General features: G+C 32.5%; 54 protein-coding genes, 2 tRNA genes and 1 pseudogene (1 of these 57 running past the window's edge). 16 read left to right on the plus strand and 41 right to left on the minus strand.

Annotated elements, in window-relative coordinates; translation table 11 throughout:
* On the plus strand, positions 1-1,074 hold a 1,074-nt coding region (locus ACFS5J_RS11245; protein ID WP_379812285.1), incomplete at its 5' end, for a T9SS type B sorting domain-containing protein.
* Between the two features lie 69 nt (positions 1,075-1,143).
* On the opposite strand, the gene ACFS5J_RS11250 is transcribed toward ACFS5J_RS11245, so the two are convergent.
* Entirely contained in the window at positions 1,144-2,337 is a 1,194-nt protein-coding gene (locus tag ACFS5J_RS11250) for a pyridoxal phosphate-dependent aminotransferase (RefSeq protein ID WP_379812286.1), read from the minus strand.
* A 131-nt stretch (positions 2,338-2,468) separates the two neighbouring features.
* On the opposite strand from ACFS5J_RS11250, the gene ACFS5J_RS11255 reads away from it, so the two are divergent.
* A complete protein-coding gene (locus ACFS5J_RS11255) occupies positions 2,469-3,788 on the plus strand; it encodes a PDZ domain-containing protein (RefSeq protein WP_379812287.1) in 1,320 nt (439 codons plus the stop codon).
* Positions 3,789-3,824: 36 nt separating this feature from the next.
* Here the strand turns inward: ACFS5J_RS11255 and ACFS5J_RS11260 are convergent, their stop codons facing one another.
* Positions 3,825-4,220, minus strand: coding sequence for a DUF1573 domain-containing protein (locus ACFS5J_RS11260; RefSeq protein ID WP_379812288.1), 396 nt, complete (start codon positions 4,218-4,220; stop codon positions 3,825-3,827).
* Positions 4,221-4,508: 288 nt separating this feature from the next.
* Between ACFS5J_RS11260 and ACFS5J_RS11265 the strand changes: the two genes are divergently transcribed.
* Positions 4,509-7,139, plus strand: coding sequence for a valine--tRNA ligase (locus ACFS5J_RS11265; RefSeq protein ID WP_379812289.1), 2,631 nt, complete (start codon positions 4,509-4,511; stop codon positions 7,137-7,139).
* Positions 7,140-7,199: 60 nt separating this feature from the next.
* On the opposite strand, the gene ACFS5J_RS11270 is transcribed toward ACFS5J_RS11265, so the two are convergent.
* The 6 genes from ACFS5J_RS11270 to hemN form a co-directional block, all read right to left on the minus strand.
* Positions 7,200-7,514, minus strand: coding sequence for an HPF/RaiA family ribosome-associated protein (locus ACFS5J_RS11270; RefSeq protein ID WP_379812291.1), 315 nt, complete (start codon positions 7,512-7,514; stop codon positions 7,200-7,202).
* 82 nt (positions 7,515-7,596) lie between these two features.
* Positions 7,597-8,094, minus strand: coding sequence for a hypothetical protein (locus ACFS5J_RS11275; protein ID WP_379812292.1), 498 nt, complete (start codon positions 8,092-8,094; stop codon positions 7,597-7,599).
* 222 nt (positions 8,095-8,316) lie between these two features.
* On the minus strand, positions 8,317-8,529 hold the full coding sequence (locus tag ACFS5J_RS11280; RefSeq protein ID WP_379812293.1) for a PLD nuclease N-terminal domain-containing protein: 213 nt from the start codon (positions 8,527-8,529) through the stop codon (positions 8,317-8,319).
* Between the two features lie 138 nt (positions 8,530-8,667).
* On the minus strand, positions 8,668-9,240 hold the full coding sequence (locus ACFS5J_RS11285) for a pentapeptide repeat-containing protein (protein WP_379812294.1): 573 nt from the start codon (positions 9,238-9,240) through the stop codon (positions 8,668-8,670).
* Between the two features lie 13 nt (positions 9,241-9,253).
* Complete coding sequence (locus tag ACFS5J_RS11290) at positions 9,254-10,606, minus strand: DEAD/DEAH box helicase (RefSeq protein ID WP_379812295.1); 1,353 nt, start codon at positions 10,604-10,606, stop codon at positions 9,254-9,256.
* A gap of 108 nt (positions 10,607-10,714) precedes the next feature.
* The gene (gene hemN / locus ACFS5J_RS11295) at positions 10,715-12,079 is read right to left on the minus strand and encodes an oxygen-independent coproporphyrinogen III oxidase (protein WP_379812296.1); all 1,365 of its coding nucleotides are present in this window, start codon (positions 12,077-12,079) and stop codon (positions 10,715-10,717) included.
* A gap of 133 nt (positions 12,080-12,212) precedes the next feature.
* Here hemN and trxA point away from each other — a divergent pair, with 133 nt between their 5' ends.
* The 4 genes from trxA (at position 12,213) to ACFS5J_RS11315 (ending at position 13,989) form a co-directional block, all read left to right on the plus strand.
* Positions 12,213-12,515, plus strand: coding sequence for a thioredoxin (gene trxA, locus ACFS5J_RS11300; RefSeq protein ID WP_379812297.1), 303 nt, complete (start codon positions 12,213-12,215; stop codon positions 12,513-12,515).
* Positions 12,516-12,549: 34 nt separating this feature from the next.
* Entirely contained in the window at positions 12,550-12,939 is a 390-nt protein-coding gene (locus ACFS5J_RS11305) for a rhodanese-like domain-containing protein (protein WP_379812298.1), read from the plus strand.
* Positions 12,940-12,957: 18 nt separating this feature from the next.
* A complete protein-coding gene (locus ACFS5J_RS11310) occupies positions 12,958-13,176 on the plus strand; it encodes a YgaP family membrane protein (RefSeq protein WP_379812299.1) in 219 nt (72 codons plus the stop codon).
* A gap of 231 nt (positions 13,177-13,407) precedes the next feature.
* Positions 13,408-13,989, plus strand: coding sequence for a DUF4494 domain-containing protein (locus ACFS5J_RS11315; protein ID WP_379812300.1), 582 nt, complete (start codon positions 13,408-13,410; stop codon positions 13,987-13,989).
* 88 nt (positions 13,990-14,077) lie between these two features.
* On the opposite strand, the gene ACFS5J_RS11320 is transcribed toward ACFS5J_RS11315, so the two are convergent.
* From ACFS5J_RS11320 to ACFS5J_RS11340, 5 genes are all read right to left on the minus strand, one after another.
* On the minus strand, positions 14,078-17,743 hold the full coding sequence (locus ACFS5J_RS11320) for a metallophosphoesterase (protein ID WP_379812301.1): 3,666 nt from the start codon (positions 17,741-17,743) through the stop codon (positions 14,078-14,080).
* A 12-nt stretch (positions 17,744-17,755) separates the two neighbouring features.
* Positions 17,756-20,095: a hypothetical protein gene (locus ACFS5J_RS11325; protein ID WP_379812302.1), complete on the minus strand. Its 2,340-nt coding sequence runs from the start codon at positions 20,093-20,095 to the stop codon at positions 17,756-17,758.
* An 11-nt stretch (positions 20,096-20,106) separates the two neighbouring features.
* Positions 20,107-21,261, minus strand: a complete 1,155-nt coding sequence (locus ACFS5J_RS11330) for a Pycsar system effector family protein (protein WP_379812303.1) — start codon at positions 21,259-21,261, stop codon at positions 20,107-20,109.
* Between the two features lie 1,063 nt (positions 21,262-22,324).
* Positions 22,325-22,409, minus strand: a tRNA-Ser gene (locus tag ACFS5J_RS11335).
* 260 nt (positions 22,410-22,669) lie between these two features.
* Positions 22,670-23,323, minus strand: coding sequence for a nitroreductase family protein (locus tag ACFS5J_RS11340; RefSeq protein WP_379812304.1), 654 nt, complete (start codon positions 23,321-23,323; stop codon positions 22,670-22,672).
* Positions 23,324-23,426: 103 nt separating this feature from the next.
* Between ACFS5J_RS11340 and ACFS5J_RS11345 the strand changes: the two genes are divergently transcribed.
* Positions 23,427-23,777, plus strand: coding sequence for a winged helix-turn-helix transcriptional regulator (locus ACFS5J_RS11345; protein ID WP_379812305.1), 351 nt, complete (start codon positions 23,427-23,429; stop codon positions 23,775-23,777).
* Positions 23,778-24,040: 263 nt separating this feature from the next.
* Here ACFS5J_RS11345 and ACFS5J_RS11350 read toward each other — a convergent pair.
* From ACFS5J_RS11350 to ACFS5J_RS11370, 5 genes and pseudogenes are all read right to left on the minus strand, one after another.
* Positions 24,041-24,337 (minus strand): annotated as a pseudogene (locus ACFS5J_RS11350) (DUF1428 domain-containing protein); the annotation flags it as partial.
* Between the two features lie 86 nt (positions 24,338-24,423).
* On the minus strand, positions 24,424-25,197 hold the full coding sequence (locus ACFS5J_RS11355) for an alpha/beta fold hydrolase (protein ID WP_379812306.1): 774 nt from the start codon (positions 25,195-25,197) through the stop codon (positions 24,424-24,426).
* 179 nt (positions 25,198-25,376) lie between these two features.
* On the minus strand, positions 25,377-26,294 hold the full coding sequence (locus ACFS5J_RS11360) for a T9SS type A sorting domain-containing protein (RefSeq protein WP_379812307.1): 918 nt from the start codon (positions 26,292-26,294) through the stop codon (positions 25,377-25,379).
* 217 nt (positions 26,295-26,511) lie between these two features.
* Positions 26,512-27,144, minus strand: coding sequence for a class I SAM-dependent methyltransferase (locus ACFS5J_RS11365; protein ID WP_379812308.1), 633 nt, complete (start codon positions 27,142-27,144; stop codon positions 26,512-26,514).
* A gap of 383 nt (positions 27,145-27,527) precedes the next feature.
* Positions 27,528-28,628: a hypothetical protein gene (locus tag ACFS5J_RS11370; RefSeq protein WP_379812309.1), complete on the minus strand. Its 1,101-nt coding sequence runs from the start codon at positions 28,626-28,628 to the stop codon at positions 27,528-27,530.
* 704 nt (positions 28,629-29,332) lie between these two features.
* Here ACFS5J_RS11370 and ACFS5J_RS11375 point away from each other — a divergent pair.
* Positions 29,333-29,917: a YceI family protein gene (locus ACFS5J_RS11375; RefSeq protein ID WP_379812310.1), complete on the plus strand. Its 585-nt coding sequence runs from the start codon at positions 29,333-29,335 to the stop codon at positions 29,915-29,917.
* A gap of 40 nt (positions 29,918-29,957) precedes the next feature.
* Positions 29,958-31,310 (plus strand): hypothetical protein, encoded by a 1,353-nt coding sequence (locus tag ACFS5J_RS11380; RefSeq protein WP_379812311.1) that lies wholly within the window; start codon positions 29,958-29,960, stop codon positions 31,308-31,310.
* Positions 31,311-31,467: 157 nt separating this feature from the next.
* Here ACFS5J_RS11380 and ACFS5J_RS11385 read toward each other — a convergent pair whose 3' ends face one another.
* The 6 genes from ACFS5J_RS11385 to ACFS5J_RS11410 all read right to left on the minus strand — a co-directional run bounded on the left by ACFS5J_RS11385 (position 31,468) and on the right by ACFS5J_RS11410 (position 34,841).
* Positions 31,468-31,728 carry a hypothetical protein gene (locus tag ACFS5J_RS11385; protein ID WP_379812312.1) on the minus strand — a complete coding sequence of 87 codons (261 nt, stop codon included), beginning with the start codon at positions 31,726-31,728 and terminating at the stop codon, positions 31,468-31,470.
* A 126-nt stretch (positions 31,729-31,854) separates the two neighbouring features.
* Entirely contained in the window at positions 31,855-32,202 is a 348-nt protein-coding gene (locus ACFS5J_RS11390; RefSeq protein ID WP_379812313.1) for a DUF5763 domain-containing protein, read from the minus strand.
* A gap of 144 nt (positions 32,203-32,346) precedes the next feature.
* Positions 32,347-33,066: a hypothetical protein gene (locus tag ACFS5J_RS11395; RefSeq protein WP_379812314.1), complete on the minus strand. Its 720-nt coding sequence runs from the start codon at positions 33,064-33,066 to the stop codon at positions 32,347-32,349.
* A 313-nt stretch (positions 33,067-33,379) separates the two neighbouring features.
* Positions 33,380-33,736 carry a hypothetical protein gene (locus ACFS5J_RS11400; RefSeq protein ID WP_379812316.1) on the minus strand — a complete coding sequence of 119 codons (357 nt, stop codon included), beginning with the start codon at positions 33,734-33,736 and terminating at the stop codon, positions 33,380-33,382.
* Between the two features lie 226 nt (positions 33,737-33,962).
* Positions 33,963-34,553, minus strand: coding sequence for a hypothetical protein (locus tag ACFS5J_RS11405; RefSeq protein ID WP_379812317.1), 591 nt, complete (start codon positions 34,551-34,553; stop codon positions 33,963-33,965).
* Positions 34,554-34,756: 203 nt separating this feature from the next.
* Positions 34,757-34,841: transfer RNA gene (locus ACFS5J_RS11410), tRNA-Ser, on the minus strand.
* Between the two features lie 188 nt (positions 34,842-35,029).
* On the opposite strand from ACFS5J_RS11410, the gene ACFS5J_RS11415 reads away from it, so the two are divergent.
* Positions 35,030-35,782, plus strand: a complete 753-nt coding sequence (locus ACFS5J_RS11415; RefSeq protein ID WP_379812318.1) for a sulfite exporter TauE/SafE family protein — start codon at positions 35,030-35,032, stop codon at positions 35,780-35,782.
* A 3-nt stretch (positions 35,783-35,785) separates the two neighbouring features.
* Here the strand turns inward: ACFS5J_RS11415 and ribB are convergent, their stop codons facing one another.
* Genes ribB through tpx form a run of 6 tightly spaced genes read right to left on the minus strand, consistent with a single transcriptional unit; the run spans position 35,786 to position 42,447 of the window.
* Complete coding sequence (ribB, locus tag ACFS5J_RS11420; protein ID WP_379812319.1) at positions 35,786-36,919, minus strand: 3,4-dihydroxy-2-butanone-4-phosphate synthase; 1,134 nt, start codon at positions 36,917-36,919, stop codon at positions 35,786-35,788.
* Positions 36,909-38,360 (minus strand): LptF/LptG family permease, encoded by a 1,452-nt coding sequence (locus ACFS5J_RS11425; RefSeq protein ID WP_379812320.1) that lies wholly within the window; start codon positions 38,358-38,360, stop codon positions 36,909-36,911. The genes ribB and ACFS5J_RS11425 overlap by 11 nt, the downstream gene beginning before the upstream one ends.
* 7 nt (positions 38,361-38,367) lie before the next feature.
* A complete protein-coding gene (locus tag ACFS5J_RS11430) occupies positions 38,368-39,021 on the minus strand; it encodes a LolA family protein (protein ID WP_379812321.1) in 654 nt (217 codons plus the stop codon).
* 4 nt (positions 39,022-39,025) lie between these two features.
* The gene (locus ACFS5J_RS11435; protein ID WP_379812322.1) at positions 39,026-41,533 is read right to left on the minus strand and encodes a DNA translocase FtsK; all 2,508 of its coding nucleotides are present in this window, start codon (positions 41,531-41,533) and stop codon (positions 39,026-39,028) included.
* 31 nt (positions 41,534-41,564) lie between these two features.
* Positions 41,565-41,942 (minus strand): diacylglycerol kinase family protein, encoded by a 378-nt coding sequence (locus ACFS5J_RS11440; RefSeq protein ID WP_379812323.1) that lies wholly within the window; start codon positions 41,940-41,942, stop codon positions 41,565-41,567.
* A 7-nt stretch (positions 41,943-41,949) separates the two neighbouring features.
* Positions 41,950-42,447 (minus strand): thiol peroxidase, encoded by a 498-nt coding sequence (gene tpx, locus ACFS5J_RS11445; RefSeq protein ID WP_379812324.1) that lies wholly within the window; start codon positions 42,445-42,447, stop codon positions 41,950-41,952.
* A gap of 142 nt (positions 42,448-42,589) precedes the next feature.
* On the opposite strand from tpx, the gene ACFS5J_RS11450 reads away from it, so the two are divergent.
* Positions 42,590-43,159, plus strand: a complete 570-nt coding sequence (locus tag ACFS5J_RS11450; protein ID WP_379812326.1) for a fasciclin domain-containing protein — start codon at positions 42,590-42,592, stop codon at positions 43,157-43,159.
* Positions 43,160-43,224: 65 nt separating this feature from the next.
* Here ACFS5J_RS11450 and ACFS5J_RS11455 read toward each other — a convergent pair whose 3' ends face one another.
* The 5 genes from ACFS5J_RS11455 to ACFS5J_RS11475 form a co-directional block, all read right to left on the minus strand.
* Positions 43,225-43,869: an alpha/beta hydrolase gene (locus ACFS5J_RS11455; RefSeq protein ID WP_379812327.1), complete on the minus strand. Its 645-nt coding sequence runs from the start codon at positions 43,867-43,869 to the stop codon at positions 43,225-43,227.
* Positions 43,870-43,880: 11 nt separating this feature from the next.
* Positions 43,881-44,204, minus strand: a complete 324-nt coding sequence (locus tag ACFS5J_RS11460) for a DUF4870 domain-containing protein (RefSeq protein ID WP_379812328.1) — start codon at positions 44,202-44,204, stop codon at positions 43,881-43,883.
* A gap of 11 nt (positions 44,205-44,215) precedes the next feature.
* Positions 44,216-45,472 (minus strand): dihydroorotase, encoded by a 1,257-nt coding sequence (locus ACFS5J_RS11465; protein WP_379812330.1) that lies wholly within the window; start codon positions 45,470-45,472, stop codon positions 44,216-44,218.
* The gene (locus ACFS5J_RS11470) at positions 45,469-47,397 is read right to left on the minus strand and encodes a BatA domain-containing protein (RefSeq protein WP_379812331.1); all 1,929 of its coding nucleotides are present in this window, start codon (positions 47,395-47,397) and stop codon (positions 45,469-45,471) included. The genes ACFS5J_RS11465 and ACFS5J_RS11470 overlap by 4 nt, the downstream gene beginning before the upstream one ends.
* An 80-nt stretch (positions 47,398-47,477) precedes the next feature.
* Positions 47,478-47,894 carry a DUF1456 family protein gene (locus tag ACFS5J_RS11475; protein WP_379812332.1) on the minus strand — a complete coding sequence of 139 codons (417 nt, stop codon included), beginning with the start codon at positions 47,892-47,894 and terminating at the stop codon, positions 47,478-47,480.
* A 72-nt stretch (positions 47,895-47,966) separates the two neighbouring features.
* Here ACFS5J_RS11475 and ACFS5J_RS11480 point away from each other — a divergent pair, with 72 nt between their 5' ends.
* Positions 47,967-48,368: a TerB family tellurite resistance protein gene (locus tag ACFS5J_RS11480; protein ID WP_379812333.1), complete on the plus strand. Its 402-nt coding sequence runs from the start codon at positions 47,967-47,969 to the stop codon at positions 48,366-48,368.
* Here ACFS5J_RS11480 and ACFS5J_RS11485 read toward each other — a convergent pair whose 3' ends face one another.
* A complete protein-coding gene (locus ACFS5J_RS11485; protein WP_379812334.1) occupies positions 48,369-48,833 on the minus strand; it encodes a DMP19 family protein in 465 nt (154 codons plus the stop codon).
* Between the two features lie 4 nt (positions 48,834-48,837).
* On the minus strand, positions 48,838-50,826 hold the full coding sequence (uvrB, locus tag ACFS5J_RS11490; RefSeq protein WP_379812335.1) for an excinuclease ABC subunit UvrB: 1,989 nt from the start codon (positions 50,824-50,826) through the stop codon (positions 48,838-48,840).
* Between the two features lie 144 nt (positions 50,827-50,970).
* On the opposite strand from uvrB, the gene ACFS5J_RS11495 reads away from it, so the two are divergent.
* Positions 50,971-52,134 carry a M28 family peptidase gene (locus tag ACFS5J_RS11495; RefSeq protein ID WP_379812336.1) on the plus strand — a complete coding sequence of 388 codons (1,164 nt, stop codon included), beginning with the start codon at positions 50,971-50,973 and terminating at the stop codon, positions 52,132-52,134.
* 41 nt (positions 52,135-52,175) lie between these two features.
* Positions 52,176-52,568, plus strand: a complete 393-nt coding sequence (locus ACFS5J_RS11500; protein ID WP_379812337.1) for a hypothetical protein — start codon at positions 52,176-52,178, stop codon at positions 52,566-52,568.
* On the opposite strand, the gene ACFS5J_RS11505 is transcribed toward ACFS5J_RS11500, so the two are convergent.
* Genes ACFS5J_RS11505 through ACFS5J_RS11515 form a run of 3 tightly spaced genes read right to left on the minus strand, consistent with a single transcriptional unit; the run spans position 52,565 to position 56,467 of the window.
* On the minus strand, positions 52,565-53,227 hold the full coding sequence (locus tag ACFS5J_RS11505; RefSeq protein WP_379812338.1) for a thiamine diphosphokinase: 663 nt from the start codon (positions 53,225-53,227) through the stop codon (positions 52,565-52,567). The two genes, ACFS5J_RS11500 and ACFS5J_RS11505, sit on opposite strands and share 4 nt — an antisense overlap.
* Positions 53,228-53,259: 32 nt before the next feature.
* Positions 53,260-54,084: a DUF4249 family protein gene (locus ACFS5J_RS11510; protein WP_379812339.1), complete on the minus strand. Its 825-nt coding sequence runs from the start codon at positions 54,082-54,084 to the stop codon at positions 53,260-53,262.
* 4 nt (positions 54,085-54,088) lie between these two features.
* The gene (locus ACFS5J_RS11515; RefSeq protein ID WP_379812340.1) at positions 54,089-56,467 is read right to left on the minus strand and encodes a TonB-dependent receptor; all 2,379 of its coding nucleotides are present in this window, start codon (positions 56,465-56,467) and stop codon (positions 54,089-54,091) included.
* 167 nt (positions 56,468-56,634) lie between these two features.
* Between ACFS5J_RS11515 and ACFS5J_RS11520 the strand changes: the two genes are divergently transcribed.
* Complete coding sequence (locus ACFS5J_RS11520) at positions 56,635-57,273, plus strand: hypothetical protein (RefSeq protein ID WP_379812341.1); 639 nt, start codon at positions 56,635-56,637, stop codon at positions 57,271-57,273.
* Positions 57,274-57,330: 57 nt separating this feature from the next.
* Here ACFS5J_RS11520 and ACFS5J_RS11525 read toward each other — a convergent pair whose 3' ends face one another.
* On the minus strand, positions 57,331-57,671 hold the 3' portion of the coding sequence (locus ACFS5J_RS11525; RefSeq protein WP_379812342.1) for an NADP-dependent isocitrate dehydrogenase. The gene runs 1,882 nt beyond the window's last position; the window shows 341 of its 2,223 coding nt (coding positions 1,883-2,223); the start codon falls outside the window, past its right edge; the stop codon is at positions 57,331-57,333.

Here is a 57,671-nt window from a genome sequence, read left to right on the forward strand (position 1 = left end):
GTTGTAACACAAACAATAACGGTTAATCCTATACCAGGTACGCCTATACCATCACCAGATGTTACAATTTGTAGTGGAGAGTCACCAAATATTACATTGTCTGTGACCAACCCATCAATACCGGGTACAGAAGTAGAATGGTTTGTGTATGATGTAAATGGTGTTGCAGGAGCAACTAATGGATCAGGAGTTGCACCATTACAAATCAACGAGGTGTTGACAACAACAGGAGCAACACAAGGTTATGTGGTGTACCGTGTTCGTACAAAATTAGGAAATTGTCAAGGAGGTTATACAGATTATACCGTGTTTGTTAATCCATTGCCAATGCCAGTATTAGAAGATGGCGCAATTTGTGTGGACGGAACAGGAACAGTTTATCAAACGTATTGGTTAAACGCTGGAGATTTTGGAACAGGCTATGAGTTTTCATGGTATGAAACAAGTGATCCTACGACAGCAATTGCAGTTACAAGTGTGCCGACACTAGAGATAAGTCAAGCGGGTAACTACTTTGTTGTAGTTGAAAACACGACTACAGACTGTATAGGAACATCAAATACAGTAACAGTTATTGCAACAACACCAGCAACCAATATTAGTTATACAGTTACCGATGCGTTTAGTGATAATGCAACCGTTATCGTTACTATAGATCCAGGAGTGAATGGTACTTATCAATACCAAATGGATGATGATGCAGCTCAGGATACAGGAGTGTTTACAGGAGTAAGTCCAGGTACACACACTGTTACAGTTGTTGATACGCAAGGTTGTACATACTTAACAATAGAAGTAATGGTAATTGATTATCCAAAATACTTTACACCAAATGGAGATGGAGTAAACGATACATGGAAAATATCAGGATTAAACCAAGCAAATGCTAAGTTGTATATCTTTGACCGCTATGGTAAGTTAATCAAACAAATTAGTACATTAGATGGTGCTGAGGGATGGAATGGAACTTTCAATGGAGAACCTCTTCCTTCAACAGATTATTGGTTTACTTTAGAGTATATTGAAAACGATCAACCAAAAGTGTTTAAATCACATTTCTCAATGAAACGATAGTTGAAATTGGAATAAATAAAAAGACCACTCGTAAGGGTGGTCTTTTTATTTATAGACTAAAAGAAGTGGTTATTTTTTAGTGTAGATTTCCAATGCTGCTTTTAAGATTGCTACAGAACGGATTAAGTCTTCTTTTTTCAAAACATATGCGATTCTTACTTCATCAAGACCTACATTTGGTGTAGAATAAAAACCTGCTGCAGGTGCAACCATTACAGTTTCTCCATCTAATTCAAAAGTTTCTAATAACCATTGTGCAAAATCATTAGCATTAGTAATTGGTAGTTTAGCAATGCAATAAAAAGCTCCTTTTGGAGTTGCTACTTTTACACCGTCAATTTTTTCTAATTCAGAGATTAAAATATCACGACGCTCTTTGTATTCTGTGATTACTTCATCAAAATAACTTTGAGGAGTTTCTAATGCAGCTTCACTAGCAATTTGAGCATAAGTTGGTGGACTTAAACGTGCTTGTGCGAATTTCATGGCAGCAGCCATTACTTCTTTATTTTTAGAAACGATACATCCTATACGAGCACCACACATGCTGAAACGCTTAGAAACAGAATCAATCATGATTGCATGATTTTCTAATCCAGGAACATTCATTACAGAGTAATGTTTGTATCCATCATATGTAAATTCTCTATATACTTCATCAGCAATTAAGAATAAATCGTGTTTTTTTACAATTTCAGCTAATTGATTGATTTCCTCTTGTGAATACAAATAACCTGTTGGGTTACCTGGGTTACAAATTAATATAGCTTTTGTTTTAGGTGTAATTAATTTTTCGAAATCTTCAATAGGAGGTAATGCAAATCCTGTTTCAATACTAGAAATTACTGGAACAACTTTTACACCAGAAGCAACTGTAAATCCATTGTAGTTGGCATAGAAAGGTTCTGGGATAATGATTTCATCATCTGCATCCATAGTACTACCTAAAGCAAAAAGTAAAGCTTCAGAACCACCTGTAGTGATAATGATATCTTGTGTATCAATAGGTAGATTTTGATTTTTGTAATATTGTGAAAGTTTCTCTCTATAGCTTTCAAATCCTGCTGAGTGAGAATATTCTAATACTTCAATGTTTGCATTTTTTACCGCATCAAGTGCTACTTGTGGTGTTTTAATATCTGGTTGACCGATATTTAAATGGTAAACTTTGTGTCCTTTTTTTCTTGCAATTTCTGCATACGGAACCAATTTTCTAATTGGTGACTCAGGCATTTGTAAGCCTTTTTGTGAAATATTTGGCATTGTCGTTTATTTTGATTTGCAAAATTGCAACTTTTTTTGATATTACTAAAAATATTATGTTTTAAAAATGTTAAACACTTCCGTTATTTCGCTTAATTTCTTACATTTAAGTGAATCTATTTTCTATTTTAATGAAAGCATATGTTAAAATAGCTTGCTTACTTCTTTTTTTTACAAACTTTATTTGTGAAGCTCAATTTCAGTGGCATTCTAAAAATGATAAAGTCTCCATACCCTTTGAACTTTCTCATAATTTAATCATTGCAGATGTTATGGTAAATGAGGTTGAGTTAAAAATGATTTTGGATACGGGATCAGAGCGAAATTTATTATTTAGTTTTCCTGAAAATGATACTTTAGTTTTTGAGCATGCAGAAAAGGTGAAAATTAAAGGAGTAGGGTATGGAGAAATTATTTATGCTTACTTATCAAAGCATAATTCTTTAGCAATTAAATCACTACGAAACGATGATGTTGAGTTTTTATTAGTTACCGATCAAGATATAAGTATTATAAATAAATTAGGTATGCCAGTAAATGGTATTGTAGGTGCCGATTTCTTCAAAGATTATCTGGTTAATATTGATTATGATAAAAGAAAGATAGTGTTGTTTAGAGAGAGCGAAACTGCTTTACACAAAATAAAAAATAAGTTTCAAAGTATAGCAGTAAAAATAATTGATGACAGACCATATATTACCATAAATGCTGTAATCAATAAAAGTGAAGTTTCATTATACTTGCTTGTGGATTCTGGTTTAGGTGATGGTCTATGGTTATTTGAAAATGATTCAATACGCTGTGAAGAATCTTTTTTTGTAGACGTTTTAGGTAGAGGATTAAGCGGAGAAATTATGGGTAAAAAGTCTAGGGTTAAAACTTTATACTTGAATGAGTTTGAATTTGATGGTGCTTTAGTTTCTTATCCTGATAGTATATCAAAAACAAATATTTCTTTAACTGAGAATCGCAATGGATCTTTAGGAGGAGAGATTATGAAACGATTTGATTGGTTTTTTGATTATAAAAACCAAAGATTTTATATGAAAACGAATAGTTTTTTTAATCGCCCCTTTCACTATAATATGTCAGGTTTAGAGATTCAGCATAATGGTATTCAATTGATACAAGAATTGACTTCAACTGAACAAGAGCAATTGTTACGAACTCCAGTGTATGTTAATGAAATGGGGCCTAAAAGTTATACAGTTAAATATAAATTAAAACCTGTTTTCGAGATATATGCAGTTCGGAAAGATTCCCCAGCCTATTTAGCAGGTTTAAACGTTGGAGATAAAATTATTAGTATTAATGGGAGAAAGGCCTATAATTATTCCATTCAAAAAATAACGGATTTGTTTCAATCGGAAGAAGGAAAGAAAATAAAAATGGTGATTCAACGTGAAGGGAAAAAAATGGAATTTGAGTTTTATTTGGAAAAGGTACTATAAAAAAAGAGCTTCAAAATTTTAAAGCTCTTTGTAATATTATTTTTTTTCTTCTTTTTTAACAACTGTTCCTTTAATGCGAAGTGGAACAATACCATTTGGCTTATTCACGGCATTGCTTTCAACAGTAATCGTTTTAGAAATTGGTCCAGGGTTCATATTGTATTTGACAACAATTTTATCCGATGCCCCAGGAGCAATTGGTGTTTTTGGCCATTCTGGAACTGTACAACCACAACTCGATTTTACATTTTTAATAGTTAATGGAGCATTTCCTGTATTGGTAAATTCAAATTCTCTTATTCCGCTGTCTACTCCTTTTACAACTTCACCGTAATTAATGGTTTCTGCTTTAAATTCAATTTTAGGACCATCTTGTGCAAAAGTTGAAATACTAAACAACAGAATTGTCACTATTCGTAATAAATTTTTCATAAGTTTAAAATTAATAGGTTATCGTAAAAATAAACACTTTTGCCTTAAGAACAAATATATAATCGCTTTTTTATTTTAGCATATATCGTTACTTTTGCACACTATAGAGTGCAAAAACGATACCAAACTTATTTTTAAATAATTTAAAGCGAATAATTTGGGAGTTTAAGCTATCCATTTTCCTGCTGTTCGCGCTACACGGTAGCTTGCTTCCATCAGGGCTATATAGGAGATCATAGCATTTTAGTAAATTTAATAGTAATAAAACGAAATAAAATAAATACAGTAATGGCAATTCCAGCACAGTTTAACCCAAAAGACGTAGAAAAAAAATGGTACGACTACTGGATGAAAAATAACTATTTTCATTCCACACCCGATGAGCGTACTCCTTATACTATTGTAATCCCGCCACCAAACGTAACGGGTGTCTTGCACATGGGACATATGTTGAACAATACCATTCAGGATGTTTTAATTCGTCGTGCTCGTTTAAAAGGTTACAACGCATGTTGGGTACCCGGAACCGACCACGCTTCTATTGCTACAGAAGCCAAAGTAGTAGCAAAATTAAAATCGGAAGGAATTAATAAATCCGATTTAACACGTGAAGAGTTTTTAAAGCACGCTTACGACTGGACCGATAAATACGGTGGTACTATCTTGGAACAATTGAAACAATTAGGTTGTTCTTGCGATTGGGACAGAACCAAGTTTACGATGGATGAAGATATGTCGGCATCTGTTATTAAGTCGTTTGTTGATTTGTACAATAAAGGTATGATTTACCGCGGTTTCCGTATGGTTAACTGGGACCCAGAAGCAAAAACTACTTTGTCGGATGAAGAAGTAATTCACGAAGAACGTCAAGGTAAATTGTATTTTATCAATTATAAAATCGAAGGTAGTAACGATACCTTAACTATTGCAACAACACGTCCAGAAACTATTTTTGGAGATACTGCGGTTTGTATCAACCCAAATGATGAGCGTTTTACGCATTTGAAAGGCAAAAAAGCTATTGTACCTATCTGTAACCGCGTTATTCCAATTATTGAAGATGAGTATGTAGATGTTGAATTTGGAACAGGTTGTTTAAAAGTAACACCAGCACATGATGTTAATGATAAAGAATTAGGTGACAAGCACAATTTAGAGATTATCGATATCTTCAACGAAGATGCTACATTAAACACTTTCGGATTGCAATTTGCAGGAAAAGATCGTTTTGTTGCACGTGAGGAAGTTGCGAAAGAGTTAGAAGCTAATGGAGCTTTGGTGAAAACTGAAGTCCATATGAATAAAGTAGGAACTTCTGAACGTACAAAAGCAGTTATTGAGCCACGTTTGTCAGATCAATGGTTCCTAAAAATGGAAGAGTTGGTAAAGCCAGCTATAAAAGCAGTTTTAGAGACAGAAGAAGTAAAATTATATCCAAGTAAATTCAACAATACGTACCGTCACTGGATGGAAAATATTCGCGATTGGAACATTTCGAGACAATTATGGTGGGGACAACAAATTCCTGCGTATTATTATGGTGAAGGTAAAGAAGATTTCGTAGTTGCTGAAAACCCAACAGCTGCTCTAGCTTTGGCACAAACCAAAACTGGAAATCCTAACTTAACAGCTGCAGATTTAACACAAGATGCAGATGCATTGGATACTTGGTTCTCGTCATGGTTATGGCCGATGGCGGTTTTTGGAGGCGTTTTAGATCCAGAAAATGAAGATTTTAAATATTATTATCCAACAAACGATTTGGTAACAGGTCCGGATATTTTATTTTTCTGGGTTGCACGTATGATTATTGCAGGTTATGAGTATACGGGTAAAAAACCTTTTAATAATGTATATTTAACGGGATTGGTTCGTGATAAACAACGTCGTAAGATGTCAAAATCGTTAGGAAATTCTCCAGATCCACTAGATTTAATAGAGAAGTTTGGTGCCGATGGTGTTCGTGTAGGTTTACTATTGAGTGCCTCTGCAGGAAATGATATCATGTTTGACGAAGAGTTGTGTAACAATGGTAAAGCTTTTGCCAATAAAATTTGGAATGCATTCCGTTTGATTAAAGGATGGGAAGTAGCGGATATAGCACAACCAGAAGCTTCAAAAATTGCGATTGATTGGTATGAAGCGAAGTTGCAACAAACTTTAGCTGAAATTGAGGATAATTTTGAAAAATACCGTTTATCAGACGCTTTAATGGCAATTTACAAACTGGTATGGGACGATTTCTGTTCGTGGTTATTAGAGATTATTAAGCCAGGTTACCAACAGCCAATTGACCGTGCTACATTTGACAAAGCAATCGAATTGTTGGAAGCAAACTTGAAATTGTTACATCCGTTTATGCCATTCTTAACGGAAGAAATTTGGCAATATATTGCTGATAGAACTCCAGAGCAAGCTTTAATTGTTTCGGAATGGCCAACAATGAAGGATACTAATGCTGATTTAATTCCAGCGTTTGATTTTGCATCAGAAGTAATTTCAGGTATTCGTACCATTCGTAAAGAAAAGAACATTTCGTTTAAAGATACTATCGACTTGAAAGTAATCAACAATGAAAAAGTAGCTACTACTTTTGATGCGGTTATTTTGAAATTGGGTAATGTAGAAAGTTTAGAATATGTAACGGAAGCTGTTGACGGGTCGTTGACGTTCCGTGTGAAATCAAATGAGTATTTTATTCCAATTTCAGGTAATATTGATGTAGAAGCAGAAGTTGCGAAGCTTGAGGAAGAATTAAAATATATTCAAGGTTTCTTGCGTTCGGTACAAGGAAAGTTGAGCAATGAGAAATTTGTGAACGGTGCACCTGAACAAGTAATTGCTAACGAACGTAAAAAAGAAGCTGATGCTTTAGCAAAGATTGCTACTATTGAACAAAGTTTAGCAAGTTTGAAATAACAAGCAATTAGTACAATTTATATATAAAAAAGGACAATCAAATGATTGTCCTTTTTTATTTTAATGAGCACGCATTTTTTCTAGGGTTGTACCCAAACTGCGTTTTATTTTTTCGATGGCTTCATAAAACGATTTTTCAATTGTTTCAGCGTGTGTCGTAATGGCAATTGGATTTTTCTTTTCCATGCGTACTTCTATAGTACAACGTTTGTCATCTTTACCAAATTTAGTACTGTTTTCGTCACCAAAATGTACTTCTACGCGTGTAACTTTATCATCAAAACGCGCCAATTCTTTTTTTACTTCTTCAGTGAAAAAGTCATTCATTCTGCTGAAGCCTTCGATATTTTTATCCGTGTTAATTTGTACTAACATAAACTTTTAGTTTTGAATTAATATTACATTCAATTTACGGATTTTCTTTCGAATTATAAACTCAAAAAGTAAGAATTAACATTTATTTTTTCAGCTTTTTATATTCGCGAAGTAAAGTTTTTAGCTCTCGGTTTGAAGTTACATCAATGTCTTTATCGGATAGTAAATGGTTGAATTTAAAATGGAAGGAGAAGTTATTTTGGGTTAGTTGTGAAGCAAGAGTATTAAGTTCTTTACGTAACAAACGTTTTTCGTTTTCCATTATGCGTAAACTTTCAAATTTATCTTTGAAATCCCTGCGGAAAGTATTGGTTTTAAAAGGAATCGAATGCAGTATACGCATTTGTTGTTTCGATTTTAAATCCAATTTATCGATAAGCTTATAGGTTATATTTTGAATTTCTTTAACTTGTAAAACCTCAATGTTTTCTGGAAGATATGATTCGGTTTTTGTATTGTTTTTTTTAGAGGCTTTCTGCTCAGATGCTTTTTCAGGAATGTTGGTATTCATATAGCCGCTACCAAAGCATTTTTTACATTTAGGATTTAAACCTTCGCAAGTACAAATTTGAACTGACATATTAATTTTTTTGAGTTATTGAAGTGGCATTTACGCTAGTTCTCAATAACCTTCATGCACAGCTCGTATGAGGCAAATATACGAAAAGCAATTCAGTTTATCAGATAGGTCATTTTAGACTTTTTTGAAGGGATGAAAATATTTTTAGTGTTTTTGTTTTGAATGCAATGAGCTCTAATGATTTGTTTTAAAAATTAGAAGTTTTGGATTTTTTAAAAACGGCTATTTCGACTGTATTTTAGTTTTCTTTCCTCTTGTTAAGTATAAAATTGAACCAAAAAGAGGAACGGCTAATACACCCAGAAACCAAAAGACTTTATCATTTCGTTCAAATTTGCTTTTTAGAATGTCAACTAAGCAATACATCCATAAGGCTGCAATACTGAATACGAGTGCTTGCCAAAAAAATAAACTATAAGAAAAAGAGTTATCCATAAAATTATTTGAATTACTTATTGTTTTATCAACTTTTTGTAAAATCTAATATAATAAGATAGAAAATACAAACCGATAAAAGTTGTTAACAACGATTATTGATTTTAAGGAAGAGGAATGATTTTATTAATTTAAAAACTATCGAATGACCAAGTCGTATTTTTCCAATAAACCTTTTAAACCTTCCATAGCAAATTGTGCTTTTTTCAATTTGTTGAGTTCTGGGTCAATGGTATAATTGTAGCTGGTGCTAAAGTCTGCTTTGTTTAAAATGGTTTCAATAAAAACTGTACGGCGAAGGTTGCAATTGTCAAAAACCGCTTCGGTTAAGTCGGTTTTCATAAAATCAGCAGATACTAAACTACAACCCGTAAAACGAATTTTCTTCAGTTTTAAGGCGTAGAATTTACTATAATCCAAAAGACAATCGGTGAAGTTGAAATCGTAAATAACCTGATCGGTCATGGCGAAATTAACGTTCGTAAAATCACATTTTATAAATTCAACACCACGTAGTGAAACGTAGTTGATTTTAGTATCGTGGAAATTACAATCGGTAAACGTACAGTCGATAAAATATACACTTACAAAAGTACACGCTCTGAAATCGCAATTGGTAAACGTACAATTTTCAAACTCTTTGTATTTAATAGCTTCTTCGGTAAAAATTGTACCGTTAAAGTTTTCTTCGTGTATAAAATCGCTAGCCATTTAATATAAAGTCTTATTTCTTTTTCTTACGTTTTGCTGCACGTTTTGCTTCCACAGCACGATTACGAGGTGCGGTTTTACGAGGTTTTGTTTTTCCAGGTCCTCCAAGGTTAACTTTCTTGTTTTTCTCTTTCTTTTCGTGGAAAGATGGCCCTTTTTCCTCTAAGTTGATTTTTTTACCTACCGTTTTAAAACGTTTTTTATCTTTTTCAAACTCCAAACGCTTTTCAGCAATTTCAACGCCTTCTGGAATGTCTAAAATAGGGATTTCCATGTTCATTAATTCCTCAACGGCTAACAAACGTTCGTCTTCGTATGGCGCTATAAAACTCAAAGCGACACCTTCTTTATCGGCACGACCGGTACGACCAATACGGTGAATGTATTGTTCTGGAATTTCAGGAAATTGTAAGTTGAAAACATGAGTAATGTTAGAAATATCCAAACCACGAGCCATTACATCGGTAGTAATTAACCCGCGCAATTCGCCACTTTGAAAACTCGCCATCGATTGTAAACGATAATTTTGAGTTTTATTGGAATGGATAACGCCAAATTGACTAGGGAAATCTTCTTCCAAGGCATCAAAAGCAACTTCTACAATACGCTTATTATTTACGAAAAACAACACACGTTCCATCGTTTCATCGGTAGCCAATAAATGCTTGATAATGTTTAACTTGGTTAAAAAGTTAGGAGCGGTATACAGTTTTTGTGTAATTTGTTCCAAAGGTGTTCCACTTGGCGCTAAAGAAACTTCTTCGGGAAAATCAAAGTATTCGTCTAATATTTCATCTACATCTTCGGTCATAGTAGCCGAAAACAGAATGTTTTGTCTTTTTGATTTCATCATTGACAAAATAGAGGTCAACTGCACACGGAAACCAAGGTTTAGAATTTCATCAAACTCATCAATGACTAACTTTTGCAAATTGTCAAAACGCAACACATTGTCTAGTGCCAAGTCCATTACACGACCTGGTGTTCCTACCAAAACATCAACGCCTTCGGCTAAACTTTTACGTTGGGTATTAATGTTAACCCCACCATAAATGCCTAAGGTTCTTACCGACATAAATTGCGTCAGTTTTTCCACTTCTTCCACTACTTGTACTACCAATTCTCGTGTAGGAACTAAAATTAAAACACGTGGTGCTTCGTTATCTTGAAATTTCCATTGTTTTAAAATTGGAATCAAATACGCAAAAGTTTTCCCAGTTCCTGTTTGGGCAATACCCATCATATCTCTACCCGATAAAATTACCGAGTGCGATTTTTCTTGAATAGGAGTAGGGTGTACAAAACCTAATTCGTCTAAGGCTTTTTGTAATGATTTTGGTAAGTCGAAATCCTGAAATGTTTTCATGTATGCCGTATTTGTGGCAAAGGTACGGATTTTAGACTATTAAATAGTGTTTAGGTAAAAGAGCTCTAAAATTGTTCATTAAAATTTAAGGGTATTATTTTTTAAAAATTAAATTGTCATCGAAAACAATTGGGTTTGCGGTGCTTTTCGTTTTAATTTTAAATCAAAAGCCATACAGATATTACGGACAAATGGTTTTCCTTTTTCGGTAACGGTAAGGGCATCTTCATGAATTTCCAATAAGCCGTCATGTACCATTTCTTGTACTGCATCTAAAATATTTTGCAATTCTGAAAATTGTTGGGCTTTGTCTTTCCAAGAAGTCTCAAATTGACACATGATATTTAATATGTGACGGCGTATGATTAAATCTTCATTATTTAAAATATGACCACGGTATACTGGGATTTCATTGTTGTCCAAACGTGCGTAATAGTCCTCCAATACTTTTTCGTTTTGTGCAAAAGCATTCCAACTGTCACTGATGGAAGAAACACCTAAACCAATCATAAGTTTGGTATTGGTGGTGGTATACCCCATAAAGTTACGGTGTAATTTTCCTTCTTGAAAAGCGGTAAACATAGAATCGTTTTCCAATGCAAAGTGATCCATGCCAATTTCATGAAAACCGTGTTTGGCCAATTGTAATTTTCCTTGTTCGTACAATTCACGTTTGGTATCGTCTTTTGGTACATCTTCATCTTTAAAACCACGTTGGCCGTTACCTTTTATCCATGGAACATGAGCATAGCTGTAAAAAGCCAAACGATCTGGATGCAACGAATTGGTTTTGTCAATGGTGTCTAGAATGTCTTCTAAAGTTTGAAAAGGTAATCCAAAAATCAAATCGTGACTGATAGATGTATAACCTATTTCTTTTGCCCAAAGCGTTACTTTTGCAACATTATGAAATGGTTGCACACGGTGTATAGCGGTTTGTACTTTTTCCGAATAATCTTGAACACCGAAACTTACCCTGCGAAATCCCAAATCATACAAGGTTTGTAAATGCTCTCGGGTGGTGTTATTGGGGTGCCCTTCAAAGCTGAATTCATGTTCTGGGGTAACAAAACTTTCTTTTAAGATGCCGTTGATTAACGTTTTTAGATTTTCAGGCGAGAAAAATGTAGGGGTTCCTCCGCCTAAATGGATTTCTTTAATCAATGGTTTGGTAGGGAAAGTATCGCAGTACAATTCCCATTCTTTAAGAATGGCTAAAATGTAAGGATGTTCCACTTCGTGGCGTTTGGTTATGCGTTTGTGGCACCCACAAAAAGTACATAAACTTTCGCAAAACGGTAAATGGATGTATAGACTGATGCCTTCAGTGGCATTAGATTCTTGAAAGGTTTGCAAATAGGATGTTTTCCATTTCTCGTAAGAAAAGGAAGTTTCATCCCAATAGGGTACAGTTGGGTAACTCGTATAGCGAGGTCCTGGTACGTTATATTTTTGAACTAATGAAGGCTGCATACTTTATTAATTTATTCAAAAGTACTGTTGTTTGATTTTCTAAAAAATGATAATTGTCATATTGGCAGCAATGTAACATAGATTACATATTTGGTCTGTTTCTTGCAGTAAATTTGTGTAAAAATTAGAACTTATGAATGCAAAATTTAATGCGATAATCAATCAAAAACAATTAACCTTAGTCGATTTTTACGCCGATTGGTGTGGACCTTGTAAAATGTTGGCGCCTATATTACAAGAAGTGAAATCCATTGTGAAAGACGATGTGAAAATTATTAAAATCAATGTAGATCAACACCAAGATTTAGCGGCTGAATTTAGTGTACGTGGTGTACCTACGATGTTGTTGTTCAGGGAAGGACAAATGCTTTGGCGTCAATCAGGAGTTTTATCGACACGAGATTTAGTGGGTATTATTCAACAACATTTAAATTAATTTTTTTGTATATTTAATCAAATTTAAAAAATAAATGAAACTACGTTTTTTAGCTTTAGCAGCACTTTCCTTATTATTCGTTTCTTGTATTGAGCAAAAACAAGAAGGTGTATCACTAGTAAATCCAACGCTGTTTGAACAACAATCACAAGCATCAGATGTGCAATTGGTAGATGTGAGAACGCCAGAAGAATATGCAGAAGGTCATTTACCGAATGCCGTTAATATGAATATTAGTGATGTTTCGTTTGATACTAAAATAGCTACTTTGGATAAAACAAAACCAGTGATGGTGTATTGTAAAATGGGGGGTAGAAGTGCTAAAGCTGCTGCAAAATTGAAAGAAGCGGGTTTTACAACCGTAACCGATTTAGAGGGAGGAATTGTTAATTGGAAATCGGAGGAGAAACCAATAGAGAACTAACTTTAACTAGATTATATTATGAAAAAAAACATGGGAAATGGCGACCGATTTTTACGAATAATAATTGGTGTTTTAGCTTTAATTTTAGGCTTGTCGGGCAATTTTGATGGAACTTTAAATTGGATAATTTTGGCAGTAGGTGTTATAATGGTAGTAACTTCTTCCATGCAGTTTTGTCCGCTTTATTCCTTGTTTGGTATTAACACTGGAAAATCAAAATCGGAGAAATCTAAGTGATTTTGTGTTGATTACTATGTAATTTTTTTTAATGTAAAAATATCAGAATAGATTTTTTAAAATAAGTAATAAGCCAAGTCTATTGACTTGGTTTTTTTGTGTCATTTTGATTTTGAGGACACTACAATTGAGAAAGGGGGTAAAAATGAAATTGTGAATATCTCTTTGTAAATTTTAGCCTTTTTCTTTGTGCTAAAATTTATCTTTGGCTCCCTTTAAAAAATTAGAAAGATGAGTAATATTTGGTATGAGTGCAAAGTGCGCTATAGAAAACTTGATGAAAACGGTGTACAAAAAGTAGTGACAGAGCCATATTTGGTTGACGCATTGTCCTATACAGAGGCGGAATCTCGCATTAATCAGGAAATGACTGCTTATGTAAGTGAGGAGTTTAAAATAACCAACATTCGTGTAGCCAATTATTCTGAAATTCATCCTTTTGATAATTCCGATCGTTGGTTTAAAACCAAAATTGTTTTGGTTGCTTATGACGAAGAAAGTGGTAAAGAACGCAAGTCCAATATTTATTTATTGGTTCAAGCCAATGATATAAAAGAAGCTTTTGATAATTCTACTCATGCGATGAAAAATACGATGGGAGATTATACCATAACAGCTATTACAGAATCGCCAATTATGGATGTGTTTCCTTTTTTTAAAGGAGATGAAGATGGAGTAGTGGTGAAAGCTCGCCCAGTTGTTACTGAAAATATAGCTGATGAAAGTGATTATATGGTTGTTAATGAAGAAGCGGAATTTGCAATAGAGAATAATGATTCAATTTTTGAAAATATCACAGTAATAGAAGAATAGTTGATACTTCAATAAAAAGCCAAGTGAATGAACTTGGCTTTTTTATTAATTAATACTATAAAGTATTTTTTGGTATGGCATAAAATAGTTAGAATCCAAATCCCAATCCAAAAGTAAATCGCAATCCATCACTCGAATTGAACAAGCCGAAGTTTGCAGAAAGCATTTCAACAGCATTTACAAAAAAACCTCCACCATAACTATTGTGCCATTTATCGGAATCTTCATTTTTTTGCCACACGCGTCCATAATCAAATCCACTGTATAGTCCCATTTTTAGAGGTATGAGTTGGGTTTTCATGCGTCCGAAACTGTAACGTATATCGGTATTTTGATAAAAGGAGTTTCGACCCGTAAAACGTTGATTGCGGAAACCTCTTAAACCATCTGTACCACCTATAGCGGCCGCTTGATAAAACTCAAAGCCATTTCCAATGTTAACATGTGCTTTTATATCGGTAGCCAAAACAAGTTTACCCGAAGTATCAAGTTTATGCGCTATTTTTAAATTGGGTACGATATAGGTAAAGTCACGGTTGTTTATATCTAAATTGTTTTTATATCCGAGGTTCAAATTGAATTGTAAACCAATTGTAGGGTATGCTTTATTATCTGCATTTGAGAAGGAATAATTTGCATTTGCTCCAGCAAATTGAACTTCATCAAAAACATAACTTGGCAACACATTAAACTCATTGATGAAGCGGTCAAAACTTTGGTGAATTTCTATTGATTCATAACTTAGACCAAGTTTGATTTTGCTACCTCTATTAGAATTCCACAACAATGCAGGTTTTATATTGACTTCTCTTACTTTCACACGATTGTAATTAAGCCCTTTATCCTCGTCAAAATTTTGGGTTTCGTTACCGTATCCAAAAAAGTTTAAACTGAAATTTGGACTGTGGAAATTTGCTTCTATGCACAAATTTAAATTGTTGATTACATTGGCATATTCGGAATTGTATTGTAGCTCGTATCCATTTGTAGCAAAGTAATAAAATGCACCTAGTTGGTGTCTGCTTGTAAATGGGTTTCTTTCAAAACCATAAGTGGTATACGTGTCTCTAATGCCTAATTTTAATCCATCATCGGGGTTATAGCCCATCATCGGTAAAAATTGATTGATATTGTTTCGTAATTTTCTATAATCGTAAACGTTAGTGTTGTAATTATCGGTGAGTCTTACGTGTGCTTTTCGGGCATTAGTGACATCGTTCTTTTTCGATTTGTAATCGTACAGCATTACATTTTTGCCTTTTTCAACTTTATATGCATCATTGTTTTGTCCGCCAATTAATCGCAATTTGATTTTTTTACTTTTTCCAATAACTTCAAAAGTATCGTCATCATCTAATGCATAAATCCATATTTCTTTGGTTGCATCTGGATTATAAGTATGGCTATAATAGGGTTGTTGTATAACATTTTCCTTTTTTTCAAAAAGTCTGACGGTAACATGTCCGTTTTCGTTATTTTCAACTTTGATATAATCTTGTTTATTGGTAGCCGTTAAAACCGCATATTTTTGAACCAATTTCAGATAGCGCTCCATGATTTTTTTGAGGTTGTTTCTTCTCTCTTTTAAAATGGATTTTATTTCTTCAATTGTAGAATCGTTAACTTCTTTTGGTAAAGATTTAAATGCTTCGTCAATTACTTCATTGGTAATATTAGATTGAATAAATGCTATTTGTTCTTGCCAAACCGTTTCATCAGTATTTGATAGAAACGCTACATCTAATGGAAATCCTGATAAATTAAAACCTTTCACGTCAACTAAATCGGGTTCATATTTTCTGAATTTTCTAGCTTGTGGTATTAAGTGCACTGCAGTACTAAAAACAAAGCCATCAGACATTCTAGAAAAGGCTAAATCACGATCTCTAGGAAGTGGGCGGTAAACAATACCGTCGTTCTCTTTGTATTCCATCCAGCGCCACTGGTCTTGATGACGATCGGCATCACCAATTAGTATGTCAAACAAACGCGCTTTGATAAATTCTTTTTCATCTACCGTTTTAGAATTGCTTTTATGAATTTCGCGCATCATATCGAACGTACTGAGGATTGTTCCGTTAAAATTATTACCGCCTAGTTCGGAATGACCATCAGAAGGATGTTCTTCAAATAGATACAATTCATCACCAAATTCGGCATTGTATTCACCTAAAGCATTTTGCTTGGGAACGTAATATAATTTTGGATTTAAGTGTGCTAATTGAATAGCATCTGAAAGTTTTGCAATTGTGAAAGGTGCATAAGGATGTGAGCCTGTAAATACATCTTCTAAAAAACGTTCGGATGCCGTTTCTTCAAACTGTCCTTCGATATATTGATCTTTTATTATTGCAGCTTGTATAAACTGTGCCGCTTGTTTTTTCATTGCTCTCAACACATATCGTTTTCCTTCTGCATTTTCTAAATGTAAGGTTTTGGATTGTGTACCTCCTCCTTTTCTAATAGGAGTTAATCCTCCTTTTAAAGTGTCGATAGCTACCACTTTTGCTTCAACAGGCGTACTATAATATTTTCTAAATCGGTTGCCCCAAAGAAAATCATAGCTTTTTGATTTTCTGGTTTGTTCCTCAGTATATATCGAAGCATTAATAGTTGCTTGTTTCGTTAAATCATACTCGTATTTTGTTTTTTCTGGCGCCTCAAAAATGGTTTTGGTAAAAGCTATTTTGTTAAGTTCCGCATTATAAAATTGAACGTCTACAGCATTGTTTTTATAGAGGTTCAATAAAGCAAATCCTTTAGCACCTTCACCATAATCTTCATTGTTTTTGACTTTTACAGTTGTAATTTTGGAACCTGAACCGCTGATAATCTGCTTTAAGTTATCGGCTTCAATATACTGTTGCGAATGTTCATGTCCTGATAGGAAAATCACTTTTTCATTTTGTTGAGCAACTGCAATAATATTTTGTCTAAGGTCATTATAAAAAGTATTGTAAAGGTCAGCATTAACGATACCACTCGTTTTTCGAATAATATTTTTCAAGTTCCCGATTATAGGGAGTGGTTTCATATAATCCTTGAAACTATAATGCCCACCGTGAACACCATTGGTAAACATCGGATGGTGGATAGCAATTAGCGTAATTTTGCCTTGTGATTTTTTGATTTCACTGCGCACTTCATCCAAAAAATCTTCACGAGTGGTAAACTCGCATTTGTCATTTATGCTTGGATGGTTGTCCCAATTAGTGATGTACCATTGCGAATCGATTATTAATAAAGCAACATCATCACTGATGTTCACTTTTTCAATAGGGCAACCATTTTCTGGTTTGAAGGTGTTTTTACCTAGCGCTTTTTCTACTAGTTTTTCTTGCGCTTTTAAGCCGTTTATTCCACTATACCAATCATGGTTACCTGGTATAAAATATACTTTTCCAGGAAAAGTTTTAGCAACCTCGAGTTGTGCGTTTAAAGTGTTAACTGCTGCTTCAAATTTTGGACTTTTTTCTGATGGAATTCCTTTTTGGTAAACATTATCACCTAAAAAGAATAGGATATCATTTTGATCCGCTTTAATAAATTGTTCCTTTAATTTTAAAAGCGCAATTGGACTAGCTCCATTTTCCTCTAATTTTCCAGCATCACCTATTAGAAAGATATTCGTAGTTTCATCGTTAATGTTGTCTAAAGTAGATTTATCTGAATATGGATGATTAGACTGATAAGTTGCACAGCCATTGAAAAGTATAGCGAAACTAAAAAAAAGTATCGTGTATTTTTTTAGCATATAATATTCTGATTAGGTGTTTTGTAAATCTTCAATTGTAAATGTCTTTGCCACTTTTTTGAGATTATGATTAAGATCTACTCTAATGGCTTTGATACCAGTAGCTCCTTGTAATTCTTCTAATTCTAGAATTTCAATTTCTTTTCCGACATAATTTTTCGATTGTAGAAATTCAAAATATTTAAGATATTCTCTTTCTATTGCATTACTCGAGTACACCACGCAAAGTTTGTGCGGCTGCGTAAGTCGCTCATTGGTGTTTTTGATATGTGCTTTATCAATACGTTTTTTAATCATTTCGTATCTAACGTTGTAGGCGCCATCTACATCAAATCGCTTTTCATCCATTCTATATCGGATGGTTATGGGAACATCATAGGCTAATATTAAAGAAGCTACTTCTAATTGTACAGGAAATTCCTTTTGTTTTTGATAATACATGGCTTCCATTTCGCAAGTAACTTGTAGCTGCCAGAGCCTTAAGCTGTACAGCGTAGAAGGGTGATAGGTTGCATTTTTAGCAATTGACTGTCCCAAGTAGATGTTGTGTTCAATACCGTCGGTTTTAAATTTTTCAAAATAGTGAGGGTATATATTTTGTGCCACAATTTGTTGTTTGTCTAAAAAGGAAGACAAGGTTTTATTGGTGGCGTCTACAGTACAATCATAGGCTTTACGTGCTTTGTAAATTGTTTTGGATTCTTTTTCTAGACTTTCTAAAAATACTTTAATATCCTGATTGTTTGAATTAGATGCCGCTAAATGTTCCAAAAGTGGAAATATCTGTTTTTCATAAAATAAATTCACTTCCTGTTCGGAATTGGTTAAAAAAGCATCTTTTAATTCATATAACAATTTATCGATTTGATAGATTAACTGTTCGTAAAAGGAGAATGCTCCATTGGTCAACCTTTTTTGAAGAATACTTTTAGTTTGCTCTAGCTGACTTGTAAGGTCTTTTTGAATGGCGTCGTTGCGAGCAATTGAGGAACCTACAATATCGACTTGACCGTATAAGGGTAAAACATCTTTAAAAACAATTTCATTAAAAGTGGGTGTTTCATCATTGTTCCTTGCTTGAATGTATTTGCTAGCTTCCTCTTCAAAACGCCAAACTACAGCATGATGAATGGAAGTACATTCTTCTTGAATGACGGCGCGTATTTCATTTTGAAACTCGGTAATTACTCTTGCCGAGTAACTCAAAATAAAAGGCATTATAGTGTCCAATTTTACCATGTTGATGGCATTGATTTGATTGACACAATCACTAGCCAACTCAATTATATAATTAACTTCTTTATTGATTAAAATAGGGATAAGGACTATACTTTTTAATCCTTTTTTCAATAATAAATTGCTAAGACGGTTACCATTGGTTTGTTTATGATACTGTTCTACATTAGCAATTATAACTGGTTTAAAATCGACAAAGAGTTGTTTGTTAACTTGATCACAAGCATATTGCGAAATATTCAGTTGCTCGTCTTGAGAAAGGGTTATTATTTCAAAGTTTTTATCATAAGCAGGAAATAAAAAATCTTTACTCATACTGTAACTACCCAATTGTAGGTTGGGTAAGTTGAAAATACGTCTGATGTCTTCCTTTAGCAATTTAAAACTCTCCCGATTGGGTTCTATTAAGTGCGTCTTAAAATCATCTATTTGCTCATCCAGAGTGGTGTCAATTAAATTTATGATGCCAAATCCTTCAACGGTCCAAGAGTTATCTGGAAAGTATTTTTTCCAGAAAGTTTTATCATTAGCATTAGCCAAAAGTTCGTTTACAATGTCTTTTGTAATTTCAATTGCATTTTCATTGGGATAAATATCCAAAAAGTCGGCATTGAACGTTACTCTATAACGTTTTCGAACTCCATTTAAATTTGTAACTGTAATGGTTTTTGGACGATCAAAATCTATCGCATAATTGTAGTAGCTGTTTAAAATGATGGTATACGCTAATAAATCGATTGAATTTTCATTGTCTTGATACAGATTTTTGAAAATATCTTTTTGTATTTCAGAATCGTTAATGATTCTTTGCAAGCGGTTACTACAGTAGAAGATATCGTTTGAGTAGGGGGATACCGCCGCTTTTATTTCATTATCGGTTAGGGCAGAAGGAAATACAGTAGCCATGATTTGATCAATAACCGATTTGTGTTTGTAGAAATCCTCTAATGATGAGGTTCCTGATGCTAAATCTGGAGATTCTTCAAATAGTTTTAATACTAGTTCTGCTTGTTGCTTGATTAGTATATTGCTTGAATTTAATTCATTTTCCAACTTTTCCTTTAACAAACGCAGTGATATTACCACTTTAAATAATTCAGTATTTTGATTTCCCATCTTCTTTGGTTTTATAGTGAAACGGTTAGATGATAGCTTATCACAAATGCTAGAGCAGAGATAATAATACCAATCATAAATACAGTGTAGGTAATTCTTAACAATCGGTATTTACGTTCTAAGACGAGTCCTAAGTAATACAAATCTTTTGTAAGTGAATTGTATAATACTTCTTCATTCTCAATTAAATATTGAATACCCCATTCAAATTCTTTTAAGTTCATTTTTCGAAAATTACCAAAAAACAAAATATTGGTTTGTTTGTTTTTAATCATTTCTGGGGTAACTTTTGTGGTAGAAATTTTTGGTCGTGTTGACAATACTGATAATACAACAGATGCAACACTAAAGATCATTAGAATCAATGTTGGAACCACTAAAAAGGAATTGGAAGGGCTGTCGAGTTTTGGTATTAAATTGGACAACGCAACTGAAATTATAATAGCATTTACCGATAATAGGATATTAGCTTTAGTATCGGCAATGGCACTTAACTCGATATGGTTTTTGAGTTGTACCCTGAAGAGCGTTTCCACACCTCTTCCAATATTTGAAGCATTCCTTTTTTCGTTTTTAGACGATAACTTCTCAATTTTCTGTTGCAGTTTAAATTGATTGTTTTCCTTTAAAGGTTGCCAATTTCTTTTGGCATAATTGGTAAAAAAACGTTGGTTTTGAAGAAAATCTTTATTTTGGTTTAACCATTCCAAAGTTTCAATGGTTATCCCTTTTTTACAACTAATTTCGGTTTTTAATTTTTCTGAAATTTCAACATAGTCGTCCAATATTACATGACCACAATCAGCATCTTTTATAATACATTCGAGTCTATCATTTGGTACCCCCCCTAATTTTGTAACCTCGATAAGTCGAAGTACAGTGTTGATATCATTTTCGTTGAAGTCCTTTGACTTTAAATAATCATATGCAATTCGTTTACTAACTTCTTCGTGTCCCTCATTTTCATGGATAAAACCAACATCGTGAAACCAAGCGGCTAGTTGCACCAAAAGAATTTCACTTTCGTTACAATTTTCTTCTTTTGCTAAAGCTGTAACCAAGGCAACAACCCGCTTGGTATGAGATAAGTTATGGTAATAATTATCGGCAGGTAAATTACCACTCAATAAATCTATTATATAAGACTCAACATCTTCTAAAAGCATAATTAAAGTATTTATATAAAGGTAATTAATTTAAGAATATTTTAGAAACATTTTTAGTTTCCCAAAGGTAATGGCCGATTGGAAAAAATGATTTAAACAAAAGAAGAATAGCGAATAGGAGAACTTTATTAATAAAAAAAGGCTGAATCCTGATAACAAGATCCAACCCCTCTACTCTCTAATAAAAATTAGATCTATTTTAAATTTGAATAACAGTGATAACTATCATTAATGCAATAGAAAAAAAATTGATACTAAAGTTAATGGCATAACTTTTATCTTTTGATAACAACTTTACAGTAGAAAACAGAAAGTTAGCGACTATAAATGTTATAACAGGTATGGTAACCAATTCGCGTATAAAATTAAATATTTGGTTATTAAAGTGGATGTAAGAAACAAGAATTAAAAGTAAAATATAGCACAATGCTAGAACGCTTAATAGGGATAAAATTTTACTTGCTGGCATCGTAATAAAATAACTTTTATAGACTTATGTAAATACAAATATAATAAAATAAGGATTTAATTATATTTTTTTGATAAAAAATCTTACCAAAATATAACTTTTAAATCGTTGGTTTTTAATAACTCTTAAGTTCTGATATGCAAAAAACGCATATATTGACCACCCATTTTCGTTTTAAAGTGACCACCCAAAATCGGGGCAAATTGACCACCTGATTTTTCTCCTTTTTAAAGCTGCTTTTTCAAGTGTTAGATGTTATTCAAATATAGTTAAAATTATTCCTTGATATTGGCTCTTTTAATGTAAAAGAGAATGGATACTGATGTGTTCATTATTGGTGACCTTAAAGTTAATATTAAATTTACCTGATTTAATAACTACAAACAAGATGTGCAATAATTGAATATCTTATTGAACTACTTGATGTAATAGTGTTTTTCTATTTGAGGTGTCACTTTGATTATAATTTTTAGAGACACCTTGAAAGACACCTAAACTTTGAGATTTTATGAATAATTTGACATATAAGAAAAAGAAAAAACCCACTAAATAATTGAATTTAGTGGGTTTTAAAACCATTTGCTTTTCAGCTCGCGGAGAAAGAGGGATTCGAACCCCCGGACCTGTTACAGTCAACAGTTTTCAAGACTGCCGCATTCGACCACTCTGCCATTTCTCCAGTAAGACCGCATTCATTTCCTGATTGCGAGTGCAAATATAGAAGTTTTTTTTGAATTAAAAAACATCTGAATGAAGGCTCTACACTATTTTTTAAATAATAAATTGCAATATAATTTTAAGATGTTGATTTACAGGTAAACATATTTTAATTTTTTTTTCAAAAAATATTGAAAAGGGCCTTAATTTAAAATTAAGGCCCTTTTTTCAGGTAGATTATTTGTTGTTCAAATCATTTAGAGAAGGGATGCCTGAAAGTTCTTATATATCCGCTGCATCATTAATCGTAATTTCGGTGATAAATTCTTCTTTAGGTAAACGGAATTTTTTCATGTTAACCAACCAGTCATTTTCCTCCTCACGGTATCCTATTGGTAAAATTACTGTACTTCTGAACCCTGTTCCTTTTAAATTTAAAAGTTCATCAAGTTTTTCCGGGATAAAACCTTCAATAGGGGTTGCATCTACTTTTTGTTCAGCCGCTGCCGCAATAGCCATAGCAAATGAGATGTAACTTTGTTTGGCAGCATGATGAGCCTGCCACTCTTGGCCTAGTGGAGCATATAGGCTCAATAGTGAGTTTTTATAGGCGTCCATTGTTTCATGTGGCAAATTACGAGCATCCATCATGTTGTTGAAAACATTGGTAACACGTTCTTCACTATATCCATCCCATGCTGCCCAAATTAAAAGATGCGAACAATCGGTAATTTGATTTTGATGGTAAGCAATTCCTTTTATTTTTTCTAGTAAAGCTTTGTCTGATGTTACTAAAATTTTATACTGCTGTAAGCCTGAAGAAGAAGGAGCTAAACGTGCTGCTTCTAATATATAGTCCAACTTCTCCTGTGGAACCATTTGTCCGTTCATTTTTTTTGTTGCATAACGCCATTTTAAGTCGTCTAATAAAGCCATAGTTTCTATATTTTATTTTAGGTGTACAAAAATACAATGGAATTGTTTATTTTTGAAACCTAGTAACAAAAAGTAACAGTAACTTTTGAGTAACCTCTTGAATATGACAGAAGATAATTTTCAAACAGAATGCATGAAAAACATTATGGCCGTTCACGATACCATGGATGTTTTGAGTGGAAAATGGCGTATTTCTATAATCGCTTCATTGTATTATCATGATAAGAGAAGATTTTCTGAGATTTTAAACGATGTAAAAGGAATTTCCAATAAAATGTTGAGTAAAGAATTAAAAGAATTGGAAATCAATATGCTTGTTAAACGTTCCGTTTTGGATACGCAGCCCATTACTGTGCAATATGAGTTGACGCCTTATGGTAAAAAACTACAAACTGTTATTCAGAGTTTAATTGAATGGGGTAGAGAACATCGTAAAGAAATTACTGGGAAATAATTAGAAAATAATTTTTATAGCGTTAGTAACCATTGCTATATTTTTTATAGTCAAATTCAATTTTATAATGATATTCTATTTCCTGTTTGAATTTTATTTTTAACCTCAGGATATTTTATCTTTCTCTCTATAATGCTCGATTTATTATTAAGTTTTCGCTTATAATTTTTATTTAGAAATGAGGCTTTTTCATTTTTTCAAATTACCTATCAAATAAGTTCAAAATAAGCTAAAAATTCTTCATCGCTAATCCATTTTTCAATTTATTGTACAAGTGGATGAAATCCACCATAAACCATCCGACTGGCATCAAAAATTAATTTTTCAGGATTTACTAGAGGTGCAACTAAATCTGCCATTCGGGCATCTTTAGGAACTTGCTTATTGGCTAAGTCACGTATTTCTTTGGAAGGAAATAGTACCCATCCGAGAACAATAACTTCGTCTTCCTTTGCATCAACTGAATGAATAAATGAACGCGTTCCTTGCAAAGTCAAGTCATCTCCAACATACTCAAAATAGGCTAGGGCCCCATGCTCTTTCCAGATTTCAGCAACTTTTTCACTTACGGTTTTCTATTCGCTTTAATGTATTCGTGGTATTGGAAGGACAAAGCCATCGATATAATTTGTCATATTTTATTTCATTAAAGGTTCAATAGACTGATAAACTCTTTCACTTTTTCTAGCGTCAATTCAGTTGCTTCTTTGTGTGGTGTATGCCTTATATTGGGAATAATGAATTGCAACGATTTTCCAATTGTTTGACTTGCAATTTTAGTTACTTGGTTTAATGTTCCAAATTCGTCCTCTTCACCTTGAATAATAAGAGAAGGACAGTTAATCAATGGTAAAAAGTTCTCAATATTCCAATCTCTAAATTCTTCAGTAGTCCAATTTCCAGCCCAAGCCCAAAACATTTCCTCTGTTTTGTTTCCATGGTATTTTTGCAGTTTAGATTTCAGGTCAGAAGTTTGATATTCTCTTATTGCTTCTTTTATACCGTGAACTGTAATGTCTTCAACAAAAATATGAGCCCCTTCTGTAATGATAGCCTTTATTTTTTTAGGATATTTTCCAGCCATAATTATTGCGATTGAGCCACCATCACTATGTCCGAAAAGAATTGCGTTGTCAATGTTCCAATGTACCAACAACTCATTCAATATATCCGCTTCCAATTCCAAATAGTATTTGTCGCGTTTCGGATATGAAAAAGGACATGATTTCCCATATCCTTGACGGTCATAAACCAAAACATTGCAGTTGGTCAGCGCTCCCAATTTTTCTGGAAAATCTTTCCATAATTCGATGCACCCTAGGGAATCGTGTAGAAAAATTATTGTAGGCCGTCCAGAGAAATTATCAAATCTTTTAATTGAAATTTCGTTTAATTCTATTTTTATTTTAAGGGGCGACAATAGTTTGGAAAAAGCTTATTTAGTTATAAATCCTTGAAGTAAATATGGTTGCTTATTTTTTGCATATAATTATAAAAAAAATGGTTTTCTGAAGGTAATAGGACTAGTTTTAAAGAAAAAAATACTTAAGAAAGGATCCTTATTATGATTTACTCTTCGGTTAAATTAGCTGCTTAAAACTATTTTAGTATTATTTTTTTGATTTGAGTACCTAATTCAGTTTTGACTTTTATTATATATGTACCTTTTTGGTAATTATTAAAATTTAGTTTTGCTTGAAAATCATTTAAAAGTATTATTTCAATTTCTCTTCCTTGAATATCAAACACTTCAATTACATCAATTTTAAAATCGGATTGAATATTGACTATATCAGTAGTAGGGTTTGGAAATATTTTTGTTTCAAAAGTATCAAAAGATTTTGTACTTAGATAAGAAGGAACAGGATAATTAGACAGGCTGCCGCCAGTAGAGTTTTCATAATAAGTACTACCATCCTTCGTGTAAGAATAAAGTAGATCGTAATTATTTGGATGAGTATCATATGGACAATGAAAGCATGAATAAGTAATTCCACTACAAATACCTCCACCATAAACACCTCCAATTCCTTCTATTTTATAACCAACATTTTCAACTTTTTTAAGATTTAATCCACCTACAGCTATAAAGCTAACATTTGCTGTACAAGATGGAATAGGATTTGTACTTAAATCATTTATTGTGGTGCCATTTTGAATATTTTGAAAAGGATTATTGTCAAAATATTCAGTTTCAATAGTATTAGTTGAGTCTAGTTTGTAAAATTTACCATCACTACCTTCCCTAATATATGTTGGTCCATAAATAGGATATTGTACACCAAAGCGAATCCAAATTGAATATTTTTTGTAATAAGTATAACCATTAATATTACTTGTACCATCAATATATTCTGTTACATAAGAGGTGCTATTTATTCCACCAGGCATACCACCAGTTAAGTATCTATGAGCTTCATATCTCCATACTGAAGTTTCATTGATGTAATGGGAATAGTAAATTTGAGAAATACAAAAATTACTAAAAAACAAAACAATATATAGAAATTTTGACATATAGTTTTAATTTAATTTTCGCTTGTGTTCAAAACATTTTTACTCAAAAGGAATAATATATTCATGATAATATTGTGAATTTTTATAAAACTAATTCCTCTTTAAGAACTATTAAATATACAATAATATTTTAAATTAATGATATTTTTTACTTTCTAAATATTACGGTTGAAGCATTATATATTATATTAATAGATATTTTATAATAAAAATGTTTTTACTTTTTTTGAGCTGTAACAATAGTATGAATCTCTTGCGCTGTCACTGTTTTTTTGTATTCAATTTTAAAAGTGTTCAATTGTGAGAAATGATTTGCTAAAAGCTGTTTTTCTAATTCATCCAATAAATGATAATTGAACCAAACCCTATCACCAGAGCTACCAACTTGAAAGTGTGACTTGCTGGGTTCGCCTTCTACAAAACTGATATAAATTAGACCATTTTCATTTAAAAGTTTTGAGCAATACTTTATAAATTTTAGGCTGTCTGACTGAGATAAATAAGGCAAACAAAAGCCACAAACAATTCCGTCAAATTTTTGGGTTAGTTTGTCTATCTCTCTACAATCCATTACTTCAAAACTTGCTGTAGGGTTATTTTCTTTTGCAAGTTCAACCATATTGGGGGCTATATCCGTTCCTAAAATATCAAAATCAGGTCTTTTTGCTAAAAGGTATTTTGTTATATTTCCAGGACCACAACCAATTTCTAATATTTTCGCATTTTGTTTTGAAATGGTATTACAAACAAAGTCATACGTGTCATCATACAAACCCAACTCCATAAACTTATCTTGATATAGCATAGCTATTTTGTTCCAAGTTTCAAATGTTTCTGTATACTTATCCATTGTTATTTTGTTAATGGTTTGATTAAGATTTGTGCTGATTTTTGTAAGATACAAGTCAAAATCTACACTACTCAAAACAATTAATTTAGCAATATTTATAGAATTCTACAAATACTTCTATTGTAAAACCTTAAGTATCTTGAAAGATTCAGCGTATACCTGAATTAAATTTCAAAGTGTCTGTTTCTAAAATATTGACAAATTTGGATTCGCTGATTTCTTTTTTAGACGGTTTCTTTTCAACACAAGATGCGTTTAATACTATTAAACCAATCAGGTATATGATTCTAAAGAGAGAGTTCATTTGTGTTAGTTTTAAGTATGGAGTGGATTGGTTATTTCATTTCGTTTTCTATAGATCAAGAGTAATAAGCAAGTTAATTTTAAATCTTTTTGTAAATGATAAATCCAATAAAAAGTATTGCTAGCAAAATTGCTATCAAGTATACCGTTCTCCAATAGAGTTTGTCAATGATGTTTTCCATTTTGTCAAAGGCTAATTCCATGCTTTGATTGGATAAAGCGGTTAAATCCTGAAAAGTAGCTTGCCTTTGAAATGTTAGTTGTTTGTTTAATTCCTCCAAAACAATCTCCCGTTCCTTTTTTATTTCTTCTAAAACTATTGCTCGTTCTTGACTAATGGCCTGTAATACTGCAACCCGCTCACCGCTAATATCATCAAAGGATTCCATACGCTGTTTTTCTATAAACGCAGGACTCGATTCCATCACGATTACCATTCGTTCTGTTAAACGTGCTAATGAATCAATACGGCCCGTTAAGTCGGGATTGTTTAAAGCATTGTTAAGTAACAACTCGGTTTCCCAGCGCACCTGCTTTGGCATCATATCAACATACGAGCCTATTTGTGTACGCATTTCATTAAGATTTTGCGACATATCTGAAGCTATTTTTTTTAAGGTAACTTTTTCAACATTTTGAATTTTAGTCATTAGAGGTATAGTAGATTGTCTAACAAAATACGAACTTGTGATAGGGTGTTGTTTAGCAAAATCTATGACTATCTCAGTTCCTTCTGAAATGTCATTATCGGGAACCAAATTTCGGCCAATATTCAATAAATCTTCCCAAAGTGAATTCACCGCTTTTATAGCAATCTTCTGATGATCACCAAATAAATTTTTACCGGCTCCAGTTTCAAAATACATTTTCATTTGATACGTGAAAACCGACACATCGATATAACCAAGAAAAGCATCGTTGTTATATATGGCTACATTTGCAATTGGAATGGCGTTCATTTTCCATATTAATGCTTCTTTATCAATAGATGGAATAGAAGAAAGCTTTATAATACTATCTGCTGCCTCCGTTATGGTTCGCTCAAATTTGTAAAAGAAATCGTTTGTAGTTGCTCTTAATTCAAGAGGGGATATTTCAATACTTCCACCTCCAGGGCCAACAGCTGTTTTTTTGTTTTTTTGCGCAAATGTTACTTGAGAGACTAATAGCAAAAGAAACATACAGTTAATCAAAACTTTTCTATTGAAGCGGAAAGTTTTACTATTCGAATATTGATGTACCATAGTGTTTCCTTTAATTCCTTTGAATCAGTTTTTGTGAATGATGTATTGGCTTCATTATGATAAAGATACGTTTTATATGGTACTTAAAGTAGTCTTTTTAATATAAAAGAGGATTTTTTTAAAACACTATTATTGTAGAAGTATTTATCCAATATTTTATTTTATTAATGTGTTTGAAGGTAACAAAAGTATATTTTTTGATAGTAAAAAACTTTTCAAGAATATTGGTACCATTGCTATTAAACTTATTGGTACATAATATGTACTGATCAGAAATACTTTAAATTTCGTTTTATTGATATTGATTTATGTTATTTTTAATTTTTATAATATTTTAAGCTTTAAACCAAGTTTCTTTAATACAATTTTTAACCAAAAAACAATTGAAGCTAATATTATAAATACGACTTCTAAAAAAAAAATATTAAATTTGATAGTCAGTTAGTTAGTTTTTTAAAATGGTCTTTTTTGAAGAAAATTCTTTTTAAAAATAATCTGATAGATTTTATATTCTTTTATTGATTGTTTCAGTTCTTTTGATGTTGTTTTAAAAAGCTTGGTTTAAGATTAACATGATAAAAATCATAGTTTTAGAATAACAGGCAATGTATATTTATCCTATAATTTAAATCAGAGAAGTTATGAGTGAATTTAAAGATTTAGGTTTTAAACGATTTGTTTTAGTATTCATATTATTTATCTGCGTTAGTCAAGTTCAAGCTCAAGAATATAACTTGGTAAATAAAGAATCTTCATTAAAAGTGTATGGAACGTCAAGTTTACATGATTGGAATGTAGGTGCCGAAAATCAATCTGGAAAAATTAATTTTTCATTTTCAGAGTCTTTTATAATCCATAAACTTTCTCTTGTTGTTGTATCTGAAAGCTTAAAAAGTGGAAAATCGGGTATGGATAAAAATACCTATAAGGCCTTAAAAACAAAGCAATACAAATCCATAACTTTTACATTGACTAAAGTTAACAATATTACGGATAAGGGATCTGGTATATATGAGGTAAAAGGACAAGGTGATTTGTCTGTGGCAGGAACCACTAAAAATATTACAGTTACTTTAAAAGTTATTGTTACGAGCTCCAAAATTACTATAGAAGGTGAAAAAAAGTTTAAAATGACCGATTTTAAAATCGAGCCTCCAACAGCCTTGTTGGGCACGATAACTACGGGAGATGAAATAAACGTTAAATTTTTGACCACTTTTAAGTAGATCAATTCAAACCACATAATAATTTAAAGAGTTTCAAATTATGAGATCGATAATCAAAAATGTACTTTTAGGAGTTACCTTATTAACAGGATTTAGTTTTCATGCACAAAGTAAAAGAGATTTAGATAATTATAGAAAACCTGATCAAAGAGGTGTAAATGTTTTCGAAGATCCAAAAGATACCATATCAAGTTTTGATGAACTTAAAGTGAGAGTAGGTGGCTCATTTGCTCTACAATACCAAGCATTAGATCATGAGAACTTCGGTAGTGTAAATCAGTCAGATGTTTTAAATCAAAATGGAAAATATCTTAGTTTAGTAGATTTAGGAAGTAACTTTAATTTAGCAACAGCAAATTTAGATTTAGATGTGGCTTTAGCTGAGGGTGTTCGTATGCATTTAAGAACCTATTTGTCTTCGCGTCACCATCCGGAACCCTATGTAAAAGGTGGTTATTTTCAAATTGATAAATTAGACTTTATTAGTAAAGGTTTATTAAGTGACTTCATGAAACATGCAACTATTAGAATTGGTCACATGGAAAATAACTACGGTGATGCTCACTTTAGAAGAAGTGATAATGCACAAGCAATTTACAACCCATTTGTTGGTAATTTAATCATGGATGCTTTTACAACTGAAGTTGGTGCTGAGTTTTATTATAGAACAGAACTAGGTTTTTTAGGAATGGTCGGTTTTTCTAATGGTAAACTAAACCAGTCTACAGTGAAAAATGATTCAGATGGGGCATCTTTCTTAGCCAAATTAGGTTACGATAAACAGGTTAGTGACGATTTAAGAGTACGTTTAACAGGTTCTGTTTATAATACAGGTAGCGTAACAAATTCTTACTTATATAGTGCAGACCGTGCAGGAGGTAGATATTACAATGTAATGGACTATAACTACAATGTATATGATGCTGATAATGATAAGAATACTGTATCATCAACAGATAATTTTAGATCAGGTCGTTACAACCCTAACTTTGGCAATAAAGTAACTGCTTTTATGATTAATCCTTTCATTAAATACAAAGGTTTAGAGTTCTTTGGTACTATTGAAATGGCAAATGGCAGAAGACATTCTGAAACAGACAGAAGAAATGCAAATCAATATGCCGGAGAATTAATTTATCGTTTCGGACAAAATGAAAACTTTTATGTAGGTGGTCGTTACAATTTAGTCAGTGCAGAAGAAAGAACAGGAGAAGATGTAGATATCGATAGATTTAATTTTTCAGCAGGATGGTTTATGACTAAAAACATCTTGTTAAAAGCAGAATATGTAAACCAAACTTTTGATGGATTTACAGCTACTTCAGAATTGAATAGATCCTTAATTGATGGTAAGTTTAATGGCGCTATGGTGGAAGCAATTATTAGTTTTTAATAATAGTATAAATTAGTCTCTAGGATGATTAAAGCAATTCTTAGATTTTTTTTCAACTTCAAAAAAAAAAAATGACCTTTCATGTGATGTACCTATTTAATACTTTTTCTAAAATCTCTTTCATTCTGTTTCGTAAGCGTTCAGGTTTAATTACTTCTTACCATAAGTAGGGTTTTGAAAAATACACCCAACCTATATACAATGTCCAGATACAACTAAAAAAAAGACCACCTATGTAGAAAAGGTAACGAAATCTTTTTATTCCAATTTTATTGTTTAGGTAATACCAATCAAAAAGTTCTAATAGAATTCCTAAAGAATAAAAAATATTGGCACCAATACCCCATATTGTAATTCCCCAAACATAATCAATAAGCCAAGTAAATTCATCTCTTTTTGAGCCGTCATAAATTGTCATAAGTCCAATGAGTCCTACAGCGATATTATAAAACCATCTTCTCGATTCTCACCATTTTATGTTTGTTTTTAATTCTTCTAGTGTCATTTTTGAATTTGATTTTAGAGAGTATTATTTAATGTTGGTCTAATTGTCTGGATTGTGTTGAAAACAATAGCCATTTGCTATGCTTGTTCTATGTTTACACCTCGTGCCATTTCTTGTTTTTCCTTTACATTGAACAGTTGTTGATGTTCCCTTAGCTTTGTTTTGATAAAGAGTTTTTACTTTTTCAGATTTAGGAGGATTACAAATTTTACATGGTTCTAGTCCTTTTTCAACTGCATCGTTCAAATCAAGTTCCTTAGAAACATTGTTAACCATTCTACAAGTTGCTAAATGGTATTTTGCACCTGATGGTGTTTTAAATACAATTTGCCCCTTTACACTAATAGTAAAAAGAAGGAAGCAAATTAATTTTAGGTAATTATTCAATTTTCAGTTTTATTGGTGATAGTGTAATTTATTTTTAATTAAGCTATGTTTAAATAATATTTTTTTCGTCAGCTTATTTTGTTATTTCATACCATTTATGTTTTCTAAATGTGTATTCAATTTTTTAATAATACATATGGATTATTATTTAGTTGCATTTTCTAAAATATAGATTTCTTCAAAATGAGGATTTTTAAGTTTTCCATCACTATCATAAAAATTCCATTTATCATTCATTATTTTAGATGTTTTAATATAATAGTCACAACCTCCACGTCCTCTGACAATAGAACTGTCTGTTACGAATTCACCTTCCGCAATCAATTCTCTTTTTAAGTTCCAAAATTTCCACTTCCCAACTTTATATTTGTACTCAATATTATGTAACATGAGGCCACATAGAGAATAATTGGAGGCTTTAAAGTTACCTAAACCGTAAACATTACCTAAATCATCAATCCATTTATTATTTTCATTTAAAAACTTAAAGTACTTATACTCTTCAAGTGAAATATTTTTAAATAGTTTAATGTTTTTATTTTCTAAATTGTAGTATTCGATATAAATAAGTTCATAATTAATGAGTATCTTAAAATTTTTATTGATTAGAATTAAATTAGGATAAATGTTTATCTCTTTTTCTGTCTCTTTGAAATCTTCAATATTGTCAAAGTATTTTTTTAGTAAATCAAATTTATAAGAGCTATTACTTATCAATTCTAATTTTCCTTCATTATGTATATTATCACGGAATTCGATTAATGTACTTTTGTTTATAACGTGGCCTTCTATTTTATTTTCATTACATCCTACTAAAAATAAAACTAAAGTAAATAGAGAAAATTTTATAATATAATCCTTCACTTGTTAAACACTTTAAAGTAAATATACCTAAAAAGACTTATTTAGTCTAAAAGTATGATGATAAGTTAATCAACTATTTTGATTATTTGAATATTATTTTTTGACTGAATTCGATTGTTTTAATGAAAAGTGGTTTTAGACGATGTATAAAAAATGTACTTATTGGATTAGGGCTTTGCTTTCAGTTTGGTTTCAGATTAAAAAATTAAATTATTAGTAATGTTTATTTGAATAAGGACATCAAGTTTGCAAGTCAGCCCACCTGACGCAAAACTAGCGTTGGCAGTAGTTATTCTTGTTATGGTCAACGTAATTAGTCCATTTTCTTAACGTGTGTCAAGGCGATACCAACAACTATTGCTGGAATTATAAGTGCCATAATATTCCAAACTCCCATTGTCAAAAGGACTAATTGATTTAGACCTACAAAGCCTGCATAGGTATATGCAGCCCACTTTTTCATTTGCCATAGTCCAACCATACAAACAAAACCTATGATTGTTGAAAGTCCTAAGTAGGGTGGATACCAACTTCCAATTTGTCTTGCTATGCCCGTAAAGATTATTGGAATTGCTAAAGCAGCTCCAATAAACCCTAACACGCAAATTATAGTAATTGCTGTTGTTCGTTTTTTTTCGTTTACTTGATTGTCAGTTCTATGTTGTTCCATTTTTTTTGCTTTATATTTTCTGCTTACTCTTAGGCTTTTCAGGTTGTTGGCCTGTTCTTTACTTCTATGTCATTGTCTATAATTACTGCCAACGTCCCGCCGGCTTTGTGGAGTTGGGGATTTTTGCTCCCAAACCATTCCATTAGGACTGAAGTCAAATATATAAAATTACCTTTTAATTTTGCCTACAACCCCAATTTCACAAAACCGCTGTTACCAGCAGTTTTTATATAACTGTTAGCTTATGATTTTTAATGATTTCATAAGCTTCTTCAAAAGCCACAATCCCACTTTGCCAATCAGGAAATTGATTTTTGTTATGTTTTATCATATTTAAAAAACGTCTCCCATTATCTAATATTTTGCTTTCCATTTCGGACAGTTCTTTAAATTTGCTTATTTGCTGAATCACATCGATTAATACTGCTCGTTCTTTTATTAAGTTATGATTGTTTGCATGCATTCTTAAGCCTATTTCAAATAGTACTGTTTTCTCATAGATGTCATCAGGAATGTCTTTGTCTATTAATTCTCCATATTCATTTTGACATTTTTTAAAAAAATCAAGTAGTGAAGGACCTGATTTTATTAAGCCACTAAAATCGATTTCTCCTTTTTCAATTGTATTAGTGACTTTTATATTTCCTGAATTGTAAACAACAACTGTTGGAATAGGCGATTGAATGATATTTATAAACTCAAAATAATTGCCATGTCTTATTGAAGCAAACTCACTCTGGAATTTTTGAATATTTACATTCAGTTTCATTGCTTTTAACATATAAGCAACTGTTTTTTGAATAATTAATGGTTCCATTCCGTTTCGTTTTTTCAAAATTGCTGGTAACTAGTAAATATCTTCAAATATATTTAACTTTTTGAGATAAAGTTAAGCAATGACTTAATTTTGAAGTAGTGTTAATTTTATTAAAAAATAAAAAATGTGGGGATAAAGTGGGGATATTGTAAAAATAAAAAACCCTAATTAATTGATTTTCAATTATTAGGGTTTTTATTCTGCGGAGAAAGAGGGATTCGAACCCCCGGACCTGTTACAGTCAACAGTTTTCAAGACTGCCGCATTCGACCACTCTGCCATTTCTCCAGTAAGACCGCATTCATTTGCTGATTGCGAGTGCAAATATAGAGGCTTTTTTTGAGTTTCAAAATCATTTTTGAAAAAAAATGATTTTTTTTTCTTGTTGTTTTATAAATATTTGATTTACAGTATGTGTAATGTTTCGATTCTTGCAATCTTTTTTTTAAATACCTTTGCGCTGCTAAATTAAAAGTATGAATTTTGAGTTCGAATACCTGTTATTACTGCCAGTCGGCTTTGTTGCAGGCTTTTTAAATACAATTGCTGGTGGAGGTACTTTACTCACATTGCCTTTATTAATTTTTTTAGGTTTACCGGCTTCAGTAGCTAATGGAACCAACCGAGTTGCGATATTAATACAAACGGCGACTGCTGTTAAAGGATTTAAGAGTAAAGGTATTTCAACCTATCCCTTTAGTTTTTATCTTGGAATGTCTGCCTTTTTTGGAGCGATGATAGGAGCAAAATTAGCCATTGATATACAAGGAGAATTGTTCAATCGAATTTTGGCTATAATTATGGTTATGGTACTTTTAACGCTGTTTTTTAGTCCAAAACGGGATTATGATACCATTATAGAGAAAACTACTGGTAAATCACTTTATTGGGCTATTATTGTCTTTTTCTTTTTGGGTATTTACGGTGGTTTTATAAATGCAGGTATTGGTTTTTTAATGTTGTTGATTTTACCTTACTTAAATGGTTTGTCTTTAGTAAAGTCTAATGCTACAAAAGTATACGTAGTAGCGGTTTACACTATTGGTGCCGTTGTTGTATTTGCTTTAGAAAATCAAATCAATTATCTATTAGCTTTTATTCTTACAATAGGGAATGCCTCAGGGGCATGGGTAGGGAGTAGGTGGTCTGTAAAAAAAGACGACAAAGTAATCAAACTTTTCTTAGTGATTACTGTATCGTCTTTAGCTATAAAATTATGGTTTTTTTAAATTTTAGTAATTCACATATTCTGTGATTTCTAAACCGTAACCTATCATACCGACACGCTTCGTAGGGGCGTCACTATTGGACATCAGGCGTAATTTGGTAATATCCAAATCATGAAGAATTTGTGCTCCAATTCCAAAATCTTTAGCATCCATTTTAATTCGCGGTGCTTTTGTAATACCATCTTCTTGTAATACTTTAAGTTCAGCTAAACGCGATAATAATTCTAATGATTTTACTTCTTGGTTAATAAATACAATAGCACCTTTTCCTTCTTCATTTAATTTACGGAACATATCGTCCAGTTTCTTGTCGACATTATTAGTAAGTGTACCTAAAACATCATTATTTACCTGTGAAGAATTAATACGGGTTAAAACAATATCTCCAGCACTCCAAGTACCTTTGGTTAAGGCCAAATGCACTTGCTTATTTGTCGTTTGTAAGTAGGCTCTTAAACGGAATGTACCAAAACGTGTTTCAATTTCGAAATCTTCTTTCTTTTGAATCAAGCTATCGTGTTGCATACGGTAGGCTACTAAATCTTCAATAGATACCAATTTCAAATTGAATTTTTTTGCAACTTTTACCAATTCGGGTAAACGTGCCATAGTACCGTCATCGTTCATGATCTCGCAAATTACACCTGCAGGTTTGAATCCAGCTAGACGTGCAAAATCGATAGCCGCTTCGGTATGCCCTGTACGACGTAATACACCACCTTGTTTTGCAATAAGTGGAAATATATGACCAGGACGTGCTAAGTCATTTGGTTTTGTATCAGCATCTAAAAGTGCTTGAACCGTTTTAGAACGATCTGCAGCAGAAATACCGGTTGTTACACCATGTCCCTTTAAATCAACAGAAACAGTAAATGCTGTTTCCATATGATCGGTATTATTGCGAACCATAGTATGCAAATCTAATTCTTTACATCTGCTTTCTGAAAGTGGTGTACAGATTAACCCTCTACCATGTGTTGCCATGAAATTAATCATCTCAGGAGTTACTTTTTCAGCTGCAGCTAAAAAATCACCTTCGTTTTCCCTGTCTTCATCATCTACTACTATGATAACTTTTCCTTGGCGGATGTCTTCAATAGCTTCTTCGATGGTATTGAGTTGTATTTTAGTTGACATTATTGTTTGTTTTTGTAAGTCGTGAAATTATATTTTTTATAGGATCGATAAGCCAATCAAAATTAATCATTACACCTATATCATTTGTGGCTCTGTATGTTAAAATTATAGCTAAAGGTGTTAAAACTAAAGAAGACATCCACGCTCCTAAAACGGCTGGTAATGCATCTTGTTCTGCTAGTTTTCTACCAAACATGTTCATAAAGTGAAAGGCAATAAAAATAATTACTGCAAAAACTATAGGTAATCCAATTCCTCCCTTACGGATAATGGCACCAAGTGGGGCCCCTATAAAGAACATTAGTAAACAAGAATAAGCAATTACAAATTTCTCATGAAATACTATCCAATGTGAATTGATGTTTTTCTTTTTATATTCCAAATCTACTTTACCGTTTTCAATGCTAAACTGTGTACTAGTCAAATTATTTTTAGTAATATCTAAAATTTTTGACTGTTCTGAAGCCTTGTATAAGGATAAAATGTCTGGAGTTTCTGCATTTGTAATAAGTGTATCGCTTTGTGTTCTAGAAGTATTGATGATTGATTCGTTTCTTTGTGAAAGATTATCGACATAGGATACTACATCGTTGTTATAATTGAGTTGTAATGAATCAACAGTAAAGATGAGTTCGTTAATAGAGAGCATCTTTTCAGATGTGATATCACCATCATTACTACTCATATCGTTTAATTTACTTAAATCGATGTTTATGGTATATCTTCTAAAGCTACTTTTAGCAAAAGGCTCTTTTTTACGTTCGTTGAAGTCTTTAGGAGTTACATTTTCATAATAGTTACCATCTAATAATTCCAGTTGTAGGTAATTTGAATCGTCTTCACTTCGTAAAATACCATTTTTAGCTTTAATTACAGTGTTAGCTCCTTGACCCGTATTTGGTTTGTTAAGGTGCATAATTACACCTTCTAAAAACTGACCATTGTCGCCTGTTTTTTTGTCAACTTTAATGTTAAAATTACCTATAGAATTGAATTGTCCTTCGGTAATAGCCATTGCAGGCTTTTGTTGGATAATATTTTTACGAAGGTTTAAAAAGCGATATTGCGCTTGAGGAATTACATTGTTGGCAAAAAAGAAGGAAACAAAACTTAGCACTAAAATGGTAAGTGAAAGCATTTTCATGGCCCTTTGCAATGAAATTCCAGAAGATTTCATGGCTGCAAACTCGTAGTTTTCTGCAAAACTTCCAAAAGTCATAATACCAGCAAGTAATACGGATAATGGTAAAACCATTGGCACAATGGTAGGAGCGTAAAATGATAAGAATTTTACAACGGTGAAAAAGTCTAAATCTTTACCCGCAAGTTCTGATATGAAAAGCCAAATTCCTTGTAAAACGAATATAAAAAACAAGATTACAAATACCGAAGTAAATGTAATCAAGTAAGATTTAATGATGTATTTATCTAATATTTTCACTAAAAAATTAATCTAAGCGATTGATGTAGTAATTTGGATATTTTGATTCCGTAAAGGTAAAATGATTTTTCGATAAAGGCTGACTTGTTTTAAAAGAATTAACAGTTAAAGTCGTTCTTGTACCATTTTTACCAATTTCAATAATATTGTAAATGTGTTTGGTTTGTGGATCAATTCCAATTAAAATTTCTTTGCGTTGGTCTTTTGAACTTATTGGAATAAGTTTGATGTACTGAATTTTGCGTCCTTTGATGTCTAATAACTGATCCCAAACATATTTGAATCCTGAGTTAAAAAAAGTCAACATCTTGTTTGGTGTAATAGCATCCTTATCGTTTTCATCAAACTTTGAAATACTTATTTCTTCATCTTCAGGGACAATAGTATATACCTTTTTTCCGTCAAAAATTTTGGTAACGCCCATAAAGTTTAAGTTGTATTTTCCAGAAGTTACGCCTTCAATAGCTACATTACCTTTACTTTCTTGGTTGATATTCTCTTTTGGATTGTTTAATGCGTATTTAAAATCGATGATGATATTGTTATAACTTTTTATTTTAGCCGAAACGTCATCTAGTAAACCTTTGGCTTTTTGGTCATTTTGTGCTTGAATGGAAAAACTGATTAGTAAAATACATGCAATCTGTATAATCTTTTTCATTGTATTATTTGTTTTGTTCGTTGTTTAAAAAATGTTCTAGTGCTGTTAAATCTGGAATTAAAACCGAACGCGCTTTACTTCCTTCAAATGGTCCTACAATACCAGCTGCTTCTAATTGGTCAATTATTCTACCAGCGCGGTTATAGCCCAATTTCAGCTTACGCTGTATCAATGATGCACTACCTTGTTGTGCTGTTACAATTACTTCTGCAGCTTCTCTGAATAGTGAATCTCGGTCGTTGATGTCAATATCAAGAGTCGTGCCACTTTCCTCACCAATATACTCTGGAAGTTGGTAAGCATCAGGGTATGCTTTTTGGCCTCCGATGAAGTCACAAACCTTTTCTACCTCAGGTGTGTCAATGAAAGCACATTGTACACGAACCATGTCGTTTCCGTTAGTATACAAAAGGTCTCCACGTCCAATCAATTGATCAGCTCCCCCTGCATCTAAAATAGTGCGTGAGTCTATTTTCGACATTACACGGAATGCGATACGCGCAGGGAAATTGGCCTTAATCATACCCGTAATTACATTTACAGATGGGCGTTGTGTGGCGATAATTAAGTGGATTCCAATGGCTCTTGCTAACTGTGCTAGACGTGCAATAGGCGTTTCGACTTCTTTACCAGCTGTCATAATCAAATCTGCAAACTCATCGACAACTAATACGATATAGGGTAAAAAGCGGTGTCCGTTTTCTGGGTTTAGTTTACGAAGTCTGAATTTCTCATTGTATTCTTTAATGTTACGAACCATTGCATCTTTAAGTAAAGAATAGCGGTTGTCCATTTCAATACAAAGTGAGTTTAAAGTATTGATTACTTTAGTATTGTCAGTTATAATCGCGTCTTCTGTATCTGGTAGTTTAGCCAAATAGTGACGTTCAATTTTATTGAATAGCGTTAATTCAACCTTTTTTGGATCCACCAAAACAAATTTTACTTCAGCAGGATGTTTTTTGTACAATAAAGAAGCTAAAATTGCATTCAAACCTACCGATTTACCTTGTCCTGTAGCACCTGCCATCAATAAGTGCGGCATTTTAGCTAAGTCGACTACAAAAGTCTCATTTGAAATAGTTTTACCAAGTGCAATAGGTAATTCCATTTCTGCTTGTTGGAATTTAGGAGAGGCAATCACCGTTTTCATGGATACCATAGTCGGTTTGTTATTTGGAACTTCAATACCTATGGTTCCCTTTCCTGGAATTGGCGCAATAATACGAATTCCTAATGCAGATAGCGAAAGTGCAATATCGTCTTCTAAGTTTTTAATTTTTGAAATTCGAATTCCGGCATCTGGAACAATTTCATATAGGGTTACGGTAGGACCTACCGTAGCTTTTATCTGTGTAATACCAATATTGTAGTTTTTCAATGTTTCTACAATTCGGTTTTTATTGTTTTCTAATTCATTTTGGTCAATAGTTATACCCCCTGTAGAGTATTCTTTTAATAAATCAACAGGTGGAAACTGGTAATTGGATAGTTCTAACGTTGGGTCAAATTCTCCGAAATCTTGTACCAATTTAGCGGCTAAATTACCATCTAGTACCTCTTCTTCCGTTGTTTTTTCAATTACAAAATCACTAACTTCTTCTGACTCTGAATGGTCTGTAATTGAAAAGTCGTCTTCGTTCTCTAGAACATCAATAGGTAAATCTTTAACTTTTGGCTCCAAACTAAGTTCTGAAGCCATAGATATGGTTGGCTTTAATGCCTCTTTGTTGATTTCAAAATTTGAAGTTGGTTTTAACTCAATTTTTGAAATTGCATCGTCATCCTCACGGATTATAAAATCATCATCTTCTTTGGTAGATTCTGTAAAGCTATCGGTTAAAGGGGTATTGTCAAAACTCGGAATAGGCGATGGTTTGATACTAGTATCTTCATTGTTTTCAAACTCCTTTTGAAATGTTTGGTTTGATTTTTCAAAGAATTCCTTGACAGCATCAGGTGAAATTTTGATTTTGAAGACCATAAAAATTACAATTCCAAAAAGGAGAACTAGTAACGTTCCAACTTTTCCAATATAATCTTGAATAAATAAATTCATTTCATAGCCTATAGTTCCTGCTAATTGTGGAATATAATCCCAGAAAAAACCAAATAAGACGGAAAGAATTATAATAAGGTAAAAATCCCAAAAAAATACTTTTTTGAGTTTACCAAGCGCTAAATCTAAAATAAGATAGATTCCAGTCAACAAAAAGATTCTAACAAAAATAAATGAAGCAATACCAAAACCGTGGTATAGGAAAAAATCAGCTAGGTAAGCACCAAACTTTCCTAGCCAATTGTTTACATTAGTATTTCGGTCAAATACTTGTTCTACTTGACTTTGATCGTAGTTTCCTGTTACGAAATAGGAGATAAATGACAATAACAAGGCAATTGCTAATAACGTTAAAAGTACGCCAATTGCAAATTTTTGTTGCCTATTAGGTTTCCAATTGCGTTTCTCTTTTTTAGCTGAACTTTTGGATGTGTCTTGTTTCTTTTTTGCCATTAAATATGCGCTATATTACAAAAATAGGAAATTAAACGATATACGGAATATAAATTATAGCTGCGACAGCTATAGCCGTCATGGCAGCAAAAAATACAGCACCAGCTGCAATATCTTTAATAAACCCTATACGTTCATGATAATTTGGGTGAATAAAATCGGCTATTTTTTCTACTGATGTATTTAAACCTTCAATACCTAATACTAATCCAATAGCTAGTGTTTGGACTAACCATTCAGATTTGGTGATATTGAAATAAAAACCAGCAATAGTTACTAAAATGCCTATTGAAAACTGAACCATAACGCTGTGTTCAGTTGTGATAAGCTTATAAGCCCCTTTAGCAGCAAAAACCATACTTTTAAGGCGACCTGTAAATAAAGTTTCGTCTTTTTGAAATCCTGCCATTAAAATACTATAGTGCTGCTAAGGCAGATTCGTAATTTGGTTCATTAGCGATTTCAGGAACTTGCTCAGTATATTTTACAATTCCATTTTCGTCTAAAATGATGATTACTCTTGAGTGTAGTCCTTTTAATGGTCCGTCAATAATTTCTAAACCGTTTGTTTTTCCGAAACTACCATCTTGAAAATCAGATAAATTAACAACATTTTCAATTCCTTCAGCTCCACAAAAACGCTTTTGAGCAAATGGTAAATCACGTGAAATACATAAAACTTTAGTGTTTTCTAGTGTGCTTGCTTTTTGATTAAACTGACGAACAGAAGTAGCACAGGTTCCAGTATCAATACTTGGGAAAATATTTAAAACTAATTTTTGACCTGCAAAATCAGCTAAAGTAGTAATGCTTAAATCAGTATTAACTAGTTTGAAATCCGTAAATTTTGTTCCTTTTGAAGGTAGTTCTCCGTTAGTGTGTATAGTATTTCCTCCTAATGTTATCGTTGCCATAATATGAATTTTAAATGAAGTTCAAAAGTAATAAAATATTATGGAAATGTTGTTTAATGTTTTTTTGTTTTATTTTTTATTTTCAGAAAACCAAGTTCAAAGTTATCTCGTAAATGCCAGTATAACTTTAAAATTAAAAAGGATGAGAACCAACAATTTTTTAGCAACAACTCTTGTTGCAGTAAGTATGTTTTTTGGAACACAAAGTTTTGCACAAGGGATGAGTAAAACCGTTGAAGTAGGTGGAGCACCAATGTATCCAAATAAAAATATAGTGGAGAATGCTGTTAATTCTAAAGATCATACAACCTTAGTCGCGGCTGTTAAAGCGGCAGGATTGGTAGATGTTTTAATGTCTGAAGGTCCGTTTACTGTTTTTGCACCCACAAATGAAGCATTTGATAAACTTCCAATGGGGACTGTAGAGACTTTGTTGAAACCTGAAAATAAAGAAATGTTACAAACTATTTTGAAATATCATGTTGCAGCGGGTAAGTGGAGTGCTAAAGATATTAAGAAGGCTATAAAAGAGGGTAGAGGTAAATATACGTTTAAAACAGTAAGTGGTGCTAGTTTGACCGCTTGGATGAAAGGGAATGATCTTTACATTACTGATGAGAACGGGAACAATTCAAAAATTACTATTGCAGATGTATTTCAGAAAAACGGAGTTATTCATGTAGTAGATACAGTAGTTTTGCCTAAGTCATAAGGTAAATTTTGTTTAGTTTGTTTTTACGGAAAAGCTCTCAATTTTTAGTTGAGAGCTTTTCTATTTTATTTGGTTTGGATTAACCAATTTTTAAAATCATAAAAATTTTGAGGCGCTACACCATGTCCTACAGGGTATTCGTGGTATTCAATAGGTAATCCTAAATTTTCAATAAAAGGTTTAGTTTTACGTGCCCATTCTACAGGAATCACTTGATCAACAGAACCGTGTGAAACAAAGAATTGTAAATGTTTATTGTCTTTGTTTATGAAATCTTCAGTAAGAATCTTTTCGTTTAAATAACCACTTAGTGCAACTACACGCGCTACCTTTTCGGGATACGATAGGGCTGTTGCGTAACTTAAAATAGCCCCTTGACTAAAACCGATAAGTGTAACTTGCTTTTTATCAATTGGATATTGGTTTGTAATTTCGTCTATAAATCCGGCGATTATATCACGTGATGCTCGTGCTTGATTGTCATCGGAAAACTTATTTTCATCAGCATCAAAATGGATAGCATACCATGCATGTCCATAAGGTTGTAAATTATATGGAGCACGAACGGAAATTACATAATATTCTTCTGGTAAGTCAGAGGCAAATGTAAATAGGTCTTCCTCGTTACTTCCATACCCGTGTAGTAAAATTAAAACTGGGTTTTGTTGTTGTTTTATTTTGGGTTCTCTTATGAGATAATGTAAGTTCATTAATTGTGGGCTTATAAATTTTTAAACAGTTTTTGGTAAAACTCTCCAACTAAAGGGACGATTTTTTTCTCACCATTTAAGGCACCTAAGAAACCATAAAACCATAAGATAAAAATGAATAACCAAAATGCAGAAGAAACCATCCAACTGTCAAAGTAACCAATAGGATATCCTAATAGAAAAAATGTTAAAAAAATACCCAAAGCTTGGCGAATATGAAAACTAGCAAATTCGCTTTTCTTTTCCTCTTGATTCATTAAAATAGCGATAACACTTCCAATAATTGTAATATAACTTATTAAAGCGGTGTTTTTACCTTTTTCAATGTCGTTCATGATAATGTCTCTTATTGTGTGATTAATTTTCCGTTGTTAAAAATACCAATGGCTTTACCTTTCATATTTTGTCCTAAAAAGGCTGAATTTTTAGATTTTGAAAGGATGTTTTCTTTACTAAATGTCCATTCGTTTGAAGTGGTAAACAGACTCAATTCTGCTTTATTTCCTACAGTAATTGTGTTTTCTGCAATTCCGAAAATTGTTTTTGCTGCTGTTAATTTTTCAATAATCACTTTTAAAGGTAATACTGTCATTAAAGCACCAAAAGCACTTTCTAAACCAATTGTACCATCTTTAGCCATATCAAATTCTAATTTTTTCAATTCGATATCCAAAGGGTTATGGTCAGATGTAATGCAATCAATAGTTCCGTCAAGTACTGCTTCAATAAGTGTTTTTCGTGCCTTTTCGTCTCTTAGTGGAGGGTTAACTTTATAGCGTGAATCAAAACTTGTTAGTACTTCATCTGTAAACACTAAGTTGTGAACCGTGACACTGCACGTTACATTCAATCCTTTTGCTTTTGCTTCTTTGATTAACGCAACAGATTTTTCACTTGAAATGGTTGGGATGTGCATTTTACCACCTGTGTATTCCAAAAGAAATAAATTGCGTGCTATGTGTAATTCTTCTGTTAAACTTGGGATTCCTTTTAGACCTAAAGATGTAGAAACAATACCTTCGTGAACGATACCTTTTCCTTTTAAATTATTGTCTTGAGAAAAACTGATTACGAGTCCATCGAAATCTTGCACATATTGTAAGGCAATTTTTTGAATGTTGGCATTTTGAATCGCTTTTTTATAATCGCCAAAAGCAATTGCCCCAGCATTTTGCATATCAAAAAGTTCCGCAAGATCTTCACCTTCGCTATTTTTTGTTAAAGCTCCAATAGGGTATAAGTTTGTTGGGTGCTCTTTTGCTTTGTCTAAAACAAACTTTACTTGAGCTTGATTGTCTATTATTGGGAGACTGTTTGGTTGTAAAGCTACTGCAGTAAAACCACTTTTAGCAGCAGTATTTAATCCATTTGTTATAGTTTCTCTATCTTCATATCCAGGTTCTCCAAATGATACTGAACAATCCATCCAACCTTGAGAAACATTAAGATTTTGATATTCTACCAATTCATAATGTGCTTCAGAATCAATATTCGGTGCTATTGCGGTAATAATTCCGTTTTCGATTTTGATGTCAACGGTTTGATTATGAAAAGGACTCTTTGGGTCCTGTATAATTACTTGTTTGATTAAAACAGTTGTCATTTTACAAATTTTTGGATTAGAATTTCAATCAATAAAAAGAGCAGTGTTGCTATTAAAAACCATTTCCAAATCACGGTGTCCGTTCTTAAAGAATGTAATTCGTTTAATGCTTCTTCAATTGAATTTATTTTCGCAAAATTACTATAAATTATGGAGTTGTCCTCGTTTAAATTGCTTTCTGTTCGAGGATAATTAAAACTTATATTTTGTAAGTTTTTCGTTTGTTGGTTTATGGTGTAATTTCCTGCTTTTTCTGGGTAATCACCAAAAGATAATTTTACTTTAGTGGATAATATTTGTTGCAGCGGGATAAAACTGTAATTCGAATTGGCCACAGCAATTACATCATCTTTGTTGAGAGTAGCATCGATATACATGGTTTCATTTTCTCCAATAGTATAAAAAATGTTTTGCGCTACTGTTTGCGATTTAACCATATTGTAAACAGCAGGTACAATTAAAGGTGAATTTTGAAAGTTCGAATTTTGTTTTGAAATAGCCGCCGAAAAAATGTAAAAACTCCCAATTTTATTGCTAACAGAACTTAAAAAAGGGGTTTGGTCTTCAAATTTTAATGCTGCAAATGTGTTGCCAATAAGGGAAAAACTTTGATTAACTTTTGGGTATTGAAAGTTGCTTACTCTTTTTTCAAAAACTTGATTAAAAATAGGATGATCGAAGTTAATATTGGTGATTTGTTTATCGCTGTTTTCATTTTTAGCAAACGCTAAATTTCCAAACTTTTGAGCAAAACTGGTCAGGTTTGTCGCTGTACATTCTGTAGAAGGGATTAAAATCACACTTCCTCCTTTGTCATAAAACGCCTTTAGAGTTGTGGTTAATGATTGCGGTATTTCTTTGATTTCATTTAAAATTACCGCATGTTGCCCTTCAATTATATTGTAATCCAATTCCTTTAAAGAAGTTGTTGTTAATTGGAATTCATCCGCTACTAATATTCTTTTCAAGAAATCACTTTTATCATTATCTCCAATTACTAAAGCATTAAGTTTTTCAGGCTGAGAAATACTAAAGTAAAAGTTATTGTCATATTCTAGACAATTATCTTGAATGCTGACTTTACCATTGAATGCTTTTTTGGGAATTGAAAGTGTAATTGTTTTTTCAATCTTATCAAAATTTACCTGTGTTTTAGCAGTTACTTTATCATCTTCAAAAAGTGTTAAGCTAATTTCATTTTCAAAAGTACCGAAGGCTTTTAAATCAATACTGATTTCATAAAAGGAATCAAGTGTATTGGTTAGGCGAACACTCTCAATGCTAACATTGTTTTTGTTTTGTGCTTTAGGTTGTAAAAAGTAGACTTTATTTGCAATCGTTAATTGCGAAGCATTTTTACTGTTTGCGGCAATAGCATCAGTAATTATCAGATAATCAAAAGTTGTATTTTTCTTTTTTGCTGACACTTGTAACAATCGATTATCTAAATCAAATGGGATAGAACTGTATTGTAAGTTTTGTAATTCTTTTTGAATAGCTTTACTATCGATATCCCAGAAAACTTCATCGTTGGTTAAAAGGGAGAATTGTTGGGTAGGAGCAAACTGTTCTAAAATATCTTGAACACTTCTTTTTAAAAGTTCTCCTTTATCTCCTTTAGCTTGCATGGAAAACGAGTTGTCAAGAATAACAACAAGTTCACGGTCTCTATTTTGCGCATCAACTGCATTAAAGTAGGGTTGGGCAAAAGCCAAAATTAGACAACTTAATAATAAAAGGCGCGTGGTTAATAATAACCATTTTTTCAAAGATTTACTTTTACGTGTTTGTTGTTGCAGTTCTCTTAATAACTTAACGTTTGTAAAGTGTTGCTTTTTAAACCTGCGTAATTGAAATAAATGGACTAAAATTGGAATAACCAACAGAAAAAGTAAGTATAGAATCTCTGGGTGTTTAAACTGCATTTAGTTTTTGTTTAGTCAAATATAAGGGTTTTCTGTAAAAGTAATGTTCAAAAATACAAAAAGAGACAAGGAATTTACAACTAATCTTTCGACTTGTTTTTTCCGTTTTTAAATCTCACTTTTTCAACAATAGGCTGTTTTTTAGCAACTGGTTTCTTTTTGTTAAACGGTTTTTTAGTTTCCTTAGGTTTATCTGTTTTTGGTTTTGATTCGGTGTTGTTATCAGTCGATTTGAAATCTTTATGACTCTTGATAACATCTAAAGGGTTTTTAGGATTTTCCTTTGTACCTCTGAGGTGAATAACTAACGCATTTAAAAAATTACGCAAAACTTGATCACCACATTCCATGTATTTTGGATGTTTCTCGTCACGGAAAAAATTACCCAATTCACCTTTGGAAATTCTAAAGTCGACCAATTCTAAAATTTCAACAATTTGATCGTCACGAAGTTGTAGGGCTACTCTAAGTTTTTTAAAAATATCGTTATTTGTCATGATGTAAAAATAAAGTTCAAAGATACCCAATTAAACTTAGAATTATTATTTTTACAAAAAGATTATACGATTATGGAAGACTATCAAGAAAAAATAAGTTTGTTGCAGGAGATGATTTCTTTTGCGCTTGTTGATGGAGAGTTACACGATCGTGAGTATGATTTTATCGAAATGGTGGCTATGGAATTGGAAGTTGATAAAAGCACTCTTCACAAGCTGTTTGATAAAAAAAATGAATCAAAAGTCATTAAAGACGAGTTTCATCGTATTTGTCAATTTTACCGATTGGCATTGTTGATGCATTCTGACGGTATTTTACATGATGCAGAAACTATTAAGATTAATGAGATAGGTATAAACATGGGACTAAATCCTTATGCTATGAAGCGTGTTTTGCATCTGATGAAACAATCGCCAAATGGTATGGTAGATGGCGATGTTTTGTTATCAGTGTTTAGTGAACAGCACAATTAATTAGCTTGGGAATTCAGTTTTATGGTTACGAATGTAAGTTACAATTAACGCAACTACATCTTCTTCTTGTTCATCATTGAAGAAAATTTCATCTAAATCTTCCCAGCCTGACAGTACTTTTTCGTCAAGTTTTGAAATGGTAGCGATTCTTTTATCAAAAGCATCATGATAATTGTTGATGCCAAATAAACCTATAGCTTTTGCAATAATATTTGCGGTTTTTGGAGCTCCAATTTTTTTATAAGCATCTACAATCTCGCGTGCAAAATTACCCGTTTCATTTTCGAAAAAGTATTGAAAACCTCCTTCTTGCATAGCTCCTTCAAAAATATCAATTAAAACAAAAGCAGTTTCTCCTTCTGTAAGAGAGTCCTCTTCTTGTTTTTTACCCCAAATAATTGTTCCAATAGCTTCAATAATTTCAATTTCATCATTTGAGGCTAAAATCGTGTCTAATTTGCTCATGTTTTTATAATTTATCTTGTAAAACTTTTATTTCGTCACGAAGTTTTGCTGCCTGCATAAAGTCAAGGTCTTTTGCAGCTTTTTCCATCGCTTTACGTTTTTCTCTTATTTTCTTTTCGATTTCAGGCTTTGATAAGTATTCGCTTTCCGGCTCTGCAGCTTTTAGTGCTTTGTTTTCGTAATATTGTGTTGAAACTGAGTTCCCACCTAGAGCACTTCCTAGACTTTTATTCAAAGCTTTAGGAGAAAGGTTATTTTCGGTATTGTATCGTATTTGCTTCTCTCTTCTGTAATTGGTTTCGTCAATAGTTTTTTGCATACTATTGGTAATTTTATCAGCATACATAATAGCTTTACCGTTTACATTACGAGCAGCACGACCCACAGTCTGTGTTAAGGAACGATGACTTCTTAAGAACCCTTCTTTGTCGGCATCTAATATGGCTACCAAAGATACTTCAGGTAAATCTAATCCTTCACGCAGTAAGTTCACTCCAATTAATACATCAAAAATCCCTTTACGTAAATCTTGCATGATTTCAACACGTTCTAAGGTATCCACGTCCGAATGAATGTAACGGCATCGAATGGCAACTTTTGTCAAGTATTTGGCCAATTCTTCTGCCATACGTTTGGTCAAAGTAGTTACCAAAACACGCTCGTCCTTTTCGCAACGTTGTTGTATTTCTTCAATTAAATCATCTATTTGATTTTCACTCGGACGAATTTCTATAATAGGATCCAATAAACCTGTAGGACGAATTACTTGTTCTACGTATACTCCCTCAGTCTTTTGTAATTCGTAATCAGCGGGTGTAGCTGAAACATATACTACTTGATTTTGAAGCGCTTCAAATTCCTCAAACTTTAAAGGACGGTTGTCCATAGCAGCTGGTAATCGGAAGCCATATTCTACTAAGTTTTCTTTACGACTACGGTCACCACCATACATAGCGTGAACTTGAGAAATGGTAACGTGACTTTCATCAACCACCATTAAGTAGTCATCTGGAAAATAATCTAAAAGGCAGAATGGCCTTGTTCCTGCCTCACGACCATCTAAATAACGGGAATAATTTTCAATTCCAGAACAGTAACCCAATTCTCGAATCATTTCCAAATCGAAATTGGTACGTTCCTCAAGTCGTTTGGCTTCTAAATGTTTGCCAATTTCTTTGAAATAATCTACTTGTTTAACCAAATCCTGTTGGATAGCCCAAATAGCGTTTTGCAACACATCCGGAGAGGTTACAAACATATTGGCGGGGTAAATGTTTAGTTTTTCGTATTTTTCAATAACTTGTGCTGTTCTCGGGTCAAAAGCTTCAATTTCTTCAATTTCGTCACCAAAGAAGTGAATACGGAAAGGTTCATCGGCATAACTAGGAAACACTTCAACAGTATCTCCTTTTATTCGGAAAGTACCAGGTGTAAATTCTGCTTCTGTTCGTGCATACAAACTTTGAACCAAACGGTGTAATAATTTGGTACGCGAAATAACTTGATCGCGCTCTACAGAAATTACGTTTTTTTGAAATTCAACAGGATTACCAATACCATACAAACAGGATACTGATGAGATAACGATAATGTCACGCCTTCCTGATAATAAAGCAGAAGTAGTGCTTAAACGAAGTTTTTCAAGTTCATCATTTATCGATAAGTCCTTTTCAATATAGGTTCCTGTAACTGGAATAAAAGCTTCAGGTTGATAGTAATCATAGTAGGATACAAAGTATTGCACTGAGTTATTTGGAAAAAACTGTTTGAATTCCGAGTATAATTGGGCAGCCAACGTTTTGTTATGTGCTAAAATCAGAGTAGGCTTTTGTACTTCTTGCACCACATTTGCCACAGTAAAAGTCTTACCAGAACCTGTTACCCCTAGTAAAGTTTGGTATTTCTCCCCGTTCAATATGCCTTTTGATAGTTTTTCAATGGCTTGCGGTTGATCACCAGTTGGTTTGTAATCGGAAACGACTTGGAATTTCATTTTTTAAAGTGCCTTTTTGCAAATTTAAGACAAAGTTTGTTTTTAAAGTTTAATTCGCTATTTAATCATCTAAAATTTTATATTTGTTACAATTATAAAAAGTAAAGGTTTAAATTATATTATTTTTAACAAATGTTTCAGCGATTGATTTTTGTTTTTTTCTGTTTTATGGGTGTAATGAGTAATGGGCAAGTTTTTATTCAATCTTATGCAGATGTGGTAAATCAAGTTTCACAATCGAATATTAGTAGTTCGTTATCAGAATTTGAAGCTTTGGGAGTTAAACGAAGAGGAACTGCTCCGCTTGAAAACACCTACAATTGGTTGCGTAATAAATATTTGAGTTATGGCTATTCGGTGGGACAATTACAAGAAGACACCTATACAAATGCTGGGTATACTTGTAAAAATTTAATTGTTACCAAAGTTGGAACATTGTACCCTTCTACCTATGTTATTATTTGTGGTCATTATGATTCTATTATTGGTACAGGTACTAATGACAACGGAAGTGGCACAGCAAGTATATTGGAAGTGGCTCGGTTACTACAAAACATCCCAACAGAATATTCCATCAAGTTTATCCATTTTAGTGGGGAAGAAGATGGTTTAGTGGGAAGTCAACATTATGTTTCCAATGTGGTTAATGCTACCACGCCAAAGATGGATATAAAGTTAGTATTCAATTTGGATGAAGTTGGAGGTGTTGCTGGAGCAGTAAATAATACTATTACTTGTGAGCGTGATACCGGTACACCAACCACAAATAACGCTGCTTCAAATATTATTACTAACGAGTTAATGACTTGTGTAGGTTTGTATTCACCGTTAAACACTAATTTATCTTATGCTTATGCTTCGGATTATATGCCTTTTGAAGATAACAATGAAGTAATTACGGGGTTTTATGAAACAAATGAATCCTCGCACCCTCATTCCGCAACGGATTTGTTGGTTAATATGGATCCCGTTTATAATTATAATGTGGCCAAAGCGGCAACTGGTGCTATGTTACACTTTGCTGTAGCTACTTCTACTTTAGCATCTCAAAGTTTTGATAATGATTTGCAAATTAGCTTTTTTCCAAATCCAAGTCAGGATTACTTGAATATTCATTTTGGGCAATTGACGAATATTAGTACAGTTTTGAAGCTAGTTGCGATTAATGGAAGTGTGGTTTTAAATCAAACGTTTACTAATCCTAATATTATTGAAACTATAGATGTTTCCCATTTGGCTAAAGGAATGTATATGATTCTTTTAGACTCGGATAAAGGAAGTTTTAGTAGAAAGATTTTGATTCAATAAATGTGGTATGCTTTTTGGTTTTAGCATTAAAAACTACATTTATGAGAACTTTATTAGTATTACTTTTCTTTATTTCTTTTTCGATTGCTTATTCCCAAGATTTTGTGGGTGAATATTATTATAAAAGTGAACCAGTAAATGCAGGGCCATTTGTTTATAATCTAAAACTTAATGAAGATTTCAGTTATGAAATTAATATTCATAGAAGGATAAACAAAGAATATGGTCCTGATGAATATTTTAAAGGAAAAGGAACATGGTTTCAAGAGAAAAGTAAAATTATTTTCCAACCGGAATTATGTGGTGAAAAAAATGAAATTGATATGACCACTGTAACCGCTCGATTTGACCATAAGAAAAAAGACGAGTTATTGTTTTATAGTAAGAAAAAGATGGGGTGGGGGTTGAATGTTGGAATGAAAAAACAAAATTAGTCCCAACATTCCATTAATAATAAATCACCTTTTTCATGTTCAATGGTTACAATACCATCATGGTTAACGTGATTACTACTTCCTGTACGATAGCCTATGGTTAAGGTGTCGTTTTCTAAGGGATAATATAGATTTTGAGAGTGGATTCCTGAAACTTCACCTATTGGAATAAGCGATAGCGGAGTGTTTTTAGGATACCATTTTTCAAATTTATTCGGAAGTAAAAATACCTTTGAATGGTCGTCTAGAATTACAATTTTTAATTGATTACGAAACTGAACAATATTGGTGATGTTAGTAATGGTGTGATCGGTACGTTTCCCAGTAGCCCAAACCACATTTACAGCTGGAATTCCACGATTGATTAAATAGTCAAAGGCTTTTTCCAAGTCGGTTTTGTCTTGATTGGGTGTGTGAACAATTTCAATAGGATATTGCTTTTCTTTGTACGAATCAGCATCAAACCCTCTGTCAAAATCGCCTAATAATACGTCTACTTTTATGCCTAATTCCAATACCCTGTCGATAGCTGAATCTAAAACAATTACCAAAGGCGACCATTCTAGTAATTGTCCTAATAATTCTTCACTACAAGCAGCTCCATTAGCAATGATTAATGCAGGTTCTTGATCGTCTCGAACTATGTGATGTGATGACATTGGGTTTGTTTTAAATGGTTAAAGTATAAAATTTATTGTACGGTGTAATCGATAGCATCAATTTCCGAGAGGTGAAAATAACCCAATGGGTAATTTTCGGTATTGGTTTCATTAATAATATTACCACGTAAAGTAACAGGTGGAGTAGCAAAAGGATTTCCAGAGCTACTCGCAACGGCAATTAATTTGCTCATGTAATTGAAAAAGCCCAATGTAATATTTTCGACACTCAGTTTTAATGTAATCCCAGGCTCTGTCTCACTACTGCCATAAAAGCCAAAAATTTCATTTCCTTGTAAAAATTCATCTTCAACTACTCCAAATTCAGGTATTTCTTTATTAGGATTTATGACGCCTAACAAATAGTAATTATCTACATTTCCATCGTCTTGGAAATAATATTTTATTTGAATTTCATCTTCTCCAGAAAAACCAGGAACCGTTTCTTGTTCAACATTAGTGATACTTGGTGTAGCTAAAAGTTGATTGGTTGCAGTATACGATTGGCCTGCATAAGTAACATTTAGGGTGTATGTTTCATTAACAACAGGATTGAAATTAATACAAACATAGTTACCCGATTGTTGAAGTTCTGTAAATGTAAAAATTTCGTTTGCACTATTTGTTAGTGTAACTGTAGCTCCATTAGCTGGAAGAATATCACTAGTATAAAAGTCATTCGTTAAACTTAACTTGATTAATTGTTCGTTACCAGAAGTTCCTTTTTGCCAACGTATAAGTGCATCGATGACTAATTTAGGTTCAGCATTATCCAATTCTATGTCGACTACTTTTTCACAACTCGAAAGTAGTAGTACACTTAAACCTAAAATAAATTGTATTGCTAATTTTTTCATAACACTAAAATTTGAAGTTAAAAGTAACCGATGGTACTATACCAAAGATGGATAGTTTTACGGCTTCATTTACACCTGTATCTTGATTTTCTCTAAAACTGATTGAAGCAGCGTTGTAGCGACTGTATACATTATAAATTCCAAAAACCCATTCGCGAGTGAATTTTCGATTTTCTTGATTTTTCGGAATCAAAGTTGCCGAAATATCTAAACGATGATAGGTAGGAAGTCTGTTCTCATTTCTTGAATTATAACTAGGTACGGTAACACCTTGGAACACGTATTTTCCTGTTGGAAAAGTTACCGGTTGTCCCGACTGTAAAATGAAATTAGCACCAAAATTCCACTTTTTATTTAATTTATAGCTTCCCGTTACAGCTAAATTATGTGTTTTATCATAGGCTGATTTGTACCATTCTCCATTGTTAATACCTACTTCAGTTGTAGTACGGCCAGGTGTTTGTTGTTCAGACCTTGAAAGGGTATAAGCTATCCAACCGTTTAATTTACCATTGTTCTTTTTGGCTAAAATCTCTAAACCATAGGAACGCATTCTTCCATTCAAAACGACTTGTTCAATAGCATCATTTGCAATTAGGTCTGCACCATCAATATAATCAATTCTGTTTTTAACCTTTTTGTAAAAACTCTCTACTTCAAGGGTGTAATTTCCTTCATCAAAATTTTTAAAGTAGCCAACAGCTACTTGATCAGCAATTTGTGGTTTAATATAGTTATCACTCGGAGTCCAAACATCTAGTGGTGTAGGAGAGGCCGTATTGGAGACCAATTGCATGTATTGTGTCATACGGTTGTAATTGGCTTTTATTGCTTGATTACTATCAATTTCATAAGAAAGCGTAAATCGAGGTTCTAAGTTTGAGTAGCTAGCAATAGACTGATTTGAACTGAAGTATTCTGTAGCAATTGGTGTTGCTTTTTCGTAAATCTTAAGTTCTTCATCATAGAAAACAGGTTGATTATTTTCGTAATAGTTTACCGTAGATTGGCCGATACGATTAAAATAGCTCAAACGTAAGCCGTATGAAATATTTAATTTTTCCGATAGCTTTTGTTCTGCAGCAGCATAAATGGCAGTTTCGTAGGCAAACTTTTTATCCAATTGTCGATAGTTTATAGAAGAATCATCATCTATAGGCTCAATAGTTCCTGGATTTAAATCATATTTGGTAAAGTTGATTCCATAGTTTAAATCTAGTTTGTCAGATAAATAATGTTTGAAGTCGTATTTTAAATTGTAATTTTTAATACCTGATTCCCAGTTAAAACCAATAAAATCGAGTGTCAATCCGTAGTAATAATCACTATAGATTAACGATAGATTTGAAAATATTTTTTCTGAGAATAAATGATTCCATCTTAGATTAACGGTTGTATTTCCATAAGTATTAGAAAATGATTCATTTAATGTAAAAATATCCCGACCAAAGTATCCCGACAGATAAAGGTTGTTATTATCGTTAAATTTATAGTTTAACTTCGTGTTTAAATCGTAAAAATAGGCAGAGTTTTTATTATCGGTTAACTTTAAAAACAAATGGGCATAAGAACCTCTTCCTGCAATTAGAAACGAACTTTTGTCTTTTACTATTGGTCCTTCTGCAAGTAGGCGACTTGATATTAAACCAATACCACCACTCATGTGGAATTTAGTATTATTACCCTCTTTTTGATAAATATCTAAAACCGAAGCAACACGACCTCCGAAACGAGAAGGAATACCTCCTTTGTATAGTTTTAAATCTTTAATTGCATCCGCGTTAAAAACGGAAAAGAGTCCGAATACGTGTGATGTGTTATAAAGTGTCGCTTCATCCATCAAAACGAGGTTTTGATCTGCTGCACCACCTCGAACATTAAAACCCGATTGTCCTTCACCCGCATTTGTAACACCCGGAAGTAATAGCAAGGACTTTATAATATCTACTTCACCCAATAAAACTGGCATTTCTTTAATGGTTGAAATCGATAATTTGTTAACACTCATTTCCGGTTTTTGAATGTTAATTTTTTTAGTATTTGTTGAAACTACAATTTCTTCTAATTGTTGACTACTTTCTTCAATAGCGATATTTTTTCGCATGTTTTCGTTTAAGTCAATTGTTTCTTGATAAGTGTTAAAACCCAAATAACTTACTGTTAAGTTGTATTTCCCTTTGGGTAATGTAATAGAATAAAAACCATAGGTATTGGTAACTGTTCCTGTGTTTAGTTCGGGAATAACGATGTTAACACCAATTAAGGTTTCACCAGTATTGACATCTGTAACGGTGCCACTTAAGATGAATTTTTCTTGCGCAATCAAAAAATGTCCTATTAAAAAGACGTAAAATGTGAGAAGAAATTGTTTATTTTGAAACATGGTATATTGTTTGATTACAAATTTCAAAAAATATTTTTAGTTTTCACTGTTTTTTCAAGAAAACACATGTTAATCATTGGTTAATTTATAGCGGTGATTATTTGTTTTTAATAGATTTGTTATAATAATTATTTTAGATGCGATTTTTTATTCTTTTTATTTTTTTAATGTCTGTTAAGATATCGGCGCAGTTGGATAAAAAACAACAGCCCATTCGGCTTGAATTAAAAAATCCATTTGAAAAATCAAATGAGTCACCAAATTCCAATTTACCATCTCTAGAGTACAAAAGTATGTTTGATAAGGGAGATGGTAATTTAAGCAAGTACTCCATATTAAATAAAAGTGACGAGCCTTCAAAAAGTATTTTGGATACTTCTACTGATTTTAAAAATCCAGGAGATATTATTCGCGATAAATTAAATGGAGAAATTGCTAAAGAAGGGAGTTGGGAAGATGTTTTTTTTGGAAAATTTGTCGTGAACACACCCATTATAAAAATTATGGCACGTGATTTTGCTGATCCCGATGGGGATAGAGTTCAAATTCTTTTAAATAGTACAATTACGGTCAATAATATTACATTGGGTTCTTCCTATAAATCGTATTACATTGATTTGAGAGAAGGTGAAAATTTATTGGATATTTTAGCTTTAAATCAAGGTACAGCTGGTCCTAATACTGCAAATTTTGCTATTTATGACAGTAATAATAATTTGATTATAAACAACGATTGGAATTTAAAACAAGGTGTTGCAGCCAAATTTGTAATTGAATATCGTAAACCTATAGAAAGTTCAAAATAAAAATTATATTGTATAAAAAAAGCCGACCTAATGGTCGGCTTTTTTGTTATAGCTTTCTTAGTTTAATTTAGCTAAGATTGTATTCAAAGTTGTACTTGGACGCATTGCTTTGTCTGTTAACTCAAAGTTTGGATGATAGTAACCTCCAATTTGTTGTGGTTTACCTTGAGCAGCAATTAATTCCTCGTTGATTTTTGCTTCGTTTGCTGTTAATTCTGTTGCAATAGGAGTAAAGATAGCTTTTAATTCAGTATCATTATTCTGGTTAGCTAAAGCTTGTGCCCAATATAATGCTAAATAGAAATGTGAACCTCTATTGTCTATACTTCCAATTTTACGAGCTGGAGATTTGTCTGTTTCTAAGAATTTTTCAGTCGCTTGATCTAATGTTTCCGATA

The sequence above is a fragment of the Flavobacterium chuncheonense genome (assembly GCF_042686145.1).
GTDB lineage: Bacteria > Bacteroidota > Bacteroidia > Flavobacteriales > Flavobacteriaceae > Flavobacterium > Flavobacterium chuncheonense.

Bases quoted from the DNA above. Each gene is read 5' to 3' on its own strand.
- ACFS5J_RS11265 (WP_379812289.1), top strand. From the start codon at position 4,509: ATGGCAATTCCAGCACAGTTTAACCCAAAAGACGTAGAAAAAAAATGG.
- trxA (WP_379812297.1), top strand. From the start codon at position 12,213: ATGAATGCAAAATTTAATGCGATAATCAATCAAAAACAATTAACCTTA.
- ACFS5J_RS11255 (WP_379812287.1), top strand. From the start codon at position 2,469: ATGAAAGCATATGTTAAAATAGCTTGCTTACTTCTTTTTTTTACAAAC.
- ACFS5J_RS11280 (WP_379812293.1), bottom strand. From the start codon at position 8,529: ATGGATAACTCTTTTTCTTATAGTTTATTTTTTTGGCAAGCACTCGTA.
- ACFS5J_RS11440 (WP_379812323.1), bottom strand. From the start codon at position 41,942: ATGGCAGGATTTCAAAAAGACGAAACTTTATTTACAGGTCGCCTTAAA.
- ACFS5J_RS11375 (WP_379812310.1), top strand. From the start codon at position 29,333: ATGAGTGAATTTAAAGATTTAGGTTTTAAACGATTTGTTTTAGTATTC.
- ACFS5J_RS11275 (WP_379812292.1), bottom strand. From the start codon at position 8,094: ATGTCAGTTCAAATTTGTACTTGCGAAGGTTTAAATCCTAAATGTAAA.
- ACFS5J_RS11500 (WP_379812337.1), top strand. From the start codon at position 52,176: ATGAGAACTTTATTAGTATTACTTTTCTTTATTTCTTTTTCGATTGCT.
- ACFS5J_RS11505 (WP_379812338.1), bottom strand. From the start codon at position 53,227: ATGTCATCACATCACATAGTTCGAGACGATCAAGAACCTGCATTAATC.
- ACFS5J_RS11510 (WP_379812339.1), bottom strand. From the start codon at position 54,084: ATGAAAAAATTAGCAATACAATTTATTTTAGGTTTAAGTGTACTACTA.
- ACFS5J_RS11250 (WP_379812286.1), bottom strand. From the start codon at position 2,337: ATGCCAAATATTTCACAAAAAGGCTTACAAATGCCTGAGTCACCAATT.
- tpx (WP_379812324.1), bottom strand. From the start codon at position 42,447: ATGGCAACGATAACATTAGGAGGAAATACTATACACACTAACGGAGAA.
- ACFS5J_RS11360 (WP_379812307.1), bottom strand. From the start codon at position 26,294: ATGTCAAAATTTCTATATATTGTTTTGTTTTTTAGTAATTTTTGTATT.
- ACFS5J_RS11260 (WP_379812288.1), bottom strand. From the start codon at position 4,220: ATGAAAAATTTATTACGAATAGTGACAATTCTGTTGTTTAGTATTTCA.
- ribB (WP_379812319.1), bottom strand. From the start codon at position 36,919: ATGTCAACTAAAATACAACTCAATACCATCGAAGAAGCTATTGAAGAC.
- ACFS5J_RS11415 (WP_379812318.1), top strand. From the start codon at position 35,030: ATGAATTTTGAGTTCGAATACCTGTTATTACTGCCAGTCGGCTTTGTT.
- ACFS5J_RS11345 (WP_379812305.1), top strand. From the start codon at position 23,427: ATGACAGAAGATAATTTTCAAACAGAATGCATGAAAAACATTATGGCC.
- ACFS5J_RS11465 (WP_379812330.1), bottom strand. From the start codon at position 45,472: ATGACAACTGTTTTAATCAAACAAGTAATTATACAGGACCCAAAGAGT.
- ACFS5J_RS11315 (WP_379812300.1), top strand. From the start codon at position 13,408: ATGAGTAATATTTGGTATGAGTGCAAAGTGCGCTATAGAAAACTTGAT.
- ACFS5J_RS11480 (WP_379812333.1), top strand. From the start codon at position 47,967: ATGGAAGACTATCAAGAAAAAATAAGTTTGTTGCAGGAGATGATTTCT.
- ACFS5J_RS11460 (WP_379812328.1), bottom strand. From the start codon at position 44,204: ATGAACGACATTGAAAAAGGTAAAAACACCGCTTTAATAAGTTATATT.
- ACFS5J_RS11305 (WP_379812298.1), top strand. From the start codon at position 12,550: ATGAAACTACGTTTTTTAGCTTTAGCAGCACTTTCCTTATTATTCGTT.
- ACFS5J_RS11325 (WP_379812302.1), bottom strand. From the start codon at position 20,095: ATGGGAAATCAAAATACTGAATTATTTAAAGTGGTAATATCACTGCGT.
- ACFS5J_RS11290 (WP_379812295.1), bottom strand. From the start codon at position 10,606: ATGAAAACATTTCAGGATTTCGACTTACCAAAATCATTACAAAAAGCC.
- ACFS5J_RS11520 (WP_379812341.1), top strand. From the start codon at position 56,635: ATGTCTGTTAAGATATCGGCGCAGTTGGATAAAAAACAACAGCCCATT.
- ACFS5J_RS11370 (WP_379812309.1), bottom strand. From the start codon at position 28,628: ATGTTTCTTTTGCTATTAGTCTCTCAAGTAACATTTGCGCAAAAAAAC.
- ACFS5J_RS11310 (WP_379812299.1), top strand. From the start codon at position 12,958: ATGAAAAAAAACATGGGAAATGGCGACCGATTTTTACGAATAATAATT.
- ACFS5J_RS11455 (WP_379812327.1), bottom strand. From the start codon at position 43,869: ATGAACTTACATTATCTCATAAGAGAACCCAAAATAAAACAACAACAA.
- ACFS5J_RS11435 (WP_379812322.1), bottom strand. From the start codon at position 41,533: ATGGCAAAAAAGAAACAAGACACATCCAAAAGTTCAGCTAAAAAAGAG.
- uvrB (WP_379812335.1), bottom strand. From the start codon at position 50,826: ATGAAATTCCAAGTCGTTTCCGATTACAAACCAACTGGTGATCAACCG.
- ACFS5J_RS11485 (WP_379812334.1), bottom strand. From the start codon at position 48,833: ATGAGCAAATTAGACACGATTTTAGCCTCAAATGATGAAATTGAAATT.
- ACFS5J_RS11475 (WP_379812332.1), bottom strand. From the start codon at position 47,894: ATGACAAATAACGATATTTTTAAAAAACTTAGAGTAGCCCTACAACTT.
- ACFS5J_RS11340 (WP_379812304.1), bottom strand. From the start codon at position 23,323: ATGGCTTTATTAGACGACTTAAAATGGCGTTATGCAACAAAAAAAATG.
- ACFS5J_RS11385 (WP_379812312.1), bottom strand. From the start codon at position 31,728: ATGACAATTTATGACGGCTCAAAAAGAGATGAATTTACTTGGCTTATT.
- ACFS5J_RS11380 (WP_379812311.1), top strand. From the start codon at position 29,958: ATGAGATCGATAATCAAAAATGTACTTTTAGGAGTTACCTTATTAACA.
- ACFS5J_RS11285 (WP_379812294.1), bottom strand. From the start codon at position 9,240: ATGGCTAGCGATTTTATACACGAAGAAAACTTTAACGGTACAATTTTT.
- ACFS5J_RS11270 (WP_379812291.1), bottom strand. From the start codon at position 7,514: ATGTTAGTACAAATTAACACGGATAAAAATATCGAAGGCTTCAGCAGA.
- ACFS5J_RS11320 (WP_379812301.1), bottom strand. From the start codon at position 17,743: ATGCTAAAAAAATACACGATACTTTTTTTTAGTTTCGCTATACTTTTC.
- ACFS5J_RS11400 (WP_379812316.1), bottom strand. From the start codon at position 33,736: ATGGAACAACATAGAACTGACAATCAAGTAAACGAAAAAAAACGAACA.
- ACFS5J_RS11430 (WP_379812321.1), bottom strand. From the start codon at position 39,021: ATGAAAAAGATTATACAGATTGCATGTATTTTACTAATCAGTTTTTCC.
- ACFS5J_RS11470 (WP_379812331.1), bottom strand. From the start codon at position 47,397: ATGCAGTTTAAACACCCAGAGATTCTATACTTACTTTTTCTGTTGGTT.
- ACFS5J_RS11365 (WP_379812308.1), bottom strand. From the start codon at position 27,144: ATGGATAAGTATACAGAAACATTTGAAACTTGGAACAAAATAGCTATG.
- ACFS5J_RS11405 (WP_379812317.1), bottom strand. From the start codon at position 34,553: ATGGAACCATTAATTATTCAAAAAACAGTTGCTTATATGTTAAAAGCA.
- ACFS5J_RS11330 (WP_379812303.1), bottom strand. From the start codon at position 21,261: ATGCTTTTAGAAGATGTTGAGTCTTATATAATAGATTTATTGAGTGGT.
- ACFS5J_RS11450 (WP_379812326.1), top strand. From the start codon at position 42,590: ATGAGAACCAACAATTTTTTAGCAACAACTCTTGTTGCAGTAAGTATG.
- hemN (WP_379812296.1), bottom strand. From the start codon at position 12,079: ATGCAGCCTTCATTAGTTCAAAAATATAACGTACCAGGACCTCGCTAT.
- ACFS5J_RS11515 (WP_379812340.1), bottom strand. From the start codon at position 56,467: ATGTTTCAAAATAAACAATTTCTTCTCACATTTTACGTCTTTTTAATA.